Source organism: Burkholderia stagnalis (assembly GCF_039848545.1).
Lineage (GTDB): Bacteria > Pseudomonadota > Gammaproteobacteria > Burkholderiales > Burkholderiaceae > Burkholderia > Burkholderia stagnalis.
The window spans coordinates 512153-569823 of sequence record NZ_CP156686.1 but is presented as its reverse complement, the minus strand read 5'-3'; the positions used below and the strand labels follow the sequence as shown (position 1 = coordinate 569823).

The following is a 57671-nucleotide window of genomic DNA, read 5'->3' as shown; positions in this document are numbered from 1 at the left end:
GCCTTATGAATATGGAGACGATTGTCGAGCTGCTGGATGGTTATGTTGAGTTCTTCATGAAATCAGAACAACTCAAGCGTGAAATCGATCTCGCAATAGAGCGAGAAAAATTGCGCGTTGCCGAGCTGGTAGTCAACCATATGGCCGCGATCGCGGAAAACGCCCATAGAAAATTCACGGAATCGGGTCAAAAAAAATCAAGTCCTCCGAAATACTGGAATCCACGGACGGGCGAGACTTGGACCGGAAAAGGTCGGAAGCCGAAGTGGCTTGAAGGTCAGGATCTTCATGATTTCCTGCTGCCTGCTTCGCCGGAGGAATGACATCCGTGCGAATTCACTGGATGAAGCTGCCGCTGCACCGGGCTAGTAGAGAGGCGGTAACCGTTCTCTCAGGCCGCAGGCCGAGCTTCGCGCGCGGCACCGAGATGTGCGTGCCTATCGTGCGCGATGGAAGGTCAGAATATCGAGCGTTCTTCAGTACGTCTGCACGATTCTGCTCTATGTATGCGGCGGCTCGCTCGTCGCCACCGTAGGTGCGTGCCTGATTCTTGAGCAGGATCGATCGCCGAACCGTGACGGCTTGGCCGTCATTGCTGATCGCCCCTTTGATACCTGTCAATTCGCAAGTCATCGCAGTCGAGGCCATTCCTCGACTTCGGAGGCGTAAGTCACTCCTGCATCAATTGTTCGAGGCGATAGCCGTAACTGTGTATCGGCGTGACACGGTATCCATTTTCGGGACGCAACCCAAGTTTCGTGCGCAATTGCGATATGTGCGTGTCGAGCGTTCTTGAAGGAAGGTCCGTCACTCTTTTCCATACCAAGTCGACAAGGTAGGTGCGCGACAGCGGCCTATTGATGTTCTGGAACAGCAGCAAGGCAAGCTCGAACTCCTTCTGGGTAAGACCGATCGGTTTATCGTTTGCATACGCCTGTCTCTCCGTAACGTCGAATCGGAACTGACCGAAGTCGAGGACCGGTCTTGAGATACGGGTCCGATATGAGCGCCGCAGAAGCGCCTCGACACGGGCGCGCAGGAGGCTGCCCGACACCGGTTTGGCAATATAGTCATCGGCGCCAGAATCCAATATATGTGCGATGCCGGCGTCGTCACCGCGGATAGACAGGAAGAGGATGGGGAGACTCTTTCCGCCTTCGTGAGTACGTACCCACGTCATTAGATCGGCGCCGGACAGCCCGGGCACGTACCAGTCGAGCACCAACATGTCGAAAGTCTCGCGCTGCAGGCGGCGTTTCAAATCGACACCTTCCCTGAACACATAGCACGTATGACCCGATGTCTTCAGCGCATGACTAACGAAGAACGATTCGTGCGGGTCGTCTTCCAGAATAGCGATTCTCATGACAATTCCGATAGGATGCCAAACGCTCTAAACAAAACCTTCAAATTCCAGTGCTTTTTTTCGTGCGACTGGATCTGGTTATCTGCGAGACTGATTCTGAATATCGACGAATTAAAGACTTCCGTCGCACGATATGGATCGGAGTGGCCAAGTCACGCCTTCTTCGAATAATCAAAACGGCGTGTCGTTACGCTGCCAGGCCGTTTATAACCTGGTCAATGATCTGCTCCGGCGTCAGCTCGATGCTGACCTCGATCGCTTCGTCCGGGCCCGGCTCCTCGAGCGTGTCGAGCTGGCTCTGCAGCAGCGACGGATCGAAGAAATGGCCGGTGCGGCTCTTCAGGCGCTCGTGCAACACGTCGAACGAGCCCTTCAGGTACACGAACCGCACGTCGGCGTCGTTGCCGCGCAGCACGTCGCGGTACGAACGCTTCAGCGACGAGCAGGTGAAGACGGCCGTCTCGCCCGCGCGCCGCTTGTCCTCGATGGCGGCGCGGATCGTCCGCAGCCAGGGCCAGCGGTCGTCGTCGGTCAGCGGAATGCCCTGGTGCATCTTCTCCTTGTTGGCGGCGCTGTGAAACGCGTCGCCATCGGTATAGCTGCACGACAGGCGTTCCGCCAGCATTTCGCCGATTCGCGACTTGCCCGCGCCCGACACGCCCATTGCGATCAGAATCATTGACTACCCCTTGTTACAGAACCGCGCTCAGCACCAGCGTAAAGGTCAGGCCGAGCGCCGAGATGATCGTTTCGAGCAGCGTCCAGGTCTTGAACGTCTGGCCGACCGTCATCCCGAAGTACTCCTTGACCAGCCAGAAGCCGCCGTCGTTGACGTGCGAGAAGATCAGCGAGCCCGACCCCGTCGCGAGCACCAGCAGCTCCGGCTTGACCGCCGCGCCCGACGCCGCCGCGATCGGCGCGACGATGCCGCAGGCGGTCGTCATCGCAACCGTCGCCGAGCCCGTGGCCAGACGAATCAGCGCCGCGACGAACCAGCCGAGCAGCAGCGGCGACAGGTGCGCCTGCGTCGCGGTCGCGACGATCTGCTGCGAGATGCCGCTGTCACGCAGGATCCCCCCGAAGCCGCCGCCCGCGCCGACGATCAGCGTGATCCCGGCGATCGGCGCCAGGCACTCGCCGCAGAACTTCTGGATCTGGTCGCGGTTGAAGCCCTGCAGCTTGCCGAACGTGAAGAAGCTCACCAGCACCGCGATCAGCAGCGCGACGTCCGAGTTGCCGGCAAAGCGCAGCAGGTTGTTCGGCAGCGACTTCGGCGCGAAGATCAGGTCGGCCCAGCTGCCGACCAGCATCAGGATCACCGGCAGCAGGATCGTGAACAGCGTGATGCCGAAGCCCGGCAGTTCGCGCTTCTTGCCTTCGGTGTGCGACTCGACGAACTGCGCGGCGAGCGGATTGCTTTCCGGCAGCTTCACGAACTTCGAGATCGTCAGCGCGAACAACGGACCGGCAACGATTGCGATCGGTACGCCGATCATCAGACCGTACGCGATTGTCTTGCCAATATCGGCACCGTATTGCTGGACCGCGAGCAGCGCGGCCGGGTGCGGCGGGATCAGCCCGTGCACGACCGACAGGCCGGCCACCATCGGCAGGCCGACGACGAGCAGCGACTTGCCGGTGCGCTTCGCGACGTTGAACGCGATCGGGATCAGCAGCACGAAGCCGACTTCGAAGAACACCGGCAGGCCGACGATGATCGCGACGAACATCATCGCCCAGTGGATGTTCTTTTCACCGAACCAGTCGATCAGCGTGGTCGCGATCCGCTCGGCGCCGCCCGATTCGGCCATCATCTTGCCGAGCATCGTGCCCAGGCCGACGACGACCGCAATGTGGCCGAGCGTATTGCCGTTGCCCGTCTCGAACGACTTGACGATCTTGTCCATCGGCATCCCGACCACCAGGCCGAGGCCGAGCGACACGATGATGAGCACCAGGAACGGATAGATCTTGAACCGCGCGATCATCAAGATCAGCGCGGCAATCGCGATCAGCGTGAACACGAGCAGCATGCCGCCTTGAATGGTGTTCATGAGGTCTCCAATTTTTTTTGAATGTTTGAATCGCACCAGGTGCAGTTGCGAATACATGTGCCCGGCTTTCGCCCGGCAAATCAAAGTTGCCCGTTTACAATTGATCTCCTTCAGAGAAATCGATCAGCACCTTCATCGCGCGCCGCCGGTCGCCCGCGAGTTCGAACGCGCGGCTCGCGTCGCGCATCGGGAACACCCCGGTCACGGCCGGCCGCAGGTCGACGCGCCCTGCATTGATCAGTTCCACGGCCAGCGCGAACTCCGCATGGAAGCGGAACGAGCCGCAGATCGACAGTTCCTTCGCCACGACGACGTTCTGCGGCAGGCTCACGTCGCCGCCGAGCCCGAGCTGCACGACCACGCCGCGCGGGCGCATCACGTCGAGCCCGTCGCGCAATGCCTGCGCATTGCCCGAGCATTCGATCATCACGTCGAACGTGCCCTTGTCCGCGCCGTAGCGCGCCACCCATTCCGTATCGGTCGCCGCGTTGATCGTGCGATCGGCGCCGAGCGCGCGCGCAATCGCGAGCGGCTCGTCGACCACATCGGTCGCGACCACTTCCGCCGCGCCATGTGCGCGGGCGGCCGCCACCGCGAGCGCGCCGATCGGCCCGCAACCGGACACCAGCACGCGGCGGCCGATCAGCGGGCCGGCGCGCGACACCGCGTGCAGCCCCACCGCGAACGGCTCCGCGAGCGCGGCGAGCGACAGCGGCACGTGGTCCGCGACCTTCACGCACTGGCGCGCATCGCACACCAGCGCATTGCGGAACGCGCCCTGCACGTGCGGCATCCGCATCGCGCTGCCGTAGAAGCGCATGTCGAGACACTGGTTCGGCAGGCCCTCGAGGCAATAGCGGCATGCGCCGCACGGCCGGCTCGGGTTGACGGCGACGCGGTCGCCGATCTGCACCGACGTCACGTCCGGCGCGACCGCGGCAACCGTGCCGGCCACCTCGTGGCCGAGCACCATCGGCTGCTGCAGGCGCACCGCGCCGAAACCGCCGTGCCGGAAGTAGTGCAGGTCGGACCCGCAGATGCCGCCCATCGCGACGTCGACCCGCACCTGGCCCGGGCCGATCTCGCCCGCATCCTGCTCCTCGAGCCGCAGGTCGTTCGGCCCATGGATCACGAGACACATGCAACGCATACGCATCTGAATGCTCCTTAGACGGCGCTCGTCAAACCGCCGTCGACGAACAGCGTCTGGCCGTTCACGAAATCGGACGCCGCCGACGCGAGAAAGATCGCCGCGCCGCACAGCTCGTCGACGCGCCCCCAGCGGCCGGCCGGCGTGCGCTTGCACAGCCAGTCGGAAAACGCCGGATCGTCGACCAGCGCGCGGTTCAGCTCGGTTTCGAAATAGCCGGGCGCGCGAGGCCGTTGGCCTGGATGCCGTGGCGCGCCCAATCCGCGCACATGCCCTTCGTCAGCATCCGCACCGCGCCCTTGGTGGCCGCATACGGCGCGATCGACGGCCGCGCGAGCTCGCTCTGCACCGAGCAGATATTGATGATCTTGCCGCGCCCGCGCGCGATCATGTGGCGCGCGACCGCCTGCGCGACATTGAACACGCCGTCGAGGTTCACGCGCATCAGCGCATGCCAGTCGTCGGGGTCGAACGCGTCGAGCGGCGCGCGGCGCTGGATGCCCGCATTGTTCACGAGGATGTCGATCGCGCCAATCCGCGCCTCGACGTCGTCGATCGCCGCGCGCACCTGGCCGTGGTCGGTCACGTCGAACACCGCGTGGTCGGCCGCGAAGCCTTCGTCGCGAAAGTGCTGCGCGAGCGCAGCGGCCTTGTCGTCATTGCGATCGTTGATGACGATCGCCGCCCCCGCTTCGGCCAGGCCGCGGGCGAGCGTCAGCCCGATCCCCCGCCCCGATCCGGTGATCAGCGCGCGACGGCCGTCGAGGCGGAACCGGTCAAGCGCGTTCGTCATGTCTGTCTCCTCGTGCCGGTCGAGCCGGCCGCCCATCGCGGACGGTCTCGCGTCGATCCTATCTTCGGCGCTCGGCGGGGCCTCGCGCCAATGGTCTTTTTTGATGTGGTTATCATGGAATCTGATCACCGGATTCCGCCGCCCATGGAACTCAAGCAACTGCGCGCCTTCGTCACCCTCGCGGAAGAACTGCACTTCGGGCGCGCCGCGCAGCGCCTGTTCATCGTGCAGCCCGCGCTGAGCATGCAGATCAAGTCGCTCGAGGCAGAACTCGACGCGCGGCTGTTCGAACGCGACCGGCACAAGGTCGAATTGAGCGACACCGGGCGGGTGTTCCTGCCGGAGGCGCGTGCCACGCTGCAGCAGGCCGCGCGGGCCGAGCAGATCGCGCGGCTGTCGAGCCGCAGCGAGATCGGCACGCTGCGCCTCGCATTCGTGTCGTCGGTGCTGCCGGTGCTGCTGCCGGCGGAACGACCCGTTGCTGAAGTAATCGCACAGGAAAAGCGTGCGCCCGGTGGTGCCGAGTGCGACGGACGGCGCGGCGGCAGGCCGTCGAACGGGTTCACGCTCAGGTACTGCTGGCCGACCGGCAATGCGCCGATCGCATTGAGGATCCGCCTCGCGGTGTCGCGGCTGCGCTCGGACAACGGCCCCACGCACGGCGGCCCGGCCGGGTCGATGCGCTTGACGCGGTCGCGCCCGATCGAGCACGCGGCCAGCTGCGATCTGTACAGAAGTGGTCGAGATATTCGGCGCAGTCAGGCGTCTCCAGCGACGACAGGGGCTTGCCCTTCACGGCGCTCGCCCACAGCAGTAGCCGTTCAGCTCCGCGCTGGTACGCGCGGCGAGTCGCGCCGCCGCATGCGCCGCGCGTCGCGATCCACGCGCGTACCGCCTGCAGGTCGGTGCCAGTTCAGCCTAGTGCGTGGGCACCGGTCCCGCGGTTCAGGGCAGCCGAGCCATGGGGCGCGGCTGGCACGGGCTGCTGCACCAGGTGGCACGCCGCCGTCGCCGGCGCGATGTGATCGCGAGCGGCGACAGGTAGCCGACGTGTGCGGTCACTTTCCCGTCCCGGTTCGCGTCAATCGCCTTCTCGCGCTTCGAGATTGCGTTGACCGTTGCTGCGCTCGTTTCGAATTCCGTTTGTCTTGGTCGGTCAGAAACTGCTCGGCGACGTGGATGCAGCGCTTGAGCATGTCGATCGGCATGATGCTGCTGTTGTCGATCAGTTCGAAACCCGGTCAGTCCCACGGACCGCACATTCGCCCGAGCGGGTGATCCTGCTCGCGCACCCATCCATCACACGTGCCGCCGTCCTTGGTGCCGATCGTCACGTAATACCAGCGACGTCCCTTGTCGTCTTTCGCGATGCTCCCCGCACTCTTCTTCTCGAACTCGACGCTCTGGAACACATCGCGGAAATCCGCGCCCGGGTATATGGCATTTGAGAATGCTTAGCGGGAAGCGCTTCCACGCAGTTACGATCGCGGTCGCCATCGCCGCCGCATCGGCAAGGCTGCTGTCGCCCCAAACTGGCGTACCGGCGTCGTTGAATACCGGCTTCGCGTGGCGGCTGCGATGTACGGACGCGGCCGTTTTCGGTTGCACCTTGATCCACTTACCCCGGGCGTCGCCGGCAAGAGGTACAAGCTTGATGCCGGGCTGCAGCTTCCGGTCCCGTTCGGGCAGATCGCTCATGAGCCGCGCACCCGGCGAGATTTCCGGAATCGCCTTGGACGCCGGCAATTTCTTTGCCCGCTCACGGCTCTTCGGGATGAATGTTTCGAGTTCGGGGCCAGCGAACACCTCCAGATGCAGCAGCGGGCGGGTCGGCTTGGCTCGACGAGAGTATGACAAAGGGCATGCCAACGCAGCCTATGACGTGATGGTAGATACAAGCAAAGCCACGCCCGAGGAACGCGCGATATTGGCCATCCATGTGCTAGCTGTGAAGCGTCAAGAGGTGACTGACGCCGGATGCCCCCGTGTACATCTGCGGTCAGAATGCAACAGCTTCTGGCAAAAGTGAAATACCCGTGCAAAGCTAGTTTTCGAAGGTGCTACTTTTCGACGGCGCGACTTCCCACCGGTCGATGTCGTCGAGCGGATACACGGGCCGCGCGAGCCGCTCGTAGCGAAACAGCCCGTAGTCCGAGCCCGTGACGCCTCGGCTGTCGCATTCGACCAGCGCGGCCGCGATCGGCACGAACACGGGCCGGCAATACATGCGCGACTTCAGCAGCAGGAATCGTGCGCGGCGCGGATCGATGCCGACGCTCTCGAATACGCCGAGATCCCACGGCTCCTGCGTGCGCTCGGTGACGACCAACGTCGCGTCGCCGATATCGAGCACCGCCGCGCGGCCCATGTACGCGCGCTGGCCCGTATACGTCGGCCCGGTAATCACGTATTCGCCGTCGGTGAGCGCGCGCACGACACCCGTCGCGCGAAACGGCTCGCGCCGCACGCCGCCGTGCGACGGCAGCCGGTTGCCGACCGGCACCGTGACGGTTGCGCCGATACCCGCGTCGATCAACGCCGCGACGGTCTCCGGATCGCACAGCGGCCCGCTGACGATCCCGTCGAGCCCGTGCGCGAGCGCTTCCTCGAGCAGGTCCATCGTGTCGCACGGGCCGCCCGACATGCAGTTGTCGCCGTGATCGAGCATCAGCACCGGGCGGTCCGCGTCGCGCGCGAGCGCCGCAGCCTGCGCGACCGACTCCGCAAGCGGTGCGCTGCGGTACACGAAATCGTCCCGCGCGTCCCAGATCTGCCGCGCGATGCGCTCGGCAACCGCGTCGGCGGCGGCCCGGTCGCCGTCGCCGACCACGACGACGCTGATGCACGGCGCGGGAATATCCGCCAGCGAAAAACCCGGCAGCACCGATACCGCGAGCATCCCGTCGGCTTCGGCCGCACGCGCCGCCTCCACCGCGCGCCGCATCGCGCCTTCGGCGCTCGCGCTGCGCAGCGTCGACGTCATCAGCGGCGGCTGCCGCCACGCGAGCACGGGCCGCGCGCGGCCGTGGAGCCGGTCGAGCAGCAGACGCGCCGCATGCGCGCCGGTCTCGTACATGTCGACGTGCGGATAGGTCTTGAAACTGACGATCACGTCCGCGTGGTCGACCATCTTCTGCGTGACGTTCGCGTGCAGGTCGAGCGCGACCGCGATCGGCGCATCGGGCAGCGCCGCGCGCACGCGCGCGAGCAGGTCGCCCTCGCCGTCCGCGCTCTGCTCGGCGACCATCGCGCCATGAAGGTCGAGCATCACCGCGTCACATCCGGGCGCGGCCGCGACGATCGCGTCGCAGATCGCCGCATACGCGTCGGCGGCCACGGGGCCGCTCGGGTTCGCGGCCGCCGACACGGGCGTCACGGCCTCGGCGCCCGCGCGCGCCGCCGCGTCGAGGAACGCGGCCATCGCGGTGCGCATCCCGTGGTTCGCGCGATACGCGTCGTCGCCCCAGTCGGGGCCGTTGCGGCCGAAAGCGGCGAGCGGCGTCGGCACCGGCGAGAACGTGTTGGTCTCGTGGTTCATCCGGGCGATCAGGATCTTCATCGCGAGTCACCTTCCGCGATCCCGGCAGCACCCAGCATCGCCTGCAGCAGCACGTTGCAGCCGGCTTCCAGATGCGCCGGATCGACGTCCTCGATCTCGTTGTGGCTGATCCCGTCCTTGCACGGCACGAAGATCATCGCGGTCGGCGCAACACGCGCGAGATACACGGCGTCGTGGCCCGCGCCGCTGATCACGTTCATCGACGACAGCCCGAGCGCGCTCGCACCGGCGCGAACCTGCTCGACCAGCATCGCGTCGAACGGCTGCGGCGGAAAGTACACCACCTGCTCGACGTCGATCCGCATGCCGGCCGATTCGCCCAAGTCGGCGCACATCGCAAGCAGTTCCGCATCCATCGCCGCCAGCGTCGCGTCGTCGGCCGCGCGCAGGTCGACGGTCAGCGTCACACGGCCGGGAATCACGTTACGCGAATTCGGATGCACGTCGACCCAGCCGACCGTGCCGCGTCCGTGCGGCGGATGCGCGCGCGCGATGCGGTTCACTGCACGCACGAGATCGGCCGCGACCAGCAGCGCGTCGCGCCGCAGCTCCATCGGCGTCGGGCCCGCATGCGCTTCCATTCCGTGTACGGTCACGTCGTACCAGCGCTGTCCGAGCGCGCCCTCGACCACGCCGATCGTCGTGTCGTGCGCCTCCAGCACCGGTCCCTGCTCGATATGCGCTTCGAAATACGCGCCGACCGGATGCGCGCCCTTGGCATCGCCCGCATAGCCGATCGCGGCCAGCGCATCGCGCACCGACATGCCATCGCGGTCGCATTGCATGAGTGCATGGTCGAGCGTGAATGCGCCCGCGAACACGCCGGAACCCATCATCACCGGAACGAAACGGGAACCTTCCTCGTTGGTCCAGACGGCAACCTCGAGCGGCGCGCGCGTACGCACGCCGGCGTCATCGAGCGTATGCAGAACTTCAAGGCCGGCGAGCACGCCGTAGTTGCCGTCGAACTTGCCGCCGGTCGGCTGCGTGTCGATATGGCTGCCCGTCGTCACGGGCGGCAGGTCGTCGCGTTCGCCCGCGCGCCGCGCGAAGATGTTGCCGATCGCGTCGACACGCACCGTGCAGCCGGCTTCCTTCGCCCATGCGACGAACAGGTCGCGCGCCTCGCGATCGAGTTCGGTGAGCGCGAGGCGGCACACGCCCCCCTTGTCGGTCGCGCCGATCCGCGCGAGACGCATCAGGCTGTCCCACAGCCGTGCGCCGTCGACGCGCAAGCCGGACGCCGCGACGCCCGGTGTCGAATCCTGAACTTGCATCAATGGAAATCCTCGCAATGAAAGGGCCCGGCGCTCACGCGACGCCGACGCCCAGGTAACGGTCCTTCACCTCGTGATCGGCCACGAATGCCGCGTTGCTGCCCTCGTACACGATCACGCCCTGTTCGATCACGAAGTGGCGATCCGCCAGCTGCGTGCACACTTCGAGGTTCTGCTCGACGAGCAGGATCGCAACGCCGGCCGCCTTGATCTGCTTCAGTTGCGCGACGATCTCCTCAACGATCACCGGCGCCAGCCCTTCGACGGGTTCGTCGAGCATCAGCAATCGCGGGTGGTTCATCAGCGCGCGGCCGATCGCGAGCATCTGCTGCTCGCCGCCCGACAGCTGCGCGCCGCCGTTGCGGCGCCGCTCCTTCAGGCGCGGGAAGATCCGGTAGATATCGTCGAGTTGCCACGGGGAATCGCGGCGCGCGCCGAGCCGCAGGTTTTCCTCGACCGACAGCAGTCGGAAAATGCCTCGATGCTCGGGCACGAAGCACAGGCCGCTCGCGGCGATCCGGTGCGCGGGCTGCCCGGACAGCGAGCGGCCCGCGAACGTCACCGTGCCGCCGGTCGGCGCCACGACACCGGCGATGGTCTTGAGCGTCGTCGACTTGCCCGCACCGTTGCGCCCCAGCAGCGTCACCGTCTCGCCATCATTGACGTTCAGCGATATGCCCTGCAGCACGTGACTCTTGCCGTAGCACGCATGAACCTCCTTCACGTCGAGCATCATGCGCGGCCTCCCGTGATCATGTTGCCGAGATACGCGCTGCGCACGCGCTCATCGCCGCGAATCGCGTCGGGTTTGCCTTCGACCAGCACGCGCCCCTGCTGCATCACCGTGATCGTGTCCGAGATGTCCATCACGATTCCCATGTTGTGTTCGATCAGCACGACCGTGTAGTCGTCGCGCAGGCCGCGGATCAGCGCCTTCATGTCGCCGAGATCGTCGATCCCCATGCCCGACGTCGGCTCGTCGAGAAAGATCGCGCGCGGGCGCGCCGCCAGCGCCATCCCGACCTCGAGCCGGCGCTGCTGGCCGTGCGACAGCACGCCGGCCGCCGTGTCGGCGAAGCGCTGCAGGCCGAGCCGCTCGAGCACCTCGTCGACGATGCCGTCGTGCGCGAGCGCGCCGCGCGGCGGCGTCCACGGATTCAATGCGCGCCGCGATTCGACGCCCTGTGCGGCAACGCGCAGGTTCTCGCGCACACTCAGGTTCGGAAACAGGCTCGTCACCTGGAACGAGCGTGCGATGCCGCGCCGCACGCGCTTGTGATCGGGTTCGCGCGACACGTCGTGACCGTCGAACAGGATCGAGCCCGACGTGATCGGCAGCGTGCCCGTCAGCGTATGGAACAGCGTCGTCTTGCCCGCACCGTTCGGGCCGATCACCGAATGCACGGTGCGCGGCATGATCCGCAGGTCGACGCCGCCCAGCGCCGTGAACTTGCCGTAGCGCTTGACGACGCCGCGCGCTTCGAGAATCGCTTCGCTCATTGCTGCTCCCTGGCATCAGTCGCCGTGCCTTCGGTGCGCCGCAGCTTCGCCGCGACGCGTTCGCCGAGTCCCCACAACCCGCGCTGCATGAACAGGCTGACCGCGATCAGCACGAGGCCGAGCAGCAGCAGCCAGCGCGGCCACAGCGTCGACAGCCAATCCGCGAACAGCACGTAGAACGCCGCGCCGAGCACCGACGCGAACAGGTTGCCCGTGCCGCCGATCACCGTCATCACGAGGATCACCTCGCTCGTGTGATAGTCGATGTTCGACAGCGGCGCGATGCCCGTCATCAACGCGTGCAGCGCACCCGCGAGGCCCGTGACCGCGCCCGAGATCACGAACGCCGCGAGCTTGAAGCGCTTCACGTCGTAGCCGGCCGCCGCCGCGCGCGCCTCGTTGTCGCGGATCGCGAGCAGCGTGCGGCCGAACACCGAGCGCGACACGCGCAACAGCAGCCAGAACACCGCGACGAACAGCACCGCGACGAAGCCGTAGTAGCGCCACGGCGAGTCGAGCGAGACGAGCGGATGCCCGAACGCGGCGAGCGCGGGACGCGGGATGTCGAGCAGCCCGTTGTCGCCGCCCGTGACGTCCGGCGTCGTATAGGCGAGAAAGTAGAACAGCTGCCCGAACGCGAGCGTCAGCATCACGAAGTAGGTGCCGCGCTGCCGGATCGAAAACCAGCCGACGAGCGCGGCCGCGACGGCGCCGAGCACGGCGGCCGCGGCCAGCGCGGCCGTCACCGATGCGACGCCGTGCGTCAGCACCAGCCCCGCCGCGTAACTGCCGAGCCCGAAAAAGATGCCCTGCCCGAACGACAACAGACCCGTATAGCCCAGCAGCAGGTTGCAGCCGAGCGCGGCGAGCGCGAACACCAGCACTTCGGCCGCGAGCGAGCCGGAGCTCAGCGCGACCGGCAGCACGCACACGACGGCCACCGCAAGCCAGCCCTCCGGGCGTTGCAACACGGCGCGCCATGCAGGCGCGCGCTGCGGGACTGCCGCCTCCGGCGGCAGCTGTTTCGACGATTCGATCATGCGGCCCTCCCCAGCAACCCGTTCGGACGCAACAGCAACACGGCCGCCATCGCGACGTAGATCATCAATCGCGCGCCTTCAGGCCACAGCGTGCTCATCAGGCTCTGCACGATGCCGACCAGCAGCCCGCCGACGAGCGCCCCGAGAAAATTCCCCATCCCGCCGACCACGACCACGACGAACGCGACGCCGAGCGCCTCGATGCCCATGAACGGATCGACGCCGCGGATCGGCGCGGCGAGCACGCCCGCGAGCGCCGCCGTCGCCGCGCCGAGCGCGAACACGAGGCTGAACACGCGCGTCACGTTGATGCCGAGCAGCGATACCATCTCCGTCGATTCGCTGCCCGCGCGCACCGTACTGCCGAGCCGCGTGCCTTCGAGCACCCACCACAGCAATCCGGCGAGCACGGCCGTGAACGCGATCACGAACAGCCGGTATTTCGGGTAGACGAAGCCGCCCCAGATCACGACGCCGTTCAGCGCGTCGGGCGGCGGCACGTTGTCGCCGAGCGGCCCCCACGCGAGGATCGCGCACTCCTGCAGCACGAGCGCGAGCCCGACGGTCGCGAGAATGTGGAATTCGTGCTGCTGCGCGTACACATGGCGCAGCACGAGTTTTTCGACGCCCCATGCGAACGCGCCGACGACGAGCGGCACGATCGCGAGCGCGACCCAGAAATTCGCCGACCATTGCAGCGCCTGGTAGCAGAGGTACGCACCGAGCAGGTAGAACGCGCCGTGAGCGAAATTCACGAAGCGCAGCAGGCCGAACACGATCGACAGGCCGACGGCGAGCAGGAAATACAGCATGCCCACGCCGATGCCGTTGACGATCTGCAGCAGATAGACGTTCATGGCTTCCGTGTCGGAAAGGAAGATAACGGACGCCCGCGGCGCGTGATGCACCGCGAACGCATGCACTGCGTCACGCGAGCTTGCAACCCGTCTTGTCGACTGGCAGGAACGACTGGCCCGAGCTGACGATATCCGCGTAGTCGTCCGCGTTCTTCATCCGGCTCTTCGGCTTGCCCCTCATCAGGTAGTAATTCTTCAGCACCTGGTGGTCGCCCTTGCGAATTTCCTCCGGCCCCGTGAGACCGTCGTACTTCATGCCTTCCATCGCCGCGACGACCTTCTTCGGATCGGCACTACCGGCCTTCACCATCGCGTCGATCAGGATCTTCGAGCAGATATACGAACCCGCGAGACTGTAGTTCGGGTTCGCCTTGAACGCGGCGTTCGCGCGCTTGACGAAGTCGCGGTTCAGCGGCGAATCGATGCCGTGCCAGTACTGCGCGCCGAAATACACGCCGTCGCAGATGTCGGGGCCGAGCGCCTCGAACTGCTCGAGGCCCGACGCCCACGCAAGCAGGATCGTGCAGTTGCGCTTCATCCCGAAGCTGACGGCCTGGCGCAGCGTGTCCGACGATTGCGAGCCGAAGTTCAGGATCAGCAGCACGTCCGGTTGCGCGGCCGCCGCGTTCGTCAGGTAGCCGCTGAACTCCTTCTCGGCGAGCGAGTGGTAGCTGTTGCCGACGTGCTCGATGCCCTTCTCCTTGAAGATCGCCTTCGCGGCGGACAGCAGGCCCTCGCCGAACACGTATTGCGGCGTGATCGTGTACCAGCGCTTCGCTTTCGGCAGCATCTGGAACAACGGCCGCACCGTCTGCTCGATCGCGCCGAAGGTCGGCACCGACCAGCGGAACGTCGCATCATTGCAGTCCTTGCCGGTCAGTTCGTCCGCGCCCGCTGTCGTGATGAACACGCCGCCCGCCTTCTGGACTTCCTTGCCCATCGCCAACGACTCGGACGACAGGATGCCGCCCGCGAAAAAGCGAGCCCCCTTCTGCTGCGCGATCTCCTGCACGCGCCGCACGGCGGTCGCGGGCTTGCCCTCGGTGTCGAGCGACGTATAGGCGAGCGGCGCGCCGAGCACCTTGCCGTATTGCTTGACGGCCAGCTGCATGCCGAGATCGGCGTACTTGCCGTTGGCGGCGAACGGGCCGGACATGGGCACCGGGCATGCAAGCTGGATGGGCGAGCCCTGCGCGTACGCGACACGGGACGACATGCTGCCGAGCGCGCCCGGCACGGCCGACAGCGCGGCCAGTTTCAACAGTTCTCGGCGATTCAAGTTGACGCTCCTGATAAAGGGGGACACACGATGCGACCGACTGCCAAACCGTACCCACGCCCTGCGGGATGCGCGTCGCCGGTTGATCCTATTTATCATGATAAATAGAATGAACATGATGCTAGAGTTGATCAAAATTGGTGTCAATCAGGCAAAATTCCGTACCCCGCGCCGAACGGATCGTCGCCGACGAACGTGGCGCGCAGTCAGACAAAGGAGTCTTGAAGATGGTCATGGACCGAGCCAGGGCGGGCCTCGCGGTCGAAATCAAGCAGCCGAAGCGGGCCGACCTCGTCGCCGAGGAGATCAAGCGGCTGATCACCGAGAAGGATCTGAAACCGGGCGACCGCCTGCCGCGCGAGGCGGAACTGCAACAGCTGTACGCAGTGAGCAAGAGCACAATCCGCGAGGCGCTGAAGTCGCTCGAGGTGCAGGGGCTGATCAAGGTCACGACGGGGCCGTCGGGTGGCGGGATGGTCGTCGAGGTGCCGCTCGACCGCACGCTGCAACTCCTGCAGAACTACCTGTTCTTCAAGGACGTGTCGATCGACGACATCTATACGGTGCGCAAGCTGCTCGAACCCGAGCTGGCCGCCGGCGCGGTACCGCACCTGACGGAGCGCGACTTCGCGGCGCTGGAAGCGAACATCGCGTGCTGCGACGGCGGGTCGGGCGTGCACGATCGCGGCCACATGCTGCGTCAGCGGCAGGAGGACACGACGTTCCACGACATCCTTGCGGCCGCGAATCCCAATCCGTTCCTGCGCTTCAGCTGCGAACTGATCAACGAGATGATCCGGCAGTTGATCGAGTTCCGGAACGATACGCCGCTCGTCGAGCACAAGCGCTTCGGCGAAGCGAACGTGTCGATTCACAAGGCGATCCTGCAGGCTGCGCGCGAGCGCGATGTCGAACGCGTGCGCGCGCTGATGGTCGAGCACATGACCGAGGCGCCCAAGCATGTGAAGCGGATGAAAGGCAAGCTGCGCGGGCGGTTGATCCTCGACTCCGAGATCCGCAGGCGGACTGCCGCTGATCCGCTTTAGGAACCTGATCGTTCCAATCTGAAAGTGAGTATTGCGGCAATCCTGCCCCGATACCGGGAGGTGGTTTGCCATGAAACGCACATGTTTATCGATTAGCGGCGAATTGAAATTACCGTTGCGTTCGGAGCGGCCAAAGCAACGAAAATTCGCCGCGCAAGCATTGGCGGCGGCTGGATAGCGGCAACTGGCGTGGCACTCCCAAACACTATGAGCAGCTCACGCTTAGTAACCAGGGACGTAGTACGCAAGCGTGGGGAAATGGAGCCCGGAACTCTGCGATCCGAGCTGGCAGGCCATGTCCACGGTTTTCAAATCACCCGATACAGTTCGCCGCGCGGCGCGACGAACATCTCATCGGGGTGCCACGTGCTACCCCGCTTGCGCCTCGCTGCTTTCACCCGGTGGGCAAAGCCTGCGCCAAATTTTTCGCACCCGCGGCGAATCGTTTCATGGCTGACCGTCACTCCACGCTCGGCCAGCAGCTCTTCGATGTCGCGCAGGTTGAGCTGAAAGCGAAAGTACCAGCGCACGGCATGACTGATGACGACGGAGGGGAAGCGGCAGCCGTGATAAAGCGATTTCGTCATCGCATCATGTTGCACGACCACCCTGCCAACGTAACGGCGCCACGCGGCTTAACACGCTGTGCTGATTGATTGAAACGACCCAGACCTCTGCCGGTCTGGACTCGCTCCGTCACGGAATATCCGCGACACATGCTGAGAGAAATTTCTCAGTGTCGAAATTTATTTCTCACTCCAGACAAACGGTGTCGCCGTTACTCTTTGCACGCCAGCTCGGATACGAGCGGCCTGCTGCCGAGAGCTGGCGGCGTAGTCCGATGTCGCAGCGAACGTCTTGCGAGAGGCCCTTTCGTATTCGCTGCGTATCTGTCTCCAGCTGGCAAGAGATCTTGACCAATTCAACGACGAGAAGAACCCCCGAACTATGAAAAATTCACCGATGCCGTGCGCCGCACTCAGGAAATCGTGCTGGCGGGCATGCGCCATCGGTTTTGACGGCCTGTAATGCCTCAGGCGGGCATGCGTGCACACGCCCCGTCCGATACGACTATATGGAGGTACTCAAATGATGTCCCATTCAAATCGGAATGCCAAACGCCTTGTACCTGAGCGTCGCAAACGTGCTTCTGGCCTTCCGGCGTTCCTTCTGTTCGGCAGGCGTTCAAACGCCGCAAGGTGGCTTCTGACGAGCTCGCTGTTCGCGGCGCATGTCAGCGCAATGGCCGAAGACGGGCCACTCAGAATAGCGATGTTCGCTTCCTTTCCACCGATGGCATATCAGATACCGGAAACTGGAGCGCTCGTCGGCGTCGACATTGAGCTTGCCGACTATGTTGGGCGAAAGCTGCATCGTCCCGTGATCTGGCAGGATGTGTCGTACGAACAGGCGATCCCCGCGCTGACCACGAAGCGTGTCGATCTCGCGTTCAGCCTCCTCGATGAGCCAGCATCGCGCGACAAGCTCGATTTTATCGACTACCTGAATTCCGGCATCCAGGCTTATACGCTAGCGAAACACCCCCCCATTCGCGAATTGACGGACCTCTGCGGCGTGAAACTCGGGGCGAACCGCCGAAACGGATTCAGCCAGATCATGCGTGACTGGAGCAGTGCCCATTGTCTGCCGATCAACAAACCGCCGATCGTCGTCATCGACACTGACGGGACGCAGGCGGCGCGGCTTGAATTGCAGCAAGGTCGCATTGATGCGGTAGTCCAGAGCAGCGAATCGGTACCTTACCTACTGGATCAGGATCCGAAGATGTACATGCGCATTGGCCGGCCGCTACCCGGATCAAAAATCGCAATAGCGTTCCCGAAAGGAGCCGATCGCCTGCGCGATCAGGTTTCGGCCGCGTTGCGGGATGCGGTCGCCGATGGCACATATGCAAAGATTCTTGCGAAGTTCAAAGTGGCTGGAAATTCCGCGGCTGTGGACATCATGGGTAAAAGGCCATAAGGGACTGCATCATGTGCCCGGCGGCGGCTTGAGCACGCCGGATGCCTTGCCGCTGCCGCCCTCGGATTCGATTTGGCTACCCGACAACATCGGCCGGCGGCACGATATCGGGCCGACATGTTCTGCCTACACGATGCTTACGACACGGAGGCACTGACAAGCATGCACGCACTACGTCCGGCAATCGCCTATCCGTGGCCCGACGGAAAGCAGTCCGCAGTATTGATCAGCGTCGACGTCGATGCCGACACGCCATTGCTCTGGCATTGCCGTGCGAACCCCGGCAACGCAAACCTGTCGGAACTGGAGCAACGTCAACACGGGTTGCGTGCAGGGCTTTCCTCTCTCCTGGCATTACTCGACAGACGCATGGTGAAAGCGACGTTTTTCGTACCGGGATTTGTCGCCGAACGCACTCCGGCGCTGCTTTCCGAGCTCGTCGCGCGCGGGCATGAAGTGGCGTTGCACGGATATCTCCACGAAAGAGTCGCCGATATCACCGACGAGCAGTTCACCACGGCGTTGCATCGATCGATCGACATCTTCGAACGACAAACCAAAAAAGCGCCGGCGGGTTTCAGATCGCCAGGCTGGGAAATGACGGCACACATGCTGTCGATGCTGCGCGCATACGACCTGTACGACAGTTCTCTGAGCGGATTCGATCGACCTTATACGATCGGCGGCGTATGCGAGCTGCCCATATCGTGGGCGCGCGAAGACACCGTCCGCTTCAAGGTTACAAGCCGCGATGGAAAGTCGGCACCGGCAAGTCCAATGCTCGTTCTGCAGGAGTGGCTATTTGACTGGCAAGCGACGGCGGCCGCCAACGGACTCTTCACCCTGACCTTGCATGACTGGATCGCCGGCCGTCCGGCGCAGTTGCGGTTGCTCGATGAGTTCCTGGATGTCGTGTGCGGCGATGCGCTGACATGGCTTGCCACCGGGGCCGAGATCGCAACCCGCCATCGTCGCCTACTCAATCCGCTCACGACTTTCGTCGACGTGCCAAATTCGCAGTAGCAAAAAAGAATGGCACGTCGATCGACCATCGATGTGCAAAGCCTTCACCGGGCTCGTAGTCGCCTGGTTAGCAAGGTTTTCCCGTTGTTGAGGCCTGCACGCGCCGAAATCCAGTTGGGCGCCGGGCTCCGCCCTGACGCCGGATATATGTACGCAATCGACTTCCGTGTCCGTCGGCTTCCGTTTGCTGTTCGAAACACACCATATATGTAAAACGTCGCGTCGCTGATCCCCATCTTGCGGCAGACCTCCGCGACAGGCGTGGCATCAAGTCGCCAAAATCGCTGGCGAGTGCTTTATTGGCGATCGAGACTATCGAACAGGAAACTTTCGCCCGCGGATTTCCGACGCCTCGAACACCACCTGCTCACAGTTGCAAAGGAAAGCGACATGCAACTTCGTACGCTTCGCTATTTCCAGGAACTCTCCCATAGTTCGTCCTTGCGACGCGCATCCGCGCGACTGCACGTCGCGCCGAGCGCTATCAGCAGACAAATCGAACAACTCGAACACTACTTCGGGGTCGCGCTGCTGGAGCGCGGGCCGCGCGGCATCAGTCTGACCATAGAAGGCGAATTTCTCGCGGAACGCGTGGATTTCATGTTGCGTGAATTCGATCAGGTACGCACGCTGATCGCCGACCGCCACAATCTCGAAGTCGGATCGGTGTCGGTGTATGCATCGGAGGGGGTGGTATCGGGATTACTCGCACCCGTGCTTGCCGAATTCTCGCGACAGCATCCCAAGATCCACTTCGATATCGTCATCGCGAGCGCGCAACGGACGCTCGAAGCACTATGCGGCGGCGAGGCCGACATCGGGCTCGGCTTCTATCTGCCACGACGCGCGGACATCGAAGTGCACGCGCATTGCGAGCTCTGGCATCGTGTCCTGGCGTCGCCGTGCCATGCGTTCAGCCGCCGCGACAGCGTCACGCTCGCCGATCTCGTGGACCAGCCGCTCGCGATTCCGGATTCTGCGTTCGGCGTGCGGCAAGCGCTGGACCGTGTGGCAAAAAGGAGCGGCGTCACGCTGAATCCGTCGTTCACCACCAGTTCGCTGGAGACGCAGAAAGCGCTTGTGCGACAAGGCGCGGCGCTGATGATCCTGCCGCAATTCGATCTGGGCGACACCGGCGACGAGGACGGACTGCATGCGGTGCCAATTGACGATCCCGATTTGCGTCAGATTCGAGTGGAACTGTGCATGTATCGCTATCGACCTGCGTCGATAGCGATACGGAAATGCGTCGATATGCTGCAAGCGGCGATGGCACGATACACGGCCGCGGCCGCGGCCTAAGACGAGGCCCATGCAGCCCCCGCCGTCAGTGCGGCACCCGTCAGAATCGGACGATCAGGCCCGTGCCCAATGCGAGCTGAGTCTGGCCCCGCGCGGTGGTCGTATAGTTATTGACACCGAAATCGCTGTCGCCGCCATTGATCGCATAACCGCCCGTGAGGTAGACGGTGGTGCGTTTCGATAACCAGTAAAGAGCGGTTGCATTGAATAGCGTCGGACGCCCCGCTGCGTGCTGGTAATAGTAACGGCCGCCCTCGAGCACGAGCTTAAGCGCCGGATTCGGCTTATATGAAGCGGCGAGCCAGTATATGTTTCCGTCGGGCGAGGCCTGTAACGAACCGCGCACCAGCACCACTCCGCCTGAAATAGTGACTTTGTCGGAGCCGTAACGTGCCGCAGCACTCGCACGCCGATCCACCATGTTCGATTGATCGACCGTCGCGCTCACCGTGCCACGGACCTCTTCGTAGCCGACTCGTGCCGCGAAATTGCCTGTCGTATACTCCGCCGCCGCGCCCCAGTAGCGCCCTGCATTCGAGATACCCGCGATCTGCTGGCCAAAGCTGTACATCGCTTCGACATTCAGTCCGTTCAGTTCCGGCGACTGATACTTCAGCGAGTTGTTCAACCGCACCGTAGCCGGCGGAATCATGTTCAGCGAAAAAACGGAATAGTTGTTGAATAGCGTCGGCTCATAAAATACCGTCTTGTCGTATTGCACGCTGTACTGACGCCCGGCCGTCAATGTGCCGTAGCGGCCGGCCAATCCGACCAGTGCGACCCGATTGAACAAGGTGCCGGACGATGCTAACGAACCGTTACTCAGAGAAAATCCGTTCTCCAGGGTGAAAATCGCGCGCCATCCGCCGCCCAGATCCTCGCTGCCGCGGAACCCGAAACGGGACGGATAGGACGTGCCGCCATTGCTCGACCCAATGACCGAATCCCCCGCCGCATTCGCGTGCGTCTTGTACTGCAGCCCGGCGTCCAGTAGTCCGTACAGGGTCACGGAACTTTGCGCGTACGCAGCCCCGGTTCCCAGGCTGCCCATTAGCGCGACAAGTTGCCCAGCGCGCCTGAATTTCCCCCTGTGCGTATATTTCATGTTCATGCCTTTACGTGTGTGATGAATATCGTTACCGGGCGGCGCGAGCCGGTTTCGTTTCGGCGGCCATGAAGCCAGCGCAGATGCAGATGGCGTTCGCCGCAATCAGATACGCGACAGGGGACAGCGGATTGCCGGTCGCGCCGATTAGCCAGGTGATGATCAGTTGCGCGGTACCGCCGAAAAGCGACACCGCGACTGCATACACAATCGAGAAACCCGTGGAGCGAACCTGGGAAGGAAAGCTCTCCACGATCAGCACGATCAGCGCCGCACCGCTCATTCCATGGAGTGCGGAGAGAACTGAAATGGTGCTCAGGAATACCAGCGGCGTCGGATGCGAGACGATCAGGCTCAGCGCGGGAAAGATCAGCAAGAGCAACGCCACGCGCGGCCATATCAGCACGGTGCGTCGGCCAAAGCGATCGCACAGTCGTCCACCCGCGACCGCAAACACCGCCAGCGCGATACCGGTGACGAGCGTCGCGAGCATCGCCACGCCGCCGGGCAAATGCAGCTGGGTCAATGCGAAGGTCGTCATGTAGTTGAGGAAATACTGCGTAATCGTGCTGCCCAGCAAAATCAGCAGACCAATGACAATGGGCCGGCGATGCGACTTATTGAGTTCCTGAAGAATCTCGCCCGTAGAGGTCGGAGCGTCATCTTTGTGGAATGTGTCGGCGAGCTTGCGGCGGATATAGATGCCAATCGGCAGAACTAACAGACCGAGCACAAACGGCACACGCCAACCCCACGAGTTCAGCGCCGCTTCGGGCAGCGCGGCCGAGAGCCCGTAGCCGATCAATCCCGCTACGACAGCCGCGAAACCCTGCGTTGCGACCTGCCAGCATGCATACGAACCACGGCGGTCCAATGGCGCGGACTCGAGGATGTACGTCGTCGCGGGCCCTGCCTCTCCTCCCCAAGCGAGCCCCTGCACCAGACGCGTCGCCACGAGCAGAATCGGCGCCGCGATGCCGAGCGTGTCGTAACCGGGCAGTATTGCGATTACCCCCGTGCCCACTGCCATCATCACGAGCGTGAGCATCATGGCCGGCTTGCGCCCTGCGCGGTCCGCATACGCGCCGATCAGCACGGCACCGAGCGGCCGCACGACGAAGCCGAGCCCGAACACGGACACCGAGAGCAATAAGCTGATGAATGGGCTTTTCGCCGGGAAAAACGTACGGCCGATCATCACTGCGAAAGTCGCGTACGTACCGAAGTCGAAAAACTCGACGGCATTGCCCAGCGCAACCGCAATCACGTTATTACGTGCATGCGCGGGTTCCGCGTGCGTGCCAAAGGGACTGAATTCATCGCCGGTATAGGCCGTCTTGATTGAATCTGACATGGCAGGTCCTTCGTAAAGATCAGACACGGCCAGACCGTCGCATGAGTGAGAAAACCGCAGACGGAGCGGCGCGTCCTGGTGAAAATCGAAAAGGAATACGAAATATCTGAAACGAGATACCAACGTAACCACATCGACGGTATCGAAGTCCGGCTGCCCCGCTTACGTCAAATTGGGCAGCGCAGGCCAGGGCGGCGCAGCGGGCCGCCAGTCCTCATAGGCCTTGCCGAGCTCCAGTACGCGCCGGTCGGAGAAACGCGCACCGACTATCTGCAAGCCGATCGGCATGCCGCTGGCTGTGAAACCGCAATTGATCGAGAGCGCTGGTTGCTCTCCCATGTTCCAGGGCACCGTGAATGCAATGTGCTCGAACGGGCGGCGGGGGTCGTTGGTGGGACTTGCCCACTCGGCTGAATACCCGGCTATCGGGTTGACTGGAGACAACACAAAGTCGACGCGCTGGAACAGCCGAGCCGCCATCGCGCGCATCTCGAAGGTCTGGTCGAAACCGCGAACGGCCTCCACACCCGACACATTCGCGCCTTGCCCCGCCCATTCGACGATATAGGGCAGCACAAGCGACCGCTCGGCCTCGGTCAGAAGCTCCAGCTCGCTCCAAAGCCGCGCTTGCCAGAAGCGGTCGAGGCCATCGAGCATCGCGCGATCAAGCACAGGCGCCACTTCCACGATCTCTGCGCCGTGCGCGGCGAATAGGTCTGCGGCCGCCCTCACGGCCGACTCGATCTCGGCCTCCAGTTCCAGGCCGCAACCTGCATCGAGCATCAGCCCGATGCGCAAGCCGCGCACGTCGGCGGGATCGATTTTCCAGTCGATTGGCTCGGGCGCGAGACTGGTCGCATCGCGCCAATCCGGGAGCGAAAGGAATTGCATGAGGAGTGCCGCATCGTCGACAGTGCGAGTCATCGGGCCCGCACAGCGGCCGGTGTAATACGGATCGATCGGCACACGCCCTTGCGATGGCTTGAAGCCGGCCAGACCACACCAGCCGGCCGGCAAGCGCACCGAGCCGCCTATGTCAGTGCCCACGTGCAGTGGGCCGTAGCCGGCCGCTGCTGCCGCCGCCGCGCCGCAACTCGAACCACCAGGGTTCATCGCCAGTTGCCAGGGATTGCGCGTCACACCGTGCAGACTCGACACCCCCGATGACAACATACCGAAGTCTGGCACGGTCGTCTTGCCGAGAATGACTGCCCCGGCACCGCGCATGCGAGACGCCACAGGCGAATCGACGCGCGCGCGACGCGGTCTCGAACCAGCCGAACCTTGCCGCACAAGGTCGCCTTCGGTCGCGATCAGTTCCTTTAGCGTCACCGCCACGCCGTCAATCACGCTGAGTTGTGCATCCGTGGCCCAGCGGCGCGCAGAAGCCTGCGCCTGGAAACGCACCGACTCGGGATCAAACGCGCAAAGCGCATTAATATGCGGCTCCCAACGGGAGATATGTGCGAGCAGATGCTCAATGTAGTCCACTGGCGTCAGCGTTTTGTCGGCATAGCGCGCGGCGACTTCCCGCGCGGTGAGATCGTGCAGCTCTGTCATGGTCATCCAACTCGTCGTAAATCGAAGTCTCCACTCGGTCGTAAGCGTAGTGATGCTGACCGAACCATGCTAGGAACAGTAACTACACAAAATTTTTGGCGGTTAGCGCGATTTTTGACGCGCAGTGCGCACTTTTTTAGAACACTGACGCTGTAACCGGGCCTCCATTTCGCGTACGACCCGAGACGTATCGCCGGAAACTTCGCGAGCACGGTATTAACCCGGTGATCACCAAGCCAAGGAAAAGCACGGCAGTGGTCTGGGAAATTCCGCTGGGTTGTCGAGCGGACTCATACGTGGCTTGCCGATGACGATTGCATCGGTCGTGTCGAACCATGAAGCATTGCGCGCGATGGTGGAACGGTACGATATCCCGTATTACGTGCTGCCCATCACGACCGAGGCGAAAGCTGAGCAGGAAGCGAAGCTGTTGGACTTGCTCAAGAAACGCGAAGCGAGCTTGTGGCACTTACCCGCCACATGCAGGTATTGTCGGACGATATCCGTCGCAGACTGTCCTGCAAGGCGGTAGACCTTCACCATTCGTTCAGTCCCGGGTTCAAGGGCGCAAAACCGTTTCACCAGCCGTTCGAACGGAGTGACCTGCCTGATTTCTCCGGACCATTGCCTGCAGCCGCGGCGGAACTGGTGCGGGTGGTGGTGCCTTCAACAGGCCAGCGGACGAAGGCAACGACCCAGTACATCACCAGATTGTTAGCCGGCACCAACAACAGCAAGCAATGGCGACGGCGCCGCCACCGGAAGCATGGGCGTCTTCGAACTGACGGTCGCCCCCGGATCAAACGTTCCACCGCCTCATAGCCCCACGCACAACGAAGAGCGCGTCTACGCGCTGGAAGGGCTCATTCGCTATTCCATCGACGGCGTGTGCGGGATCTGGCGCCCGGCGAATGGATGCATACGCCCAAGGGCGCCGTCCATTCGTTCAGCAATCCACATCAAGCGCCGGCCAGGACACTGATCCTGCCAAATCTTGATGTGGGTGCGCAATACTTCAGGGACGACCGGGAAATCGTCAATGTCGGCGGACCGCCGGATCGCGAGAAGCTGCTGGTAGTCATGTGCAGGTACGGGCTCATTCCTGCGCCCGCTGCGCAGCCTCCCCTTTGATTGACGATCAGCGCAGCGGCGATCGGACCTGCCCGTCCACCCGCAACGTGCGCCGATCCTGCGCGACATCGTATTCGACCGTTTGCACGGGCGTAACTGCGCCGTAGGACACGCCGTTCACGTACACGACGCCGCTCTTCAGTTCGACCTTGTCCCCGTCGACCGTCGCGGTGCCGTTCTCGCCCTGGAGAACCGCGCGCCGTCCCGCGTCGAATAGCCGCGGACCGTCGTGCTCGTATTCATCCGCGCCACCTGCTGATCCGGAATGCCGAACGGCGAAATCGAGGGGCCGGGTGTCTTGTGAGCGCTTGCGTCACCGTCCGGATTTCCCGCAGCATGCGCGGGATGCCAGCCGATCCCGCAGCCTGCGAGTAGCGCGAGCGACCTGCAGAAACCCGCGACGGCTAAACGCTTCGCGGGTTCGTTGTTGCCGCTCGCCTTGCCTAACCGCGCGCGCTCATTCACACGCCGGCGCGAAATCGCGAGCAGCACCCCGCAACCGATGCGCAGCCAGCTTGCGCCTTACGACCTGCTCGAACTGCTCGGTCGCCGTACGCGGCTCGCGCCTCGCGAAGCCGAGCAGGTTGCGCGCGATCTGGATCGGCGTCAGCACGACACCCCACGGCAGCCCCCACCATCCGCACACGGCCGACGTGAGCATCGCGATCGCCTGCTTCCTGCGGCCGCAGCGCCGGCAGCACACGTGGCGCCGCGTCGCCCATTGCGTGACGAAGATCAGCGACACCACGCGGTGGGCCGCATGGACGTCCACGGGGCCGTCCTCGCGCCGGCATATCGGGCACGGCCCATGCCGGCAGTCGTCGACGTAGAGGTGAACCTCGGCCGCGGACAGGCGCTCGGCGGTGACGATCACCGGATGCGATTGCGCGCAGGTCGCGCCGCAATAGCGATGGCCGTCGATCGACCGGCCGCCGACGAAATAGGTCTTGCCGCAATTGCTGCACTCTGCCACGTTGCCCTCGGATGTTTTTTATCGATCGCGCCCGCCATGCACGCAATGCGCGCGATGCATGGATCACATCCCGATTTATCGGCATGCGCCGGGCTGTCTTGAGCGCGTTGCCGGAGAAAATCCCTTATCCTCGGCGCCATTCGCGAACAAGAATCAGGAGGGCACGATGACGATCATTGGCGTGATGGGCTCGGGCAAGCACGAATGGCCGGATTTGGCGGCGCCGCTCGGCACGTGGATCGCCACGCAGGGGTTCGACCTGCTGACGGGCGGCGGCGGCGGCGTGATGCTGTCGACCGCGCGCGCCTATGCGACGACGCCGGGGCGCCGCGGCCGCTCGATCGGCGTCGTGCCGAGCGAAGCGCACCCGGTGTTCGGCTTCGCGCCGCTCGCGGGCTATCCGAATCCGTTCATCGACCTGCCGGTCGTGACGCCGCTGCCGCGCAAGGACGCCGATGCGCCGGACGACGCGCTGAATCGCAATTACGTGAACGTGCTGACGAGCGATATCGTCGTCGCGCTGCCCGGCAGCCACGGCACGCTCGACGAAATCCGCCTCGCGACGCGCTTCGCGAAGCCGCTGATCTGCGTCGGGCCGGGCGCGGCGTTCGACGGCGTCCCGCACGGCACGCGCATCGTGTCGGCGCTCGACGACGTCTATGCGTTCGTGCTCGCGCACGCACGCGCACGCCATCGGCCGGATCAACCCGCCATCGGCGCCTGAGCCCCGGCCCGCGTCGCACGTGCCCGCTTCAGCCCAGCCACTCCTTGCGGCGCAACTGCACGACATCGCGCATCGGCGGCGCGCCGAACAGGCGGCTGTATTCGCGGCTGAACTGCGACGCGCTTTCATAGCCGACGCTCGCGGCCACCGACCCGACATCGCAGCCCGGCCGCAGCAGCAGCCGGCGCGCCTCGTGCAGCCGCAGCTGTTTCTGGTACTGCAGCGGGCTCAGCGTCGTCACATGCTTGAAATGATGATGCAGCGACGACACGCTCATGTTGACGACCTGCGCGAGCGTCTCCACCCGCATCGGCTCCGCGAAGTGGTCGCGGATCCATTCGATCGCGCGGGAAATCCGGTGCGTCTGGCTCCCCGCCACCGCCATGTGCCGCAGACGCGCGCCCTGCTCGCTCGTCATCAACCGGTACAGCAGCTCCTTCTCGATCAGCGGCGCGATCACCGGGATGTCGGCCGGCGTATCGAGCAGCCGCACCAGCCGCAGCGCGACGTCGAGCAGCGGCGGCGTCAGCTCGGCCAGCGCGATCCCTTCCCCCTCCGGCCCCGCGCCGCCGTCCGGCAGCCGCATCTCGGCCGCCAGCTCGACGATCCGCTGCGGGTCGAGCGCGAACGACATGCACAGGTACGGCGCGTCCGGCGACGCCTTCGTGACCCGCGACAGGATCGGCAAGTCGATCGACGTAATCAGGCAATTCTGCGAATCGTATTCGTACGCCTGATCGGCGACGACGACCCGCTTCGCGCCCTGCGCGGCGAGCACGATCGCGGCCCGCGACACGCCGCAGCCGAGGTCGATCGGGCGGGTGTGCTTGTGGAACATCAGCGCCGGGATGGCCGTCGCGTGCGAGCCGTCGACCGGCGCAAAGCGGCTGATCAGCGCCGCCAGTTCGCGCCGCCCGGATGCGCGCGACGCGTCAAGATCGGTCATGTCCATCAGGATTGCCTCGTTTCGTCCATTTCCCCGTATCGCGCAAGCCTAGCAAGCCCGCCGCGTGCGCGCCCGGGATTTGCAGGATCGTTCAAGAATCTTGCAGAATCAGGTAGACGAAAAAACCGCGCAGTCGCGCACACTGCCGCCTATCCCGCCATCCCGGCACTGCACCGGGTTTTCCCCACGGAGAGACACGCCATGCCCACCTCGTTTGTCCTCAACGGCAAGAACGTCACGCTCGACGTCGATCCGACGACGCCCGTCCTCTGGGCGATCCGCGAACACGCCGGCCTCACCGGCACCAAATTCGGCTGCGGGATGGCCCAGTGCGGCGCCTGCACGGTCCATCTCGAAGGCCAGGCCGTGCGCTCGTGCGTGCTGCCGCTCGCCGGCATCGAAGGCAAGCACATCACCACGATCGAAGGATTGCAGAGCAAGCCCGCGCGAGCCGTGCAGGCCGCATGGGTCAAGCTGCAAGTGCCGCAATGCGGCTATTGTCAATCCGGCCAGATCATGTCCGCAACTGCGCTGCTCGAACAGAACCCCGCCCCGACCGACGCCGACATCGACACCGCGATGAACGGCAACATCTGCCGCTGCGCGACCTATGCCCGCATCCGCGCCGCGATCCACGACGCCGCCGCTACCCTGAAGGCCTGATCATGACGACCGGATACGACAACCCGAACGCGGCCCGCCCCGCGCGCCGCACGTTCCTGAAGGCCGCCGGCGCCGCCGCGGCCGTCAGCCTCACCGTCGGCTTCGAATGGTTCGGCACGGGCCGCCGCGCGCTCGCCGCCACCGCGCCCGCCGCCGAGTTCGCGCCGAACGCATTCCTGCGCATCACGCCGGACGGCATCGTCACCGTGGTCGCGAAGCACGTCGAAATGGGCCAGGGCGCGTACACCGGCATCGCGACGATCGTCGCCGAGGAGCTGGATGCCGACTGGTCGAGCGTGCGCGTCGAAAGCGCGCCCGCCGACGCGAAGCGCTACGCGAACCTCGCGTTCGGCACGATGCAGGGCACGGGCGGCAGCTCGGCGATGGCCAATTCGTGGCAGCAGCTGCGCGAAGCGGGCGGCAAGGCCCGCGCGATGCTCGTGTCGGCGGCCGCGGCCCGCTGGAAGGTGCCGGCCGGCGAGCTGACCACCCAGGATGGTTTCGTCACGCACGCGAAGAGCGGCAAGCAGGCCAGCTACGGCGCGCTCGTCGAGCAGGCCGCGACGCTGCCGGTGCCGGCGCAGGTCACGCTGAAGCAGCCGTCCGAGTTCCGCCTGATCGGCCACGTGATTCCGCGCGTCGATGCGTCCGCGAAGACGAACGGCACCGCGCAGTTCACGCTCGACGTCGCGTTCCCGGGCATGCTGGTCGCGCTGCTGCAGCGCCCGCCGCGCTTCGGCGCGACGGTGAAGTCGTTCGACGCGACGGCCGCGAAGGCCGTGCCGGGCGTCGTGTCGGTGGTGCAGGTGCCGCGCGGCGTCGCGGTGGTCGCGACCGGCTTCTGGCCCGCGAAGCAGGGTCGCGACGCGCTGAAGGTCGAATGGGACGACAGCCACGCGGAACGGCGCAGCTCGGACGCGATCATGCGCGAATACCGGCAGCTCGCCGGCCAGCCCGGCACGTCGGCCCGCAAGGACGGCGACGCGAACGCCGCGATCGCCGGCGCGGCGCGCAAGCTCAGCGCGTCGTACGAATTCCCGTACCTGGCCCATGCGCCGATGGAGCCGCTCGACGCGGTCGTCAAGCTGACCGCCGACAGCTGCGAGATCTGGGCCGGCGACCAGTTCCAGACGGTCGACCAGGGCAACGCCGCGCAGGTCGCGGGCCTGAAGCCCGAGCAGGTGAAGATCCACACGCTGTACGCGGGCGGCAGCTTCGGCCGGCGCGCGAACGTGTGGTCGGACTACGTGGTCGAGGCCGTGTCGATCGCGAAGGCGCTCGGCGCGAACGGCAAGCCGGTGAAGCTGCAGTGGACGCGCGAGGACGACATCACGGGCGGCCTGTATCGCCCGATGTACTTCCACAAGCTCGACGCGGGCCTGACCGCGGACGGCAAGCTGGTCGGCTGGCGGCACCGCATCGTCGGCCAATCGATCCTGGCCGGCACGCCGTTCGAGCCGGTGATGGTCAAGAACGGGATCGACGCGACGTCGGTCGAGGGCGCGGCGAACCTGCCGTACGCGGTGCCGAACGTGTCGGTCGAGCTGACCACCGTGAAGGGCGGCGTGCCGGTGCTGTGGTGGCGCGTGGTCGGCAGCTCGCACACCGCGTACGCGGTCGAGGCGTTCATCGACGAGGCCGCGCACGCGGCGGGCAAGGATCCGTACCTGTTCCGCCGCGACCTGCTCGCGAAGGAGCCGCGCATGCGCGCGGTGCTGGAGCTGGCCGCCGAGAAGGCCGGCTGGGATCCGGCGAAGCCGCTGCCGAAGGGCCGCGGGCGCGGGATCGCGGTGGCCGAGGCGTTCAAGAGCTTCGTCGCGCAGGTTGCCGAGGTGTCGGTGGGCGCGGACGGCAAGGTGAAGGTGGAGCGCGTCGTCTGCGCGGTGGACTGCGGGATCGCGATCAACCCGGACATCGTCGCCGCGCAGATGGAAGGCGGGATCGGCTTCGGGCTCGGCGCGGTGATGCACGGCGCGATCACGCTGAAGGACGGCCAGGTCGAGCAGCGCAACTTCGACAGCTACCAGGTGCTGCGCATCGCCGAGATGCCGAAGGTCGAGGTGCACATCGTGCCGTCGGCCGAGGCGCCGACCGGCGTCGGCGAACCCGGCGTCGCGCCGGTCGGGCCGGCCGTCGCGAACGCGATCTTCGCGGCGACGGGCAAGCGGCACTACGCGCTGCCGTTCGATTCGGCGGATGCGGCGAAGGCCTGACGGCGCGGCGTGCCGGGCGCCCTGTGCGTCCGGCACGCCGGTTCCGCTGCCGCTCCACCCTCGCGTTACGTCAGACGTAACGCCCGTAACGTCCCCCGCCGATGCTACGTAACAGTCCTTCAGCGTCGCGCCGCACGCACTTGTGCGCACCGCGTTAAAAATTCTTTTAGATTCAGCACCGGCGCGGCTTCGCGCGCGTCGTGCGCCGCCGCATCGCCTGCGCTCGCCGGCGTGGCCCGGAATTTGCAGTACCCCCCTTGCAAACAATTCCTGCCACGGACATGCGAGGGCCACCATGGATTGCAAATACCTGTACATCGACAACATAAAAATCAACTTCGTGCGCCGCACGATCGAGATCGACGACCAGGTCATCGACGTCACGCCGCGCGAATTCGACGTCGTCGAATTCCTGCTCGACAACATGAACAAGATCGTGCCACGCCAGGCGATCCAGGAAGCGGTCTGGGGCCGCGAGCTCGCCGTCGCGTCGCGCACGCTCGACACGCACATCTCGCGAATCCGCTCGAAGCTGCGCCTCGACCACGACAAGAACCTGCGGATCATCCCGATCTACGCGGTCGGCTACCGCCTCGTGCTGTTCGGCGCGGCGATGACGCATGTCGAGCGCCACGAGCCGGCGCCGGTCGTGCGCGCCGGCGCGTATCGCGAAATGGCGGCCGAGTTCGTCTGAGCGCCACTGCCGGCCGCCGGGCAACCCGGCGGCCGTGCCGCGGCCCTTTTGCGGCCCTTTTGCGGCCCTTTTCGACGGCGTCGACCTCGCGGACATCGACCGCGCGGACTGGTACGGCGCGATCGCGGTGGTGCCGCAGGACGTCGTGCTGCTGAACGAAAGCCTCGAGGACAACATCCTGCTCGGCCGGCCGCGCGACGCGCAGCGCCTGCGCGACGCCGCCATGATGGCGTCGATCCTGCCGTTCATCGACGCGCTGCCGGACGGCTTCCGCACGACCGTCGGCGAGCGCGGCCTGAAACTCTCCGGCGGCGAGCGCCAGCGCATCGCGATCGCCCGCGCGCTGTACGGCAATCCGGCGCTCCTGTTCCTCGACGAAGCCAGCTCGGCGCTCGACGAAGCGACGGAGCGCGACATCATGGAGCACGTGCGGCTGCTCGTCGGCGACGTCACGGTGCTCGCGATCACGCACCGCCGCACGGTGATCGAGGCGACGGACAACGTCGTCGTGCTGGGCGACGCCAGCATTCCGGCATAGCGCCCGCCGCCCGCTTCGTAAATCCCCGCCATCCCCGCCGCGCCGCCCGCCGCGCGACTACGGATTCCCGCACGGCAGGCCGCCGCGCCCGTCCCTACAATCGACGCAGCGCCGCGCACCCCATCGCACCACTTTGCGCCGCCTCCGATCAACCCACGTCCCGTACGCCGAATTCGCCCTGATCCCGCCGTGCATGCGCTGTCCCTGACGAATGCCGACGCCGGCGACGCCGCGGATCGGGCCTCGCCTGATGCCCCCGCGCCGGCCGCCGCCCCCCGGGCGGTGGCCGCGCTCGACGCGTCGCCGCACCTGCCGCGCCTGTCCGCCGCCGCCGCGCGCGGGCTGTCGCACGCGTACGGCGCGCCGGCCGCCGTGCCGCTCACGCTCGGCGAGCACGCGTACGACGCGCGCTGGCGCGTCGACGCCGAACCGGCCGCCGATGCGCATGCGTACCGCTTCGTCGTCGGCCCCGCGACGGGCACGCTGTGGATCGACCCGCTCGCCGAAACCGAATGGCTCGGCGAGGCGGCCGACCCGGCGGTGCCGGCCGTGATCCGCGCGGCGCTGCTCGCCGACCTGTGCGCGCCGCTCGCCGCGGCGCTGCAGGCCGCGACCCGCCAGCGCGTCGAGCTGCTGCCGCCGCCTGCGTCGCCGCCCGCGTGGCGCGCGACGCCGTCCGCGCTGCGCTTCGAGCTGCGCCGCGCGGACGGCGGCTGGCGCTGCCACGGCGCGCTGCTGTTCGACGCGCCGGACGCGCTCGCGGTGTTCTTCGCCGAACCGCCCGCCGCGCGGCCGGACGCGCAGGCCGCGTACGCGGCGCTGCCGGTGCCGCTCGTGTTCGAGATCGGCCGTACCGCGCTGACCACGGCGGAGCTGGCCGACGTGGTGGCCGGCGACATCATCGCGATCGAGCACTGGCGCGCGCAGGACCAGAACCTGCTGTGCGTCGCGCGGCTGCCGTCCGCGCCTGCCTGGGAGATCACCGGGCGGCCGTCCGGCAACCGGCTGACCGTCGAACGAATCAGGGAGATGCCCTTGGAACCGACCCGCACCGACACCCCGCCCGCAACCTCGCCCGCGCCCGTCGCCGACGCGCCGCCGGGCGCCGCGCCGCGCCCGCTCGACGGGCTCGCGGTGGACCTGCGCTTCGAGCTGCCGCCGACGTCGATGCCGCTCGGCGAACTCGGCACGCTGCAGCCGGGCGCGGTGATCGAGCTGCAGCAGGGCATCAACCAGAGCGTGATCCACCTCGTCGCGAACGGCATGCTGATCGGCACCGGCCACCTGATCGCGGTCGGCCAGAAGCTCGGCGTGCGCGTCGTCACGCTCACCCAGCCCGCGCCGCGCGAGCGCTGACCGATGGGCAACCTGCCGAATCCCGTCGCGCTGATCGCGGTGATCGCCGCGCTCGGCATCGCGCCGTTCGCCGCGCTGATGGTGACGAGCTACACGAAGCTCGTGGTCGTGCTCGGCCTGCTGCGCTCCGCGCTCGGCATCCAGCAGGTGCCGCCGAACCTCGTGCTGAACGGCATCGCGCTGATCCTGTCGCTGTTCATCATGGCGCCGGTGGGGATGGCGATCCGCGACGCGCTGCAGCAGCGCCATTTCGATGCGTCGGGGCAGTTGTCGACCGCGGACGTCGGCGCGCTCGCCGATGCCGCGCTGCCGCCGATCAAGGATTTCCTGGTGTCGCACACGCGCCAGCGCGACCGCGAGTTCTTCGTGCGCACCGCGACGTCGGTGTGGCCGAAGAACCGCGCCGAAGGCATCAAGGACGACGACCTGCTCGTGCTGGTGCCGAGCTTCACGCTCGCCGAGCTGACGAAGGCGTTTCAGATCGGCTTCGTGATCTACATCGTGTTCATCGTCGTCGACCTGCTGGTCGCGAACATCCTGCTCGCGCTCGGCATGCAGATGATCTCGCCGACGACGATCTCGGTGCCGTTCAAGCTGCTGCTGTTCGTCGCGCTCGACGGCTGGGCGATGCTCGTGCACGGGCTCGTGCTGTCGTACCGGGTGGCGGGCGCGGGATGAACGCGCGCCGCCTGCGAACATTCGCCGCGTGCCTGTGCGCGCTGCCCCTGCTCGCGTGCCTGCCGCCGCGCGTCGCGCAGGCAGCCGGCGGCGGCGCCGCTTTCGCGCAACTGGCGCGCGCCTGCGCGCCGAACGTCGATCCCGCGACGCTCGCCGCGCTCGTGCGCACCGAGTCGGGTTTCAATCCGTATGCGATCGGCGTGGTCGGCGGTCATCTGCAACACCAGCCCCGCTCGCTCGACGAGGCGCGGGCGACCACGCGCGCGCTTGCCGCGCGCGGGTTCAGCTACAGCGTCGGGCTCGCGCAGGTCAACGACCGCAACTTCGCGAAAGTCGGGCTCGACGACGCGACGATGTTCGAGCCATGCCGCAACCTGCGCGCGGGCGGCGCGATCCTGACCGAATGCTTCGCGCGGTCGAGCGGCACGGGAAGGCCCGCTCAGGCCGCGTTGCAGGCGGCGCTGTCGTGCTACTACAGCGGCAATTTCACGACGGGCTTCTCGAGCGGCTACGTGAGCCGCGTCGTCGCGAGCGCGCGCAGCAATGCGCGCGAAGGCGGCCTCGGGCCGATTCCGGTCGTGCGCGATGCGCCGCCGCCCGAGCGGGCGCGCCCCATCGTCGCCGCCGCTGCTGCCGCGCCGCCCGACCGCGCACGGCAATCGGACGCGCCATCGTGCGGCGCACACCCGGTCGTGATGATGTGCCGCGGCTTGCCGGCCGCGGACGCGCGGCGGCTCTGCGTGCGCTGCCTCGATCGGTAGCGGCGTCGAAACAACCCACGCGCATCTCGTAGCCCGCCACCCGCCCGCGCGCCGCGCGCATCACCCCGCTACGAAACCGCCGCCGCCCGGCCTGCGCGGCCCTTCGTACACTCGAAGCGGCGGCTGGCTCAGCGCCGAATCGCGCGCATCCGCGCGCGGCGGCGGGTCTGACGGGAGATTGACATGCTGGACATCGACGGCGTCGGGATGGGCGTCAACTGGATGGCTTTCCTCGAGCGCACGCTTGAGGCCGAGCGCGCGAAGGCCGCGAGCGAGGCCGCGCAGCAGACGAGCGACCCGTCGAAGCAGCAGGTCGACACCACTCCGCCCCCGCCGCCGATCGCGGTGCAGGTGAGCCCCGACAGCGATCCGTCGAAGCCGACCAATGCCGAGATCGCGTCCGCGACATCGCTGATCCAGCGCCTCGCCGAGCAATATCGCCCGACGACGCCCGACATCACCGTCGACGATCCGCTCACGAAGGCCGCGCAAACCGCGATCCAGGGCGCGCAGACGAAATACGACACCGCGCTGAAGGACGAGCACGACAAGCAGGCCGCGCTCACGACCGCGCAGAACGATACGCAGGCGACGCAGGGCACGGTCGACCAGGCTCGCACCGCCTACGACCAGGCGCACGCGGCCACCGCGAAGGCGGAGAAGGAACTCGACGTCACCACCGACGCCGGCTACATGATCGCGTACGCGCAACAGGCGAAGCACGACGAGGCCGCGCTCGACCCGAACCAGGCCGGCTCCGCGCAGGCCGACGCGAACGCGGCGCTCGACAAGCTGAAGGCGGCCGTGCCGGGCATCGGCGACGACCCGACGCAGGCGTCGCAGGCAAACTGGACGCCGCAGCAGAAGCAGGCCTACGACACCTGGCAGCACGCGGACGCGAAGCTATCCGAAGCAAAGGCGCGCCACAACGCCGACGTCGCGAACTCGAACCTCGCGCTCGCGCAGCTTCAGTCGTACGCGTCGAACGGCGACTATGCGGACGCGATGGACGTCGGCATCGGCCGCGTGAACGACCAGCTCGCGCCGCTCGACCGCGTGATCGACGCGCCCGACAAGCTGAAGCCGGAAGACGCGCAGGCGAACCTCAAAAGCGCCGCCGACGACGCGAACTATGCGAACGCGTGCCTGAACGCCGCCGCCGACGCGTCGAAGGTCGCGGACATCCAGATCACCTACAACGCGGTGTCGGGCAAGTACGGCCCGACCGTGATGAACACGACCGTCGCCGCGCAGCAGGACCTGCTGGACCACGCGCAGGCGAGCGCGCGCGTGAGCGGCGGCTACCTGCAGATGCTGTACGCGAACCGGCAGGTCGCGGACCTGCAGACGAAGTACGACGCCGCGCAGAAGGCATCGACGCAGTGGCATCACGACAACCCGGGCGCGATGATCAAGGATCCGCAGGTCGACCTCGATCTCGGCGACGCGTACGCGCAACTGTCGAAAGCGAAGGACGGCGCGAGTCTCGCGCACGACGGCTACGTCGCCGCATACGGCAACGCGCTCGCAATCCACTACGACGACGTCGCGGCCGGCGTGCAGAACCAGTACGACCACCGCACGATGTGCGTCGCGAACGATCCGACGCCGCTGGCGATCAAGGGCATCAAGACCATCGCGTCCGCGCTGCACCAGGCGGACGACCGGATGACCGCGACCGTCAACGAGCGCGCGACGAAGCAGGCGCTGGTCGACGCGCAGGCGAAGCAGTCGCAGCTGAAGGGCCAGGTGGACGACCTGCAGAAGCAGTACGACGCCTGGAACCGCGATCACGGCATCGGCACGACGCCGAGCCTGCTGTCGGTGTCGAAGCCGCAGGGCACGCCCGCCAACATCCCGTTGACCGCGCCGGTGCCGTTCGTCGTGAATCCGTATGCGCAGCAGTTGTCGAACGCGCGCACGCAGCTCGACCAGGCGAACAAGAACGTCCAGCAGACGCAGCTGCTGAGCGAAACGCTGCACCAGCAGGTGCTGTTCAACGAATTCGACGCGCACCTCGACGAGCGGCTGCGCAACGCCAAGACCGAAGCCGACCAGAAGGACTACGCGAAGGCGCTGTCCGATTTCTTCGGCGCGCACCGCGGCGAGCTGTCGCAATCGCTGCTCGACAAGGCCGGCGAGGCGACGCAGCACGGCGCGACGATCGATTTCGGCAAGCTCGACGACACGCGGCAGCGCAACCTCGTCGGCATCGCGATCGGCCTGTCGCCGGACAGCGCGAGCGACGATCCGCACGCCGCGCAGTTCAGCGATCAAAAGAAGCTCGACTCGATCGACAAGGTGCGCCACGAGCTGCTGAAGGTCGGCGGCGGCGCGTCGACGCGCGTGAACGTGATGCCGATCGTCTACGCGTCGAAGGACGCGGGGCTGATGACGAGCGCGATCTTCAAGGTGACGAACGCGAGCGGCGACACGCATTACGTCGACGACCAGGGTTCGAAATACTCGAGCATCGGCAACTTCATCGACGACAACGAGCTGTCGTCGGACGGCACGCTCGACATCGCGACCGGCTACGACGCGAACGGCGCCGCGCAGATCGACCGCCACAACACCGCGCACGACGACAGCTGGTGGGAAAGCGTGATGCACACGCTCGGCGCGGGCGACGTGAACCTCGGCATGCTGGTCGGCGGGCTCGCGCTCGAAGTGGCCGGCGGCCTGCTCGACGCGACGGTGTTCGGCGCGCCGCTCGGCATCGCGCTCAATGCGGCCGGCGCGGGGCTGATGTACACGTCCGCGGCGGCGGCCGTCGTGAACTCGGGCTACGACCTCGGCAACCGCATGTATCACGACCGCACGATCAGCCCGTTCGACGCCGGTGCACGCGCGGACTACATCAACCTCGTGCCGCTCGGCATCGGCGGGGCCGGCAAGGCGCTGACGCTCGCGAGCCGCACGACCACGGCCGCGCGGGTCGTCACGCGCGCCGGCGGCGATGCGGCGAAGTTCGCGTCGCGCGTCGAAACCGGCACGCGCTTCGCGACCAAGGCCGCCGCATACGGCGGCGCGGCCGACGCGGCCGGCCAGTTCAGCTACGATCTCGCGACCGGCCACACCGAACGGCTCGCGAGCGATGCGACGTCGTTCCTGCTCAACGCCGGCCTCGCGGCCGGCCCGCAGCAGATCAAGGCGCTGTCGACCGGCATCGTGCGCCGCACCGGCAGCTTCGGCGCGCGCGACCTCGGCAACCGCGCGGTGTCGATCGGCGACCAGCGCGTGACGATCGGCCAGGACAAGTACGCGGCCGCCAGCACGCTGCGGGTCGGCCGCCAGCAGGCCACGTTCGACGGCAAGACGATCACCGTCGCGAAGGACGGCACGCTGATGGCCGGCAACAAGATCCTCACCTACAAAGGCGTGCCGATCCGCGCGCTGAACCGCGGCAACGACGTCAATACCGGCGCGCGCGGCAGGACCGAATCGACCGCGTTCCTCGACCGGGACGGCACGATCACGATCGGTGAGCGCGTGAAGGGCCTGGTGCGCACGCGTTTCGACGAGACCGCGACGGACGCGCGCATCACGGCCGACGAGCATGGCGGGCTCAGCCTGTCCGACGGCATCCAGCTCAAGTACGCGCACGAGATCGCGCCGCCCCGCCCGGCCGCGACACCGGTCGCGCCGCCGCAGGACGATCAGCAACGGCAGCCGCCCGGCGACGCGCATGCGAACCGCGTGAACCCGGCCGCGCCGAGCGAGCGCGACGCCGCGCCCGCGAGCGGCGAGCCGGCGGCCGCCAGCTCGCGCGCCACGTCGCAGGCCCGCCGCAGCACCGCCGACGTGCGCGAGCGCGCGGCCGAGAACGACCAGGATGCGCGGCGCGCATCGCGCGCGGACCGCCGCAGCGGCGACGCGCGCACGCTCCAGTACCGGCGCGTCGCCGATCCGGCCGAGGCCGGCGCGGGCGGCGCGCTGAAGCCGCTGACGTTCCGCCAGCGCGTCGCATGGACGATCCTCAACGCGATGGACGCGTCGCCGCTGTCCGCCGGTTTCGTCGCGCGCGAAGCCGGCGTGTCGACGGTGACGAACCGGCCGCTCGTCGAGACGCACGAACACGGCGGCCGCAAGCTGTACGTCGTGCGCAACGACCGGGCCGGCGGCACGTTCGCAACCCGGGACGGCGTGCCGATGAGCGGGCACGAACTCGCGCTCGACGCGCGCTACGCGTTCCGCGCGCCGGCCGACATCGCGGAGCCGATCGTGCTGATCGGCAAGCATGCCGACGAAACGCTCGCGTCCGAGCTCGCGAACGTGTGGAACCGGCCGGTGTACGTCGCGCCGCGCGGCGCGCTCGCGGCCGACGGCACGCTGCATGCGACCAGCGGCTACCTGCGCTTCGATCCCGCGCCGCACCCCGACGTCGATCTCGGCCCGCTGCATGCGGACGGCAACGCCGTGTTCCATGCCGGCACCGGCAAGCCGGTCGACCTCGACGAGCATCTCGGCGCGCTGATCGGCTTCGGCAACGAGAAAGGCGGCTTCGCGCTCGGCCGCGGCGCGGTGGTCGGCCTGTACGAGGATGCGTTCAGCTCGCGCACCGCGCAGCGCGGCGCCGCGCTCGGCGAACAACGGGGCCTCGCGCTGCTGCGGCGCCGGTTCGACCTGCCGACCGTGTCGATGGAGGGCCCGTTCTCGCATGCGAACCGCGTCGCGGTGCTGTACCAGCCGCGCGGCGCGCTGCATACGCATGACGTCGAGCACGGCGTGCTGCCGAAGACGCTGAAGGCCGACACGCTCGACCAGCTGCGCGCGCTGAAGACGCTGATCGCCGAGAAGCAGCTGTACTTCGACGTGCAGGGCGTCTATCACGACGGCCGCCTGCTGATCACGGACCCGGGGCGCATCGAGATCGGCAACGACGGCTACCGGGGCGCACACGACCGGGTCGACGACCAGTTGCGGCTTCTGGAGAGCGGCGTCGAACGCGGCGATATCCAGCTCGCGCATCCGGAAACGACCGAGACCGCGCCGGCCGCCGACAAGCCGGGCCTCGTCGCGCGGCTGCAGATGCGTTTCGGCGGCGCACCGCTGCCGAACGAGGTCAGCGCGCTCGCGCAGCAGTCGGGCACGCTCGCGCAGCAGCTGCGGATGCTCGACGACAACGGCTGGCGCGTGCGCGTCGGCAAGCGCGGCGGCGGCAGCCGGATCGACGCGAAGAAGAAGCGCGTGACGCTCGACGGCGCGCTCGGCCACCCCGGCTCGATGACGTACACGCTCGCGCACGAGGCGAAGCATGCGGTCGAGGCAATCGACGGCTCGCTTGGGCTCGACTACAGCGGCCGGCGCCGCTTCACGCGCAAGGCGCTCGAAGCCGAGGCGCGCGCGCAGCTCAACGCGTTCGAGGCGCGCTACGAGATCCGGATGGCGAGCGGCGTGGACATCGCCGCGCACGTGAAGCTGCCCGACGCGATCCAGGAAGTCGCCGATAACTGGCGGCCGTCGCACGACTACGCGGGCACCGTCGCGACGCTCGCCGATGCGTTCGCGCACGCGCCGGTGTCCGGCGCGGGCGGCAAGACCTATGACGCGTTCTACGGCGACGCGTTCGAGCGCGGCGCGGCAAGGGCCGGCCGCACGATGCCCGCGCCGCAGGAGACGCAAGCCGGCGGCGACGGGCCGCGCTCGATGCGCGAGATCCAGGCGCAGCGCGCCGCGTGGTCGCGCGCGAACGTCGAGCGCAACGCGTCGCCGTTCGGCGCGGGCGATGCGCCGTCGCTCGATGCGCTGTCGCTCGAACGACGCCATCGCCTGTCGCTCGACCCGCGCAACAAGCTCGTGGTGTTCCATGCCGACACGCTGCACGACGGCACGCTGCTCGGCCCCGACGGGACGCCGGTCGATCCGCACGGCTTCACGCTGCTCAATCATCCGCCGCCGGGCACCGAACACACGTTGATCCTGTCGGCCCGGCACGCGAACGAAGGCGCGGCCGCGCAGCTCGCGAACCTGTGGCAGCGCCCCGTCTACGCGCCGCACCCCGACGCCGTCGGCGACGCCGGTGCGCTGACCAGCCTGTCCGGCATGAACCGCTACGTGCCGGCCGCCTACCGCCAGCCGTCGCTCGGCGAATTGTCGGTCGACCCCGTGCGCGGCCGCCTCTATGTCGACGATCCCGCGCGGCCCGTCGATCCGGCGGATTTTCTCGGGCCGGTGCTCGGCTCGGGGGCTTTCAAGACCGTGTTCGACGGCGGAACCGGACAGGCGATCGGCGTATTCCGCGACGAATCGCTGGACGGCATCGTCGAGGCGGCCACGTTGCTGGCCGACGAGCAAGGCGGGCTCGCGACGCTGCGCGACGTCTACAAGCTGCCGGTCAGCACCGCGGACGGTCCGTTCACGGCGGTGAACCGCGTCGGCGTCGTGCTCAAGCCGCACGCGCAGCTCAGCAGCGTCGACGTCGAGTTCGGTTTCGGCCTGCCGGGCGTGGTGTCGCACAAGGGCCTCGCCGATCTCGCGCGGATGCGCCGCATCGCCGAAGCGCACGGGCTGCATTTCGACTTCCAGGTGCTGTTCGGCCGCAACGGCGACGTGCTGCTGCATGATCCCGGCCCGGTGATGCCGGAGTCCGTCGAAGTGGGCGACGTGCTCGCGCGGATCGACGACGTCGCCGCGAAAATCCACTACGGGCTCGCGACCGGCCGCATCCGCCTCGCCCACCCGGCGATGGCCGAGCAAGGCGCGTACGCGCCACGGCGCGGCATGATCGACCGGGTCGTCACGGCCTTCCGCGGCGTCGTGCTGAAGATGCAAGCGCATGCGCTCGCGCGGCTGTCGCCGACGCTGATGGAACAGATGCGGATCGCGAAAAGCGACGGCTGGAAGGTGAAGCTCGGCGCGCGCGGCGCAGGCCAGTACGTCGATGCCGAGCGGCGCGTGATCGTGCTCGACGGCAACACGCGCCACGCGGGCACGCTCGTGTTCGCGCTCGCGCACGAGGCGCAGCACAGTACCGAGATATCGACCGGCACGCTCGGCCTCGATCATTCGAGCCACGAAGCCTACGTGAACAGTCTGCTGCTCGCCGAGGCGCGCGCGCAGCGGAACGCGGCCCGCGTGCGCGCGGAGATCCTCGACGCGGGCGGCGGCGACATCGCCGCGCACGTGACGCTGCCGGACGGGCTCGCGCGGGCCGCGCAGCACGCATACGAAAGCGGCGACCCGGTCGCGCTGCAGGCGCTCGCGGAGCGCTTCGGCGACACCCGCACGTCGCTGCCGGGCCATCCGACCTACCGCGTGCTGTACGCGCAACAGGCGCGCGCGCTGACCGGCGACGCGCGGCTGCCGAAGCTGGCCGCGCCGGGCTCGGCGGGGCGTACGCCCGGCGCGTCCGGCAGGCCCCGCGGCGGCGGCGCACGCGAACGCGCGCTGATGACGCGCGCGCGCAAATGGCTCGACGAACGCGGGCTGCGCACGCTCACGCGCATCGAGGGCGGGCATCTGCCGGCGCTGCGCGACCTGGTCCGCGAGACCGGCCGCGGCGCGCACGTGCTGATCGCGCGCGCCGGCACGCCGGCCGCCGACGCGCCGCCCCGGTTCATCGCCACGGCGGAAGTGGATGCGCACGGCGCCATCGCGCTGAAGATCATCGACCCGTCGCTCACGCGCGACGAACGGCAGGCGCTCGAAGAGGCGCTGTCGCTCGAGCACGACGCGGACCCGTCCGGCGACGCGGCCGCCGCGCGGCGCGCGTTCGATTTCTACAAGTCGCCGGTGCCGCTCGACGAACTGCAGCAGCTCGGCGGCCCGTCGAAGCTCGAGCAGGCCGACGGCGGCGACGCGGTCGAATTCGCCCGCACCGGCCCCATCGACGCCGCGCTCGCGGCCGCGATCGACGCGCTCGGCTCGGCAAGGCACTACGCAAACGCGAACAAGGCAATCGCCGGCGCGAGCCACGCCGACACGATCTACGCGGTCGACCGCAAGACCGGCGACGTGCTCGGTCACGCGACGTACGACCGCGCCAGCGGCGCGTGGCACTATCAGGAAAAGGCGCCGCTCGAACGCACGAAGGTGGTCGAGCGCGCGCTGCCCGATGCGTTCCAGCGCCGCGTGAACACGCGTGTGCGGCCGCGCGGGCCGAAGCGCCGGATTCCGCTGTCCCGCGCGCGACAGCGCGGCGTCGATTTCGTCGCCACGCGCGTCGAGCCCGACATGATCGCGCGCATCGGCCGCTTCGATCCGGTCAAGGCGCCGAAGACGGAGAAGGCCGACGCGTTGCCGTCCCGCTTCCGCTGGCGCTACGCCAGCCAGACGTCGATCGCGATGACGCTCGACGCCGGCCACCGCGTCGCGCTGCTGCTGCGCGCCCGCACGGCGGCGCTACTGCGGCGGCAAGGCGCGCAAGCGGCCGTCCAGGCCGGCACGCAGCCGGGCGCGCTGCCGGCAGGCGCGGCGGCAGCGCATGCGCGGAATGCACCGGCAACGCAGGGCGGCGCCTCGTCGGCGTCAACGCCCCTGCACGACGCGCTCGTCGCCGCGCACCTGCTGCCGTCCGGCCCCGGGCACGCGCTCGACTTCAGCGGCCACAACGCGGTGCACCTGCTGGCGATCGCCGAGCAAGGCGGCCTGTCGCCCGACACGCACCGCGTCTACGTGTACCTGACCGACGATCCGATCGCGCACGGGCTCGACGCGCCCAACGGCGTGCTCGTGCCCGGCGACGACGGCAAGCTGGCCTGGCACGACGACTGGCGCGACACGAGCGGCCCGGGCGTGCCGCTCGACGCGTCGCCGATCGGCGGCGGGCCGTATGGCGCGAACGTCCACCTGCTGCTCACCGAGCTGCCGCCCGACGGCCTGGCCACGTACGCGCCCGGCACCCGGCTGCGGGCGCTGAACGATCGCGTCGAGCGCCTGACGAATCTGCAGGACACGTCGCGCCGCAGCTGGGTCAAGACGCTGCGCGACTGGGCAAAGCAGGAAAAAAACAAGGCCATCGGCGAACGCGACACCCTGCAGGCACAGATCGACCGCGACATCGCGGCGGCTCGCACCGCGAACCAGCCACCGCCGGCGCATCCGGAGCTCGAGATCAAGCCCTACCAGCCGGCGCTCGTCAGTTCCACGCTCGTCGAATGGAAACAACGCTACGGCGACGGCGGCATGCCCGACCCGCTCGCCCATGTCGCGCGGCTCAAGGCATTCATCGAACGCGAAGGCAACACGCGCGCGGGCCCCCTCGAACTGCAGGACACCACGGGCGACGCGCCGCCGCCCGCGCTGATGGCCGACGCGCAGGCGTGGCGCTGGCTCGGCAAGTGGCTGCACGTCGCGCGCGACTACACGGCAGGCGGCGCGCGCTTCGCGCCGGTGCCGCCGTGGAAAGGCCTGAATCGCAAGCTGAGCGCGGCCGTGGCGATCGATCGGAAGATCCTGCGCGCGTTCTTCAAGTCGAGCCGCGACGTGCAGGATCGCGTCGTGCTGATGAGCCGCGCCTACCGGCTGTCGGACGATCCGCAGGCATTTCTCGCCGAGCTGCGGCGCAGCGGCGCCGCGCGGGCGGTCGTCTCGATCGTCGTCGATCCGCACACGCTCGCGGCCGCGCAGGGCAAGAAGCACGACCCGGCCCTCGTCCGCGACGTGAAGGCGGTGGGCGACCCGAGCCGCGCCCAGATGGACTACGCCACCGCGACGATCACCGGCGAGAACGGCCGCGTCGTGCATCTGGACGACCTGACCGAGCAGAACCTGCACGCATGGCTCGACGCGGCGGCCGAAGGCGGCTTCGTGCTGCGGCTCGAAACGGCGCCCGGGCGCGCGCTCGTGTCGCGTGACGACCAGCGCTACCAGGCCGGCACCAACGACCAGTACCACGACTACGAGCGGCTCGCGTCGATGCTCGAGACGTGGGCCAAACGGCATCCGGGCAAGACCGCGCCGCACGTGATGGTGACGTTCCACGGCTGGGACGCGGTGCCCGAACCGGTGCCGGGCGCCGGCCACGTCACGCTCGTGAACAGGCTGCTCGACCGGCCGACGCTGAAATGGGTGCACGTCGGGCTGTCGTACGCGACGCACGGCTCGGATTTCATCGCGAACCAGGAACTGACGACCGCGCTCGCGAAGATGCTCGTCAAGCGCGCGCGCAACGGCGACGCGTTCGAGCGGATCCACGGCGCCGATGCGCTGACCCGCGTGTTCGAGCGCATCGAACCCGACAAGCTGTTCGAACAGCACCAGATGCTGCTCGCCGAGATCGACCGGATCGGCCGCGAGAAAGGCATGACGCCAAAGGAGATCGACACGCTCGTCAGCCGCCTGTACGAAGGCAACACGACGAAGCTGCTGAACCGCGCGCGCCATGCGGTCGCCGGCTACGTAACACGGGCCTGGGAAGCCGATCCGGCACACGCGCCGTCGCGGAAATCGAAGGCCCGGCGCTTCACCGAAGCGTGGCAGAAGGACATCGGCAGCAAGCTCGACCGCCCGCAGCAGCTCAAGACGCTCGGCAAGATCAAGTTCAAGGCCGCGAAGCGGCCCGACTGGCGCGAGATCGTGCAGTTGCCCGAACTGCTGGTCGACGAGACCAAGCCGCTCAGCGACGCCCGCCTCGTCGGCGCGCAGGCGGGCCGGACGACCCCGGCCACCCGCAATGCGCCGCCGCCGACACCACTGACGCCCGAACAGGCCGCGCTCGCGGAACTGAACGCGCTGCGGCTGCAGCGGGCGGGCGGCCTGCGCAGCTGGCTCACGTGGCCGAACGCCGTGTCGCTGATGGCCGGCGTCGCCGCCGGCGTCGGCGTCGGCGCCGCCCGGCACTACTTCGGCGTGCAGGCGACGTCGTTCAAGCAGACGAACACGTCCCTGTTCGTCGGCGCGCGCACCGGCCGCCTCGTACAGGCGCTGCACCAGGATTCGGTGCGCGCGCTGCAGGGCGGCGACCCGCGGCTGTTCCGGCGCGTGATCGATCGCTTCGTGCGCACGCTCAACGGCCAGCTCGACGCACACCAGATGGACGAGGCGTCGCGCGGCGCGTCGCTCGCGCTGCTCGCGAACGAGGCGCGCGTCAAGGTCGACCGGCTGATCGCGCAGCACGACAAAGGGCAGATCACAGCGGAGCACGCCGTCGCGTATACGAAGCTGATCGCGAACGACATGATCGCGCAGATGCAGGGGGTGCTCGGCGGCACGTCGATCCAGCAGATGCACCAGGGCAACCCGCGCCGCTTCTTCGGCAAGCTCGGCCGCTCGGCGGCGCTCGCCGGCTACGTCGGCATCGGGGAGACGGCGGTGCAAAGCTTCCTGAACAGCCATACACCGGCGTCGGCGCTCGGCGCGGTGGGTGCGCTGCTCGGCGTCGCGTACACCAGCGCCGTCCATCTCGGCGCGATGCGCAACCTGTCGATCGAGCGCCGCAGCCAGACCGTGCGCTTCATCGACGCGGCGTCCGACGTCGTGTCGGTCGCGGGCGGCTATGCGGGCGTGTTCCTCGGCTCGGCCGCGGCGATCCATACGAACCTGCCGCTCGCGATCTCGGGGGCGACGTCGGCGACGCTGCTCGGGCTCGCGCGCGCCGACACGCATTTCCCGAACCTGACGAAGTCGCTCACCGGCCGCATCCCGACCGCGATCGTGCTCGTGCCGATCGCGATCTATGTCGGCAATGCGATCTACACCGAGTTCGACCACAAGCACCGCACGCCGTCGAAATCGAACGTCGTGCCGCCGGGCGGCACACCGTCGCCCACGCCGTCGGCGAGCCCATCGGCGAGTCCGTCCGCCACCTCGTCGGCCAGCCCGTCCGGCACCCCATCGGCGAGTCCGTCCGCCACGCCCTCGGCGGCGCCCTCGCCCGCGCCGGCTTCGACGCAGCCGCCGGGCGCAACGCCGCCGCCCGCCACGCCGCAGCCGCCGCGCTACTTCGTCGTGGACGGCGATTCGCTGTGGGTGATCGCCGACCGGCACCGCGACACGCTGCTCGACGCCGCGCAGGTATCGCGCGCCGACCAGCAGAAGATGTCGCGTGGCGAGCAGGACGCGGCCGCGCTGCGGGAAATCCTGCAGCTCAATCCGAACGCGGCGGCTGATCCGCAGCACCTGACGATCGGCATGCCGCTGGTCGTGGGCTGATGCGGGGATGCGGCGCGGCAGCGGCAGCGGCATGCGCCGCCCGCCGCGCCCGCAGGGCGACCAATGCGCGCGGCCTCACACCGCCCGCTGCGCCTCCAGCCACGCCTGGAACATCAGCACCGTCCACAGCTGGTGCTGCCAGTTCATCCGGCCGGTCTGGTGCTGCCGCCACAGGCGCTCGACCGCCGCCGCGTCGAAGAAGCCCTCCTCGCGCAGCCGCGCGGGATGCAGCAGCGCCTCGGCCCAGTCGCGCAGCGAGCCGCGCAGCCAGTGGTCGATCGGCGCGCAGAAGCCCTGCTTCGGCCGGTCGATCAGCGACGCCGGCACGTACGCATCGAGCAGGCGGCGCAGCAGCACCTTCGACTGGCCGTCGGGCAGCCGGATCTCCGCGGGCAGCCGCCACGCGAACTCGACGACGTGATGGTCGAGGAACGGCATCCGCGTTTCAAGGCTGACGGCCATCGCCGCACGATCGACCTTCGTGAGGATGTCGGTCGGCAGGTACGTGAGCGTGTCGATCGCCATCGCCTGCTCGGCGAAGCTCAGGTGCGCGGGCCACGCGCTCGCGGTGTCGAGCGGCGTAGGCGGCTCCTGCCCCGCGAGCGCGATGCGCTCGGGGTGATGCACCGCCGACATCAGCAGCCGGTACAGCCCGATGCGGCTGTCGGCCGTCATCACGTGGCCGAGCTTGTGCAGCCGGTCGCCGATGCGCGCCGGCGCGTCGCGCGCCTCCGCGCCGCCCCACGCGCCCTGCGCGACGGCCGCGAGCTGGTCCGCATGATCGGGCCGCAGCGCATGCAGCGCGGCCGCGATCCGCGCGCGCACGGCCGCCGGCACGCGATGCAGCTTGCGCCACAGGCGCGGCGTCAGGAAATAGCGCGTATAGCCGCCGAACAGCTCGTCGCCGCCGTCGCCGGACAGGCTCACCTTCACGTGCCGGCGCGTCAGCTCCGACACGAGGAAGGTCGGGATCTGCGACGCGTCGGAAAACGGCTCGTCGTAGATCGACGGCAGCTTCGGCACGGCCGCGAGCGCGTGGTCCGCGGTCACGTACAGCTCGGTGTGCCGCGTGCCGAGATGGCGCGCGACCGCCTTCGCATAGCCGGCCTCGTCGTAGCCGGCCTCGTGGAAGCCGATCGTGAACGTGTCGACCGGCGTCGCCGACTGCGCCTGCATCAACGCGACGATCGCCGACGAATCGATGCCGCCCGACAGGAACGCGCCGAGCGGCACGTCCGCCTCCATCTGCCGCGCGACGGCCCGGCGCAGCACCGCGTCGAGCTGGTCGACCGCCTCCCGCGCATTGCCCTCGAACGGCTCGTCGCGCCCCGCCTCGATCGCGTGCTCGAGCGTCCAGTACGCCCGCGCGCGCGGCGTGTCGCGCGCATGCTCGAACTGCATGAACGTGCCGGGCGGCAGCTTGCGGATGCCGCGATAGATCGTGTACGGCGCGGGCACGCTCGACTGCCGCAGGTACAGGCACAGCGCGTCGCGGTCGATCTCGCCGTCGAAGCCCGGGTAGCGGCGCAGCGCCTTCAGCTCGGACGCGAACACCAGCGCGTCGCCGATCCGGCCGTAATAGAGCGGCTTCTCGCCGATCCGGTCGCGCGCGAGCGTCAGCACGCGCGATTCGCGGTTCCACAGCGCGATCGCGAACATTCCGGTCGCGCGCTTAAGCGTGGCCTCGATGCCCCAGGCGGCGATCGCCGCGAGCAGCACTTCGCTGTCGGAGTGGCCGCGCCAGGTGGGCGCGCGGCCGGCGCGCTCGAGTTCGTCGCGCAGCGCGCGGTGGTTGTAGATTTCGCCGTTGAAGACGAGGACGTAGCGCCCGCATGCGGACGCCATCGGCTGCCGGCCATGCACCGACAGGTCGACGATCGCGAGCCGCCGGTGGCCGAGCGCGATGCCGGCTTGCGCATCGAGCCAGATCCCCTGGCCGTCGGGCCCGCGATGCGCGAGGCTTGCCGTCATCCGCGCGAGGGTCGCGCGCGCAGTCTCCTCTTCGAAGGCGACGCTAGTCAGAAAGCCGTCGATTCCGCACATGTTCTTGCCTGTCTGTTGTCCGATCCCGTCGCGCACGGCGCCCGGCGCCTTGCCGCACGCCATCGGGCGCGACGGTCGGGCCATGTTACGAAGAAATAAATCGTCAATAATTCGCGGCCCTGCGCAGTGACCCTCTAAAAAAATTGGTGTCAAGCGCCGGCAGAAAATCGGCGCTGAAAAGGGTCGCATCGAATGACGCGGCGCACGGGCCGCAACGCATACGGACGCCGAAACGAAGCGGAATACCGCTGCGCAAAGGGAAACATTGGTAGCAATCCGAAACCAGTTTCGGCAATAGATATGACGATTGCGGCGCCACCGGCAACGATCAGTTCGTGCCGGTCGCCCACTTCAGCAGCGCCGCCACCTCGCGAAAATGCTGCGCGGGAATCGTGCCGTTTTCCGGGGTGGTGTCGTACAGCGCCTGTGCGAGGCCGACGTTCGCGAGCGTCGGGCGCAGCGCGTCGCGCGCGAGCTTCACGATCCGCTCGGCCGCCTCGCCCTCGCCGCGCGCGAGCACCCACGGCAGCGAGCCGAGCCCGCCGTAGTACAGCGCGACCGCGACGCGCGGCGAATACACGACGACCGACGCGAAGTCGATGCGGTCCTGCAGCGACGCATACTGCAGCTCGCGCGCGAGCTGCCGGCGCTTCGCCTGGATGTGCGGATCGCCCTGGTCCTCCTTGTGCTCGCGGCGCACCTCGTCGATCGACATCTTCATCTTCCGGTTGAATTCGTGGCGCTGGTGGACGATGTCGATGATCGCCATCACGATGTAGATCAGCGCAGCCCAGCCGAACAGCAGCATCAGCAGCTTCACGATCAGCGCGAGGATCGACATCGGCCGCGTGAAGCCGGACTGCACCGACGGATCGAGCGACTCGACGATCAGCCAGCCGAGCGTCGCGACGAGCAGCGTCGTCTTCAGCAGCATCTTCGCGAGATTGACGAGGTTGCGCAGCGACACCATGTTCTTCAGCCCCTCGGCGGGGTTCAGCCGCGACAGCTGCGGCACGAGGCGGCTCCACGCCATCACGCCGCCCACCTGCACGAAGCCCGCGAGCAGCGCGAGCACGAGGCCCGCGCCGGCGATCTGCGCCGACAGCGTCATCCAGTCGCGCGCGGCGCCCGCGACGAGCGCCGCGAGCCGCGCGCCGGGGTCGGCCGCGCCGATCGCGTCGAACACGCTGCGAAACAGCGCCTGCAGCCGCGCGAACAGCGCGCCGAGCCCGACCGCGAGCGCCGCGCACGCGCCGACGAAGAACGCGGTCGACACCGTCTCGGCGCTCTTGGGAACATCGCCTTTCTCGCGCGCCTCGCGCAGGCGCTTCTCGGTGGGCTTCTGGTTCTTTTCGGCCATGCGCGCGCCGTCAGGTCACGCCGGGCGGCGCGAACAGCGCGCGCAGCAGCGCCATCAATCCGCTGTCGGGGCTCAGCAGCGCATGCAGCGACGCGTAGACGACCGGCAGGAACAGCACCATCATCAGCATCGCGAGCGCGCTCTTCACCGGCTGCGCGAACACGAAGATGTTCAGCTGCGGCACCGCGCGCCCGACGAGGCCGATGCCGAGCTCGACGAGCACCAGCACGATCACGACCGGCGCCGACAGCTTCACCATCCAGTCGAAGATCGTGTCGGTCTGACGCACCACGAAGGTCTGCAGCATCGACGAGAAATCCGGGCCGAGCGAGCCGATCGGCCACCACGCGTACGACTGCGCGAACAGTTGCACGAGCACCTGCAGCCCGCCCGCGGTGACGAACAGCGCGATCGCGACGAAATTCAGGAACCCTGAGGTCGGGCCGCCCTCGTGCCCGCCCATCGGGTCGAAGAACGCGGCGCTGCCGCTGCCGGTCTGGAAATCGATCAGGTAGCCGACGCCCTGGATCGCGAACAGCACCGCGCTGAACGCGCCCGCGAGCAGCATCCCGACCACCGCCTCCTTCGCGACCAGCAGGCACCACATCAGGAACGGCAGCGCGGCGACCTGCGCGGGGTCGATCACCGGCGCGACGAATGCGGCGATCACGACCGCGATCCCGTTGCGCACGAGCCCCGTGATGATCTGCTCGTTGAACACCGGCACGACGAACATGATCGGCAGCAGGCGCGGCATCACGTACAGCAGCGGCCGCAGCGTGCCCGCGATGTCGTTGAAGCCCGTCGCATGGTCTAGCATCGGCGCTCCGCGGCGGGGGCGGGCGGGAGCTCGTCCGATGCGACGGCGCGGGCGCGGCGGCCCTCGGCGCGATCGCGGCGGCCGGGTTCGCCGGCAACGATGCGCTCGCCGCCGGACCACGCGACACCCGCGGCATGCTGGCCGGCGCCACCGGTGTCGATGTCGTCACCCCGGCCCTGCGCGGTTACGGTGACGGGTACGTTTGCGTGTCCCGCCCCATCCGACGAATCGCCAGCGGCGGCCTCCCCCGCCATCTCGGCATCGAACACGGCGGCGAGCGCCGCATCGGCATCGCCGCCCATCCCTTTCGCCCACGCACCCGCCGTCGCGAAGCGCCGCATCGCGACGTCGTCGGCGAGGTCGTCGGCTTCGCGCTCGACGCGCGCGGCGCGCGCCTGCAGCGCCTTCTCGCCGGCCTTGTCGAGCTTGTCCTCGGCGGCCTTCGCCTTGCGCGCGGCGCGCTGCAGGTCGGCGAGTTCCGCTTCGTGGCCGCGATGCACGCTGGCCGCCTCGCGCACCGAATGGTTCGCGGTGCCGATATGCCAGTCGAACGTACGCGTGTCGGCCGCCGCGTTCTGCAGCGCCCGCGCTTCGCGCGCATCATCCGCGAGCCGGGTCTGCACCGCCGCTTTCGCGGCGACGTGCTGCGCGAGCCGCGCATGCGCCGCATCGAGCGTGCGGCGGCTCTGCGCGGCGATGCCCTGCTGGCGCGCGGCCGCCACGCGCGCGAGCTGGCTGCGCATCTCCCGCACGCGCTTCAGGCGCGCAAGCGTCGCGAGCACCGCGCGGTCGTCGGCTTCAGACATGGTCGTTCGCCAGCTTCGTCAGGCGCGCGAGCAACGCGTCGAAGCGCACGTCCTCGTGCGACGCCTGCGCGCAGAACGCGGCGATCGCGTCGCGCGCGCGCAGCGCGAGATCGCCGAGCCGGTCGCTGCCCTCGCGATATTCGCCGATCTGCACCAGCAGCTCGATCTCCTGGTACTTCGCGATCAGCTCGCGCACGCGCGCGGCCGCCTGCTGGTGCGCGCGGCTCGCGACGAGCGGCATCACGCGCGACAGGCTCGCGAGCACGTCGATCGCCGGATAGCGGTTCGCGAGCGCGATCTTGCGCGACAGCACGATATGGCCGTCGAGGATCGAGCGCACTTCCTCGGCGATCGGGTCGGATTCCTCGTCGCCTTCGACGAGCACCGTGTACAGCGCGGTGATCGACCCGCGCGCGCCCTGCCCCGCGCGTTCGAGCAGGCGCGGCAGCACCGCGAACGTCGACGGCGGGAAGCTGCGCCGCGTCGGCGGCTCGCCGCTCGCGAGCCCGACCTCGCGCTGCGCGCGCGCGAAGCGCGTCAGCGAATCGACGAGCAGCAGCACGCGCTGGCCCGCGTCGCGGAAATGCTCGGCGATCGCGGTCGCGACGAGCGCGGATTTCACGCGCTCCATCGCGGGGCGGTCCGACGTCGACACCACGACGATCGAACGCGCGCGCACCTCCGGCGACAGGCTGTGCTCGATGAATTCGCGCACCTCGCGGCCGCGCTCGCCCACCAGCGCGATCACGTTGACGTCCGCCTGCGCGCCGCGCGCGATCATCCCGAGCAGCGTGCTCTTGCCGACGCCGGACGGCGCGAAGATGCCCACCCGCTGCCCGACGCCGAGCGTCATCAGCCCGTCGATCACGCGCACGCCGGTCGCGAACGGCGTGTCGATCATCTGCCGCGCGAGCGGGTTCGGCGGATCCTGCTGCGTCGACGCCCACGCGGCGCCCGCCACCGGCCCGCGGCCATCGAGCGGCCGGCCGAGCCCGTCGAGCACACGGCCGAACAGGCCGTCGCCGACCGCGAACACGTGCTCGCGGCCGGACGGCACGACGGTGGTTTCCGGCGACAGCCCGGCGACGTCGCCGAGCGGCGTGAGCAGCGTCGTCTGCCGCGAGAAGCCGACCACTTCCGCGAGCAGCGTCGGCTGGTTCGGCGTGCGCAGCTCGCAGATCTCGCCGAGCCGTGCGCGGATGCCGGTCGCGTTGAGGATCTGCCCGACCGCATGGTTCACGCGGCCCTGCACCGACACCGGCGAGAAGAACGCGAGCCCCGCGTCGAGCTCGTCGACGAGGCGGCCGCGGTCGAACGGCGCGGCGTCGACGTCGGCGTCGTCGTGGTCCTGGCCGATCGGCACGCCGGCCGCGTCGAACGGCGCGCTCATCGCGCGGCGCCCTTCAGCGCGTCGCGGCGGATCGCCTGCCGCAGCGCGTCGATCTGCAGGTCGAGGCTCGCGTCGATGCGCCCCGACGGCGTCTCGACCGTGCACGCATGGCGCTCGAGCTGCGCATCCTCGACGATGCGGATCTTCTGCCGCGCCGACTGCGCCGCGAACGCGCCCGCGAGCGCGTCCCGCATCTCGGCCTCGCGGCCCGGCGCGACGCGCACCGTCAGGAACGGCTCGTCGCGCACGAGCGGCACGATCCGCGCGAGCGCGGCCTCGTACAGCTTCTGCGTGCTCGTCTCGCCGACGATCGCACGCACCGCCTTCACGACGATGTCGGCCATCGCATCCTTCATCGATTCCATCGTGCGCGCGGCGGCGAGCGACTGCGCATACGCGTGCGCGGCCGCCTCGCGCTGCGCGCGCCGCATCCCTTCGTCGTAGCCGGCCGCTTGCCGCTTGTCGAACTCGCGCTGCGCATCGGCGACGATGCGCGCCGCCTCCTCGTGTGCGGTCGCGATCACCGCGGACGCATCGAGCAGCGCCGCGTATTCGCGCTCCTTGAGCACCTTGCGCTCCGACAACAGCTGCAGGTTGTCGCTCGTGATCAGAAAAGCCAGTCCCATGACGCGAGCCTCTCGGGAATCAGAAACAGGAACAGCAGTTCGCCGAACTGGTCGCGCTGCGCGCGGTTCAGCCAGTACGGCACCTCGTCGTCGATCGCGCGGTTGAACTTCAATCGCACGCGCCGCGCGACCGCATCGCCCGACGCGCCGATGAAATCCGCGAGCAGCCGGCCGCCGCGCGCGCGGATCGCCGCGGGCAGGGCCGCCGGCTCGCCGCGCCACGGCTCGAGCGTCTCCGCGAGCGCGTCGAAGGCCGGCGCGCGTTCGAGCGCGAGGTCGAGCGCATCGCCGCCGAACTTCGCGGCGATTTCCGCGCGGATCCGCCGCACCGGCAGCGCGTCGCGCAGCCACGCGCGATGCAGCAGCAGGCCCGCATACGATGCGAGCTGTTCGAGCGCCGCGCCGGGCAGCAGCGCGAGCCGCGCGCACGGGTTCGCCGCGTCGAAGTCGTGCCGCTGCGCGACGCCGTGCGCGTCGAGCAGGTGGCGCGCGACGAGCTTCCGCCCGGCCGCGCCGAACGCGTCCGGCGAGCGGTAGCGCGCGGGCCAGTCGGCCGGCACGCGCGTCACGTGCAGGTAGCGGTCGGGCCGCAGGTTGAAGTCGCAGACGAGCCCGTAGAACGCGCCGCGCCGCGCGGCGGGCGGCGGCGCGAGCGGCTGCAGCCAGGGCAGCGGCACGGCATCGCCCGCCGCGTGCGGCGCGTGCGGATCGCTCATGCGCCGTCGCGCGCGCCGTCCGGCGCGCGCAGCGTGCCGCCGCCGGCCGGCGGGTTGGCGCCGCGCGCCGCGCCGACGAGGCCCGCGAGCCGCGCGCCGAACATCCCGCGCCGCGCGGCCGACAGCGCGATCACCGCGCAGGTCAGCAGGATCAGCGCGAACACGAGCCAGCCGAGCGGCGAACGCAGCCGCACGATGTCGGTCAGCGCGCCGGCGATCCCGTCGACCCGCGCCGCGCGTTCGGCAGCCGGCTGCAGGAACAGCGACACGTTGTCGTACTGCAGCCCCTCGATGCTGTGCGCCACGAGATCCTTGACCATCGGCGCCATCGCGCGCAGGTCGATGCCGGGCCGGTAGCGGATGTAGACCGCGGCCGACGACGGCCGGATCTTGTCCGCGAGCGGGTCGTTCTCGGGGATCACGACCTGCACGCGCGCGACCACCACGCCCTCGATGTCCTGCAGCGTGCGCGACAGGTCCTGCGACACGCCGTACAGGTAGCGCACGCGCTCCTCGGCCGGCGTCGACACGAGCCCCTGCTTCTGGAACAGCTCGCCGAGGCTCGCGTAGCTCGGCTTCGGCAGCCCGTTCGCGCGCAGCACGCCGAGCGCCGCGTGCAGGTCGCCGTCCGCCACGCTCACCTGCCACGCGCCGCGGTCCGACGCATCGCGCGCGTCGTTGTCCTTCGCCGCGCTGATGCCCGCATCGCCGAGCACCGCGATCATCTGGTTCGCATCGACCTCGGTGAGGCCGGAGTACAGCTCCTTCTGGCAGCCGGCGAGCAGCACGAGCATGCCCGCGAGCAGCGCGCGCGCCGCCCGGCTGCGCCACGCGGCAGCGCGCGGCGTCGAATCGATCGTCGTCATCGTATGTCCGCGTTTCCGGCGCGCGCCGCCTCGCGGCCACGCGCGCCCCTGTGCGTCACTCCTGCGTCTTCAGCACGGTGTGCGTGAAGCCGTTCGCCGCCTGCGCGACCGACAGGCTCAACTGGTATTCCGAAATCGTGGTGGTCGCCGTCCACTGGAAATCCATCGCCTTCACCATCGTCATCAGCGGGTCGCTGCGGTTGTCCGCCATCGACGTCAGCATCTCGGTGCGATGCCTGTCGATGTTCGCGTACCGCGCGTCGAGGTCGTTGCCGTACGTGCGCAAACGCTCGACGAGCGACGACGCGTTCGCCTGGGCCGGCGTCATCCGCACCGTCGGCGCCGCATCGGGCCGCACCTGCGCGGCGCGCGCCGACGCGCCCGACGCATGGGCGGCCGATGCATCCGCCGCCGGCGCGCCCGGCTGCATCAGCGCGTCGAACTGCCGGACCTGCGCCGGGTCGGACGCCGCGCCCGCCTGCTGCTGCGCGCCGCTCGCGAGCGCGGCCGCGCCCGGCGCGCCTACGCCTGTCACTGACATGATCTGTCCTCCTTGCTGCGGGTCGTGTCCATCCGTGCCGACCGGTCCGCAACCGGCCGCGCCGCGTGCGCGGCACGGCCGGCGGCCGGCGTCATGCGCGGCCGGCGGAACTCAGGTGTTGCGCAACCTGGGCGTTCGCCGTCCCCTCCTGCGCGGTCACCGCGTTGCTGGTTTCGAACGTCGCCGTCGACTGCTGCACCTGGAAGTTGATCTTCGTCAGCTCCAGCTGCGTCTTGGTCAGGTCGTCCGCCTGCTTCTGGACATCGCCCGTATTCGTCACACCGCCTGTCGAGCCACCCATGTTTCGCTCCTTTACGTAAGGTTCCAGTCCACGCCGGCGGCAGCCCCATGCTGCGCCGGCCACGTGAGCCGCCGCCCGCAGGCGGCGCCTCGCGTCCGTCGCGCCCCGCGCATCGCGCGCGGCGCCTGATTCGTCGCGGCGCTATCGCGCCGCCCCGCTTGCCACTGCATGCGCGCCCGGCAGCACGGGCCCCGGCACCGGCTGCGCGACGCCCGCCGCCGCGCCGCTCGCAAGCGGTGTCACCGGCGGCACGGGCGGCGCCAGCGCGCGCTCGGGCGCGGCTGCCGGCACGCCGCCGAGCGGCATCGTGATCCGCTGGCCGTTGCGCTCGAACACCACTTCGTCCGCGCCGATCGACACGACGCTCGGCCCGTCCTTCAGCTTCGCGCCCTCGAAATAGCGGTTGCCGTCGACCGTCTCGATGTAGCGCTGGTCGCCGTCGCCCGCGAACACGGTCGTGATCTCCGGAATCCCGGCGGTGCCGCCGAGCGTGGCCGTCACGCGCGGCGCGGCGGCTTGCGCGTCGCCCACGTGATCGACGACTTCCAGCGCCGGGCGCGCGTCCTTCATGTAGTTGCGGATGCGCGGCTCGATCTGCGCGCGCGCGGCCGTGCCGGTCAGCTCGATGCGGCCGCGGCCGAGATACGACACCGTCAGCGCCGTATCGCTGAAATAGGTCTGCGCGGTCGCGACGAGATCGCTCACCACGTAGAGGTTGCCGAGCGCCGCGTTGTCGACGCCCGCGACGATCTGCGCGACGCGCTCGCGTGCGGCCGCGTCGCTCACGTAGCCGGACACGATCACGCCGTCGTCGCGCGGCGTCACCGCCAGTTCCGGATACGCATGCAGCAGCTGCTGCAGCCGGTGCGTGCGCGCGAGCACCGATTCGTGCTGCCACGGCAGCCGGCCCGACCACGCGACGAGCCCGTAGCCGAGCGCGCCGAGCAGCACGCCGACCCACAGCGCAACGACCGCGAGCACGAGCCGCCGGCTGCCGAGCCGGCGCAGCCCACCCGTGAGCCAGCCGAGCCAGGCCGCCTCGCGCGCGGCCTCGGGCGCGTCGCGCTCGTCCGGCACCGCGACGCTCGCCTGCGCGTGCCGCGCGATGCCGAGCCGGATCGAGCCGACCGTCACGACGTCCTGCGGCGTCAGCGAGCGGCGCCCCGCGCCGAGCGGCGCATCGT

General features: G+C 68.0%; 43 protein-coding genes and 6 pseudogenes (1 of these 49 cut by a window edge). 18 read left to right on the top strand and 31 right to left on the bottom strand.

Annotated elements, in window-relative coordinates; genetic code table 11:
• Nucleotides 1-5 precede the first annotated feature (5 nt).
• Complete coding sequence (locus ABFO07_RS19405; RefSeq protein ID WP_081059872.1) at nucleotides 6-323, top strand: H-NS family nucleoid-associated regulatory protein; 318 nt, start codon at nucleotides 6-8, stop codon at nucleotides 321-323.
• 13 nt (nucleotides 324-336) lie between these two features.
• Here the strand turns inward: ABFO07_RS19405 and ABFO07_RS19400 are convergent, their stop codons facing one another.
• The 6 genes and pseudogenes from ABFO07_RS19400 to ABFO07_RS19375 form a co-directional block, all read right to left on the bottom strand.
• Nucleotides 337-648 (bottom strand): hypothetical protein, encoded by a 312-nt coding sequence (locus ABFO07_RS19400; protein WP_347469419.1) that lies wholly within the window; start codon nucleotides 646-648, stop codon nucleotides 337-339.
• Between the two features lie 22 nt (nucleotides 649-670).
• Nucleotides 671-1366, bottom strand: a complete 696-nt coding sequence (locus ABFO07_RS19395; RefSeq protein WP_059882079.1) for a response regulator transcription factor — start codon at nucleotides 1364-1366, stop codon at nucleotides 671-673.
• Nucleotides 1367-1553: 187 nt separating this feature from the next.
• Nucleotides 1554-2045 carry a gluconokinase gene (locus ABFO07_RS19390; protein WP_347469418.1) on the bottom strand — a complete coding sequence of 164 codons (492 nt, stop codon included), beginning with the start codon at nucleotides 2043-2045 and terminating at the stop codon, nucleotides 1554-1556.
• A 13-nt stretch (nucleotides 2046-2058) separates the two neighbouring features.
• Complete coding sequence (locus tag ABFO07_RS19385; protein ID WP_347469417.1) at nucleotides 2059-3420, bottom strand: gluconate:H+ symporter; 1362 nt, start codon at nucleotides 3418-3420, stop codon at nucleotides 2059-2061.
• Between the two features lie 94 nt (nucleotides 3421-3514).
• Nucleotides 3515-4576, bottom strand: a complete 1062-nt coding sequence (locus ABFO07_RS19380; protein ID WP_347469416.1) for an L-idonate 5-dehydrogenase — start codon at nucleotides 4574-4576, stop codon at nucleotides 3515-3517.
• 11 nt (nucleotides 4577-4587) lie between these two features.
• A pseudogene (locus ABFO07_RS19375) lies at nucleotides 4588-5363 on the bottom strand (SDR family NAD(P)-dependent oxidoreductase).
• 144 nt (nucleotides 5364-5507) lie between these two features.
• Between ABFO07_RS19375 and ABFO07_RS19370 the strand changes: the two are divergent.
• Nucleotides 5508-5831 (top strand): annotated as a pseudogene (locus tag ABFO07_RS19370) (LysR family transcriptional regulator); the annotation flags it as partial.
• A gap of 585 nt (nucleotides 5832-6416) precedes the next feature.
• Here ABFO07_RS19370 and ABFO07_RS19365 read toward each other — a convergent pair.
• The 8 genes and pseudogenes from ABFO07_RS19365 to ABFO07_RS19330 all read right to left on the bottom strand — a co-directional run.
• Nucleotides 6417-7202, bottom strand: a pseudogene (locus ABFO07_RS19365) (hypothetical protein); the annotation flags it as partial.
• A gap of 205 nt (nucleotides 7203-7407) precedes the next feature.
• Nucleotides 7408-8922, bottom strand: coding sequence for a M81 family metallopeptidase (locus ABFO07_RS19360; protein WP_059906502.1), 1515 nt, complete (start codon nucleotides 8920-8922; stop codon nucleotides 7408-7410).
• Complete coding sequence (locus ABFO07_RS19355) at nucleotides 8919-10199, bottom strand: Zn-dependent hydrolase (protein ID WP_347469415.1); 1281 nt, start codon at nucleotides 10197-10199, stop codon at nucleotides 8919-8921. Before ABFO07_RS19355 ends, ABFO07_RS19360 begins: the two co-directional genes overlap by 4 nt.
• Before the next feature lie 34 nt (nucleotides 10200-10233).
• Nucleotides 10234-10935, bottom strand: a complete 702-nt coding sequence (locus ABFO07_RS19350; RefSeq protein ID WP_060157832.1) for an ABC transporter ATP-binding protein — start codon at nucleotides 10933-10935, stop codon at nucleotides 10234-10236.
• On the bottom strand, nucleotides 10932-11699 hold the full coding sequence (locus ABFO07_RS19345) for an ABC transporter ATP-binding protein (protein WP_059906505.1): 768 nt from the start codon (nucleotides 11697-11699) through the stop codon (nucleotides 10932-10934). The genes ABFO07_RS19350 and ABFO07_RS19345 overlap by 4 nt, the downstream gene beginning before the upstream one ends.
• Nucleotides 11696-12739: a branched-chain amino acid ABC transporter permease gene (locus ABFO07_RS19340; RefSeq protein ID WP_347469414.1), complete on the bottom strand. Its 1044-nt coding sequence runs from the start codon at nucleotides 12737-12739 to the stop codon at nucleotides 11696-11698. Before ABFO07_RS19340 ends, ABFO07_RS19345 begins: the two co-directional genes overlap by 4 nt.
• Nucleotides 12736-13596, bottom strand: a complete 861-nt coding sequence (locus ABFO07_RS19335; protein WP_059880011.1) for a branched-chain amino acid ABC transporter permease — start codon at nucleotides 13594-13596, stop codon at nucleotides 12736-12738. The genes ABFO07_RS19340 and ABFO07_RS19335 overlap by 4 nt, the downstream gene beginning before the upstream one ends.
• 70 nt (nucleotides 13597-13666) lie before the next feature.
• Nucleotides 13667-14875 carry an ABC transporter substrate-binding protein gene (locus ABFO07_RS19330; protein ID WP_059906507.1) on the bottom strand — a complete coding sequence of 403 codons (1209 nt, stop codon included), beginning with the start codon at nucleotides 14873-14875 and terminating at the stop codon, nucleotides 13667-13669.
• A gap of 227 nt (nucleotides 14876-15102) precedes the next feature.
• Here ABFO07_RS19330 and ABFO07_RS19325 point away from each other — a divergent pair, with 227 nt between their 5' ends.
• Nucleotides 15103-15921 carry a FadR/GntR family transcriptional regulator gene (locus ABFO07_RS19325; protein WP_059880189.1) on the top strand — a complete coding sequence of 273 codons (819 nt, stop codon included), beginning with the start codon at nucleotides 15103-15105 and terminating at the stop codon, nucleotides 15919-15921.
• Nucleotides 15922-16241: 320 nt separating this feature from the next.
• On the opposite strand, the pseudogene ABFO07_RS34755 reads toward ABFO07_RS19325, so the two are convergent.
• Nucleotides 16242-16508 (bottom strand): annotated as a pseudogene (locus ABFO07_RS34755) (IS6 family transposase); the annotation flags it as partial.
• Between the two features lie 502 nt (nucleotides 16509-17010).
• Here ABFO07_RS34755 and ABFO07_RS19315 point away from each other — a divergent pair.
• The 3 genes from ABFO07_RS19315 (at nucleotide 17011) to ABFO07_RS19305 (ending at nucleotide 20229) form a co-directional block, all read left to right on the top strand.
• The gene (locus tag ABFO07_RS19315; protein ID WP_347469413.1) at nucleotides 17011-17904 is read left to right on the top strand and encodes a transporter substrate-binding domain-containing protein; all 894 of its coding nucleotides are present in this window, start codon (nucleotides 17011-17013) and stop codon (nucleotides 17902-17904) included.
• Nucleotides 17905-18066: 162 nt separating this feature from the next.
• A complete protein-coding gene (locus tag ABFO07_RS19310; protein ID WP_347469412.1) occupies nucleotides 18067-18927 on the top strand; it encodes a polysaccharide deacetylase family protein in 861 nt (286 codons plus the stop codon).
• Nucleotides 18928-19317: 390 nt separating this feature from the next.
• On the top strand, nucleotides 19318-20229 hold the full coding sequence (locus tag ABFO07_RS19305) for a LysR family transcriptional regulator (RefSeq protein WP_347469411.1): 912 nt from the start codon (nucleotides 19318-19320) through the stop codon (nucleotides 20227-20229).
• 40 nt (nucleotides 20230-20269) lie between these two features.
• On the opposite strand, the gene ABFO07_RS19300 is transcribed toward ABFO07_RS19305, so the two are convergent.
• The 3 genes from ABFO07_RS19300 to ABFO07_RS19290 all read right to left on the bottom strand — a co-directional run bounded on the left by ABFO07_RS19300 (nucleotide 20270) and on the right by ABFO07_RS19290 (nucleotide 24248).
• The gene (locus ABFO07_RS19300; RefSeq protein ID WP_230958867.1) at nucleotides 20270-21238 is read right to left on the bottom strand and encodes a porin; all 969 of its coding nucleotides are present in this window, start codon (nucleotides 21236-21238) and stop codon (nucleotides 20270-20272) included.
• A 127-nt stretch (nucleotides 21239-21365) separates the two neighbouring features.
• On the bottom strand, nucleotides 21366-22688 hold the full coding sequence (locus tag ABFO07_RS19295) for an MFS transporter (RefSeq protein WP_081059654.1): 1323 nt from the start codon (nucleotides 22686-22688) through the stop codon (nucleotides 21366-21368).
• 162 nt (nucleotides 22689-22850) lie between these two features.
• Complete coding sequence (locus ABFO07_RS19290; RefSeq protein ID WP_059880197.1) at nucleotides 22851-24248, bottom strand: amidase; 1398 nt, start codon at nucleotides 24246-24248, stop codon at nucleotides 22851-22853.
• 191 nt (nucleotides 24249-24439) lie between these two features.
• Between ABFO07_RS19290 and ABFO07_RS19285 the strand changes: the two are divergent.
• The 3 genes and pseudogenes from ABFO07_RS19285 to ABFO07_RS19280 all read left to right on the top strand — a co-directional run.
• Nucleotides 24440-24551 (top strand): annotated as a pseudogene (locus tag ABFO07_RS19285) (IS5/IS1182 family transposase); the annotation flags it as partial.
• A 177-nt stretch (nucleotides 24552-24728) separates the two neighbouring features.
• Entirely contained in the window at nucleotides 24729-25070 is a 342-nt protein-coding gene (locus ABFO07_RS34750) for a hypothetical protein (RefSeq protein ID WP_375782253.1), read from the top strand.
• Between the two features lie 93 nt (nucleotides 25071-25163).
• A complete protein-coding gene (locus ABFO07_RS19280; RefSeq protein ID WP_260401578.1) occupies nucleotides 25164-25379 on the top strand; it encodes a hypothetical protein in 216 nt (71 codons plus the stop codon).
• 457 nt (nucleotides 25380-25836) lie between these two features.
• Here ABFO07_RS19280 and ABFO07_RS19275 read toward each other — a convergent pair whose 3' ends face one another.
• Entirely contained in the window at nucleotides 25837-26352 is a 516-nt protein-coding gene (locus tag ABFO07_RS19275) for a hypothetical protein (RefSeq protein WP_059880045.1), read from the bottom strand.
• 166 nt (nucleotides 26353-26518) lie between these two features.
• Between ABFO07_RS19275 and ABFO07_RS19270 the strand changes: the two genes are divergently transcribed.
• On the top strand, nucleotides 26519-27076 hold the full coding sequence (locus ABFO07_RS19270; protein WP_059906510.1) for a hypothetical protein: 558 nt from the start codon (nucleotides 26519-26521) through the stop codon (nucleotides 27074-27076).
• Nucleotides 27077-27104: 28 nt separating this feature from the next.
• Here ABFO07_RS19270 and ABFO07_RS19265 read toward each other — a convergent pair whose 3' ends face one another.
• A complete protein-coding gene (locus ABFO07_RS19265; RefSeq protein WP_060288730.1) occupies nucleotides 27105-28028 on the bottom strand; it encodes an AraC family transcriptional regulator in 924 nt (307 codons plus the stop codon).
• Nucleotides 28029-28223: 195 nt separating this feature from the next.
• On the opposite strand from ABFO07_RS19265, the gene ABFO07_RS19260 reads away from it, so the two are divergent.
• The 8 genes and pseudogenes from ABFO07_RS19260 to ABFO07_RS19225 all read left to right on the top strand — a co-directional run bounded on the left by ABFO07_RS19260 (nucleotide 28224) and on the right by ABFO07_RS19225 (nucleotide 47018).
• Nucleotides 28224-28685 (top strand): (2Fe-2S)-binding protein, encoded by a 462-nt coding sequence (locus ABFO07_RS19260; RefSeq protein WP_059563028.1) that lies wholly within the window; start codon nucleotides 28224-28226, stop codon nucleotides 28683-28685.
• Between the two features lie 2 nt (nucleotides 28686-28687).
• The gene (locus ABFO07_RS19255) at nucleotides 28688-30898 is read left to right on the top strand and encodes a xanthine dehydrogenase family protein molybdopterin-binding subunit (protein WP_059563029.1); all 2211 of its coding nucleotides are present in this window, start codon (nucleotides 28688-28690) and stop codon (nucleotides 30896-30898) included.
• A gap of 295 nt (nucleotides 30899-31193) precedes the next feature.
• On the top strand, nucleotides 31194-31592 hold the full coding sequence (locus ABFO07_RS19250) for a winged helix-turn-helix domain-containing protein (protein ID WP_059563030.1): 399 nt from the start codon (nucleotides 31194-31196) through the stop codon (nucleotides 31590-31592).
• A 67-nt stretch (nucleotides 31593-31659) separates the two neighbouring features.
• A pseudogene (locus ABFO07_RS19245) lies at nucleotides 31660-32130 on the top strand (ATP-binding cassette domain-containing protein); the annotation flags it as partial.
• A gap of 189 nt (nucleotides 32131-32319) precedes the next feature.
• Nucleotides 32320-33486: a type III secretion system cytoplasmic ring protein SctQ gene (gene sctQ, locus ABFO07_RS19240; RefSeq protein WP_060352014.1), complete on the top strand. Its 1167-nt coding sequence runs from the start codon at nucleotides 32320-32322 to the stop codon at nucleotides 33484-33486.
• A gap of 3 nt (nucleotides 33487-33489) precedes the next feature.
• Complete coding sequence (gene sctR / locus ABFO07_RS19235; protein ID WP_059563033.1) at nucleotides 33490-34164, top strand: type III secretion system export apparatus subunit SctR; 675 nt, start codon at nucleotides 33490-33492, stop codon at nucleotides 34162-34164.
• A complete protein-coding gene (locus ABFO07_RS19230) occupies nucleotides 34161-34925 on the top strand; it encodes a lytic transglycosylase domain-containing protein (RefSeq protein WP_347469410.1) in 765 nt (254 codons plus the stop codon). Before sctR ends, ABFO07_RS19230 begins: the two co-directional genes overlap by 4 nt.
• 183 nt (nucleotides 34926-35108) lie before the next feature.
• On the top strand, nucleotides 35109-47018 hold the full coding sequence (locus tag ABFO07_RS19225) for an LWXIA domain-containing protein (protein WP_347469409.1): 11910 nt from the start codon (nucleotides 35109-35111) through the stop codon (nucleotides 47016-47018).
• 75 nt (nucleotides 47019-47093) lie between these two features.
• Here ABFO07_RS19225 and asnB read toward each other — a convergent pair whose 3' ends face one another.
• The 11 genes from asnB to sctD form a co-directional block, all read right to left on the bottom strand.
• Nucleotides 47094-49061, bottom strand: a complete 1968-nt coding sequence (asnB, locus tag ABFO07_RS19220) for an asparagine synthase (glutamine-hydrolyzing) (RefSeq protein ID WP_060148494.1) — start codon at nucleotides 49059-49061, stop codon at nucleotides 47094-47096.
• Between the two features lie 328 nt (nucleotides 49062-49389).
• On the bottom strand, nucleotides 49390-50421 hold the full coding sequence (locus tag ABFO07_RS19215) for an EscU/YscU/HrcU family type III secretion system export apparatus switch protein (protein WP_059804532.1): 1032 nt from the start codon (nucleotides 50419-50421) through the stop codon (nucleotides 49390-49392).
• Nucleotides 50422-50431: 10 nt separating this feature from the next.
• The gene (sctT, locus tag ABFO07_RS19210; protein ID WP_059880069.1) at nucleotides 50432-51241 is read right to left on the bottom strand and encodes a type III secretion system export apparatus subunit SctT; all 810 of its coding nucleotides are present in this window, start codon (nucleotides 51239-51241) and stop codon (nucleotides 50432-50434) included.
• Entirely contained in the window at nucleotides 51235-52047 is an 813-nt protein-coding gene (locus ABFO07_RS19205) for a hypothetical protein (protein WP_347469408.1), read from the bottom strand. The genes sctT and ABFO07_RS19205 overlap by 7 nt, the downstream gene beginning before the upstream one ends.
• On the bottom strand, nucleotides 52040-53437 hold the full coding sequence (gene sctN, locus ABFO07_RS19200) for a type III secretion system ATPase SctN (protein ID WP_059994546.1): 1398 nt from the start codon (nucleotides 53435-53437) through the stop codon (nucleotides 52040-52042). The genes ABFO07_RS19205 and sctN overlap by 8 nt, the downstream gene beginning before the upstream one ends.
• Nucleotides 53434-54063, bottom strand: a complete 630-nt coding sequence (sctL, locus tag ABFO07_RS19195) for a type III secretion system stator protein SctL (RefSeq protein ID WP_059563039.1) — start codon at nucleotides 54061-54063, stop codon at nucleotides 53434-53436. The genes sctN and sctL overlap by 4 nt, the downstream gene beginning before the upstream one ends.
• Nucleotides 54045-54779, bottom strand: coding sequence for a SctK family type III secretion system sorting platform protein (locus tag ABFO07_RS19190; RefSeq protein WP_347469407.1), 735 nt, complete (start codon nucleotides 54777-54779; stop codon nucleotides 54045-54047). The genes sctL and ABFO07_RS19190 overlap by 19 nt, the downstream gene beginning before the upstream one ends.
• A complete protein-coding gene (gene sctJ / locus ABFO07_RS19185; RefSeq protein ID WP_347469406.1) occupies nucleotides 54776-55645 on the bottom strand; it encodes a type III secretion system inner membrane ring lipoprotein SctJ in 870 nt (289 codons plus the stop codon). Before sctJ ends, ABFO07_RS19190 begins: the two co-directional genes overlap by 4 nt.
• 55 nt (nucleotides 55646-55700) lie before the next feature.
• Complete coding sequence (locus ABFO07_RS19180; RefSeq protein WP_059906520.1) at nucleotides 55701-56186, bottom strand: hypothetical protein; 486 nt, start codon at nucleotides 56184-56186, stop codon at nucleotides 55701-55703.
• A gap of 91 nt (nucleotides 56187-56277) precedes the next feature.
• Nucleotides 56278-56487: a hypothetical protein gene (locus tag ABFO07_RS19175; protein WP_026043875.1), complete on the bottom strand. Its 210-nt coding sequence runs from the start codon at nucleotides 56485-56487 to the stop codon at nucleotides 56278-56280.
• A 141-nt stretch (nucleotides 56488-56628) separates the two neighbouring features.
• A protein-coding gene (gene sctD, locus ABFO07_RS19170) for a type III secretion system inner membrane ring subunit SctD (RefSeq protein ID WP_347469405.1) crosses the window boundary here: on the bottom strand, nucleotides 56629-57671 show its 3' portion. It continues 298 nt past the right edge of the window; the window shows 1043 of its 1341 coding nt (coding positions 299-1341); the start codon falls outside the window, past its right edge; its stop codon occupies nucleotides 56629-56631.

Excerpts from the sequence above, each read along its gene's own strand:
- sctJ (WP_347469406.1), bottom strand. The coding sequence starts at position 55,645 with ATGACGACGATCGATTCGACGCCGCGCGCTGCCGCGTGGCGCAGCCGG.
- sctR (WP_059563033.1), top strand. The coding sequence starts at position 33,490 with ATGGGCAACCTGCCGAATCCCGTCGCGCTGATCGCGGTGATCGCCGCG.
- ABFO07_RS19270 (WP_059906510.1), top strand. The coding sequence starts at position 26,519 with ATGACGATCATTGGCGTGATGGGCTCGGGCAAGCACGAATGGCCGGAT.
- ABFO07_RS19250 (WP_059563030.1), top strand. The coding sequence starts at position 31,194 with ATGGATTGCAAATACCTGTACATCGACAACATAAAAATCAACTTCGTG.
- ABFO07_RS19230 (WP_347469410.1), top strand. The coding sequence starts at position 34,161 with ATGAACGCGCGCCGCCTGCGAACATTCGCCGCGTGCCTGTGCGCGCTG.
- ABFO07_RS19380 (WP_347469416.1), bottom strand. The coding sequence starts at position 4,576 with ATGCGTATGCGTTGCATGTGTCTCGTGATCCATGGGCCGAACGACCTG.
- asnB (WP_060148494.1), bottom strand. The coding sequence starts at position 49,061 with ATGTGCGGAATCGACGGCTTTCTGACTAGCGTCGCCTTCGAAGAGGAG.
- ABFO07_RS19295 (WP_081059654.1), bottom strand. The coding sequence starts at position 22,688 with ATGTCAGATTCAATCAAGACGGCCTATACCGGCGATGAATTCAGTCCC.
- ABFO07_RS19290 (WP_059880197.1), bottom strand. The coding sequence starts at position 24,248 with ATGACAGAGCTGCACGATCTCACCGCGCGGGAAGTCGCCGCGCGCTAT.
- ABFO07_RS19175 (WP_026043875.1), bottom strand. The coding sequence starts at position 56,487 with ATGGGTGGCTCGACAGGCGGTGTGACGAATACGGGCGATGTCCAGAAG.
- ABFO07_RS19400 (WP_347469419.1), bottom strand. The coding sequence starts at position 648 with ATGGCCTCGACTGCGATGACTTGCGAATTGACAGGTATCAAAGGGGCG.
- ABFO07_RS19225 (WP_347469409.1), top strand. The coding sequence starts at position 35,109 with ATGCTGGACATCGACGGCGTCGGGATGGGCGTCAACTGGATGGCTTTC.
- ABFO07_RS19390 (WP_347469418.1), bottom strand. The coding sequence starts at position 2,045 with ATGATTCTGATCGCAATGGGCGTGTCGGGCGCGGGCAAGTCGCGAATC.
- ABFO07_RS19180 (WP_059906520.1), bottom strand. The coding sequence starts at position 56,186 with ATGTCAGTGACAGGCGTAGGCGCGCCGGGCGCGGCCGCGCTCGCGAGC.
- ABFO07_RS19360 (WP_059906502.1), bottom strand. The coding sequence starts at position 8,922 with ATGAAGATCCTGATCGCCCGGATGAACCACGAGACCAACACGTTCTCG.
- ABFO07_RS19385 (WP_347469417.1), bottom strand. The coding sequence starts at position 3,420 with ATGAACACCATTCAAGGCGGCATGCTGCTCGTGTTCACGCTGATCGCG.
- sctL (WP_059563039.1), bottom strand. The coding sequence starts at position 54,063 with ATGGGACTGGCTTTTCTGATCACGAGCGACAACCTGCAGCTGTTGTCG.
- ABFO07_RS19405 (WP_081059872.1), top strand. The coding sequence starts at position 6 with ATGAATATGGAGACGATTGTCGAGCTGCTGGATGGTTATGTTGAGTTC.
- ABFO07_RS19255 (WP_059563029.1), top strand. The coding sequence starts at position 28,688 with ATGACGACCGGATACGACAACCCGAACGCGGCCCGCCCCGCGCGCCGC.
- ABFO07_RS19215 (WP_059804532.1), bottom strand. The coding sequence starts at position 50,421 with ATGGCCGAAAAGAACCAGAAGCCCACCGAGAAGCGCCTGCGCGAGGCG.
- sctN (WP_059994546.1), bottom strand. The coding sequence starts at position 53,437 with ATGAGCGCGCCGTTCGACGCGGCCGGCGTGCCGATCGGCCAGGACCAC.
- ABFO07_RS19305 (WP_347469411.1), top strand. The coding sequence starts at position 19,318 with ATGCAACTTCGTACGCTTCGCTATTTCCAGGAACTCTCCCATAGTTCG.
- ABFO07_RS19260 (WP_059563028.1), top strand. The coding sequence starts at position 28,224 with ATGCCCACCTCGTTTGTCCTCAACGGCAAGAACGTCACGCTCGACGTC.
- sctT (WP_059880069.1), bottom strand. The coding sequence starts at position 51,241 with ATGCTAGACCATGCGACGGGCTTCAACGACATCGCGGGCACGCTGCGG.
- ABFO07_RS19395 (WP_059882079.1), bottom strand. The coding sequence starts at position 1,366 with ATGAGAATCGCTATTCTGGAAGACGACCCGCACGAATCGTTCTTCGTT.
- ABFO07_RS19280 (WP_260401578.1), top strand. The coding sequence starts at position 25,164 with ATGCATACGCCCAAGGGCGCCGTCCATTCGTTCAGCAATCCACATCAA.
- ABFO07_RS19325 (WP_059880189.1), top strand. The coding sequence starts at position 15,103 with ATGGTCATGGACCGAGCCAGGGCGGGCCTCGCGGTCGAAATCAAGCAG.
- ABFO07_RS19340 (WP_347469414.1), bottom strand. The coding sequence starts at position 12,739 with ATGATCGAATCGTCGAAACAGCTGCCGCCGGAGGCGGCAGTCCCGCAG.
- ABFO07_RS19335 (WP_059880011.1), bottom strand. The coding sequence starts at position 13,596 with ATGAACGTCTATCTGCTGCAGATCGTCAACGGCATCGGCGTGGGCATG.
- ABFO07_RS19350 (WP_060157832.1), bottom strand. The coding sequence starts at position 10,935 with ATGATGCTCGACGTGAAGGAGGTTCATGCGTGCTACGGCAAGAGTCAC.
- ABFO07_RS34750 (WP_375782253.1), top strand. The coding sequence starts at position 24,729 with ATGCAGGTATTGTCGGACGATATCCGTCGCAGACTGTCCTGCAAGGCG.
- ABFO07_RS19355 (WP_347469415.1), bottom strand. The coding sequence starts at position 10,199 with ATGCAAGTTCAGGATTCGACACCGGGCGTCGCGGCGTCCGGCTTGCGC.
- ABFO07_RS19265 (WP_060288730.1), bottom strand. The coding sequence starts at position 28,028 with ATGGACATGACCGATCTTGACGCGTCGCGCGCATCCGGGCGGCGCGAA.
- ABFO07_RS19345 (WP_059906505.1), bottom strand. The coding sequence starts at position 11,699 with ATGAGCGAAGCGATTCTCGAAGCGCGCGGCGTCGTCAAGCGCTACGGC.
- ABFO07_RS19310 (WP_347469412.1), top strand. The coding sequence starts at position 18,067 with ATGCACGCACTACGTCCGGCAATCGCCTATCCGTGGCCCGACGGAAAG.
- ABFO07_RS19205 (WP_347469408.1), bottom strand. The coding sequence starts at position 52,047 with ATGTCTGAAGCCGACGACCGCGCGGTGCTCGCGACGCTTGCGCGCCTG.
- ABFO07_RS19315 (WP_347469413.1), top strand. The coding sequence starts at position 17,011 with ATGATGTCCCATTCAAATCGGAATGCCAAACGCCTTGTACCTGAGCGT.
- ABFO07_RS19190 (WP_347469407.1), bottom strand. The coding sequence starts at position 54,779 with ATGAGCGATCCGCACGCGCCGCACGCGGCGGGCGATGCCGTGCCGCTG.